Annotated in this window: 56 protein-coding genes and 1 riboswitch; of the genes, 33 read left to right on the top strand and 23 right to left on the bottom strand. The window is 47.9% G+C overall.

Translation table 11 applies throughout. The features are described from left to right. Positions 1-163: 163 nt before the first annotated feature. From LK536_RS56630 to LK536_RS56620, 3 genes are read left to right on the top strand one after another with little or no spacing between them, the layout of a single operon-like run. Complete coding sequence (locus tag LK536_RS56630; protein WP_008716394.1) at positions 164-532, top strand: VOC family protein; 369 nt, start codon at positions 164-166, stop codon at positions 530-532. Positions 533-543: 11 nt separating this feature from the next. Continuing rightward, positions 544-1,005: a DUF5684 domain-containing protein gene (locus tag LK536_RS56625; RefSeq protein WP_120055799.1), complete on the top strand. Its 462-nt coding sequence runs from the start codon at positions 544-546 to the stop codon at positions 1,003-1,005. A 10-nt stretch (positions 1,006-1,015) separates the two neighbouring features. Beyond that, a complete protein-coding gene (locus tag LK536_RS56620) occupies positions 1,016-1,459 on the top strand; it encodes a GNAT family N-acetyltransferase (RefSeq protein ID WP_025487130.1) in 444 nt (147 codons plus the stop codon). Between the two features lie 172 nt (positions 1,460-1,631). Here the strand turns inward: LK536_RS56620 and LK536_RS56615 are convergent, their stop codons facing one another. Beyond that, a complete protein-coding gene (locus tag LK536_RS56615) occupies positions 1,632-2,063 on the bottom strand; it encodes an aspartate carbamoyltransferase regulatory subunit (RefSeq protein WP_008716389.1) in 432 nt (143 codons plus the stop codon). Then, a complete protein-coding gene (gene pyrB / locus LK536_RS56610) occupies positions 2,057-2,980 on the bottom strand; it encodes an aspartate carbamoyltransferase (RefSeq protein ID WP_008716388.1) in 924 nt (307 codons plus the stop codon). Before pyrB ends, LK536_RS56615 begins: the two co-directional genes overlap by 7 nt. Before the next feature lie 367 nt (positions 2,981-3,347). Between pyrB and LK536_RS56605 the strand changes: the two genes are divergently transcribed. The 6 genes from LK536_RS56605 to LK536_RS56580 all read left to right on the top strand — a co-directional run bounded on the left by LK536_RS56605 (position 3,348) and on the right by LK536_RS56580 (position 11,052). Beyond that, the gene (locus tag LK536_RS56605; protein WP_474913620.1) at positions 3,348-4,196 is read left to right on the top strand and encodes an ABC transporter ATP-binding protein; all 849 of its coding nucleotides are present in this window, start codon (positions 3,348-3,350) and stop codon (positions 4,194-4,196) included. After that, complete coding sequence (locus LK536_RS56600) at positions 4,174-6,012, top strand: COG1361 S-layer family protein (protein ID WP_227797225.1); 1,839 nt, start codon at positions 4,174-4,176, stop codon at positions 6,010-6,012. The genes LK536_RS56605 and LK536_RS56600 overlap by 23 nt, the downstream gene beginning before the upstream one ends. After that, positions 5,999-7,405, top strand: coding sequence for an ABC transporter permease (locus LK536_RS56595; protein WP_227797224.1), 1,407 nt, complete (start codon positions 5,999-6,001; stop codon positions 7,403-7,405). The genes LK536_RS56600 and LK536_RS56595 overlap by 14 nt, the downstream gene beginning before the upstream one ends. A 67-nt stretch (positions 7,406-7,472) precedes the next feature. Further along, positions 7,473-7,563, top strand: a riboswitch (ZMP/ZTP riboswitch). Between the two features lie 77 nt (positions 7,564-7,640). Next, the gene (locus LK536_RS56590; protein ID WP_120055805.1) at positions 7,641-8,354 is read left to right on the top strand and encodes an IMP cyclohydrolase; all 714 of its coding nucleotides are present in this window, start codon (positions 7,641-7,643) and stop codon (positions 8,352-8,354) included. A gap of 19 nt (positions 8,355-8,373) precedes the next feature. After that, positions 8,374-9,552 carry a phosphoribosylaminoimidazolecarboxamide formyltransferase gene (locus LK536_RS56585; RefSeq protein WP_130790116.1) on the top strand — a complete coding sequence of 393 codons (1,179 nt, stop codon included), beginning with the start codon at positions 8,374-8,376 and terminating at the stop codon, positions 9,550-9,552. A 162-nt stretch (positions 9,553-9,714) separates the two neighbouring features. Next, a complete protein-coding gene (locus LK536_RS56580; protein ID WP_227797223.1) occupies positions 9,715-11,052 on the top strand; it encodes an MATE family efflux transporter in 1,338 nt (445 codons plus the stop codon). 147 nt (positions 11,053-11,199) lie between these two features. Here LK536_RS56580 and LK536_RS56575 read toward each other — a convergent pair whose 3' ends face one another. Beyond that, entirely contained in the window at positions 11,200-11,436 is a 237-nt protein-coding gene (locus tag LK536_RS56575; RefSeq protein ID WP_420315253.1) for a hypothetical protein, read from the bottom strand. A 129-nt stretch (positions 11,437-11,565) separates the two neighbouring features. Between LK536_RS56575 and LK536_RS56570 the strand changes: the two genes are divergently transcribed. From LK536_RS56570 to LK536_RS56490, 17 genes are all read left to right on the top strand, one after another. Next, complete coding sequence (locus tag LK536_RS56570) at positions 11,566-13,425, top strand: LTA synthase family protein (RefSeq protein ID WP_331472316.1); 1,860 nt, start codon at positions 11,566-11,568, stop codon at positions 13,423-13,425. A gap of 83 nt (positions 13,426-13,508) precedes the next feature. Continuing rightward, positions 13,509-14,138 (top strand): RNA polymerase sporulation sigma factor SigK, encoded by a 630-nt coding sequence (gene sigK, locus LK536_RS56565; protein ID WP_008716368.1) that lies wholly within the window; start codon positions 13,509-13,511, stop codon positions 14,136-14,138. Positions 14,139-14,274: 136 nt separating this feature from the next. Continuing rightward, on the top strand, positions 14,275-15,732 hold the full coding sequence (locus tag LK536_RS56560; RefSeq protein WP_506092263.1) for a glycoside hydrolase family 3 N-terminal domain-containing protein: 1,458 nt from the start codon (positions 14,275-14,277) through the stop codon (positions 15,730-15,732). Between the two features lie 131 nt (positions 15,733-15,863). Next, complete coding sequence (gene galE / locus LK536_RS56555) at positions 15,864-16,880, top strand: UDP-glucose 4-epimerase GalE (protein WP_008716363.1); 1,017 nt, start codon at positions 15,864-15,866, stop codon at positions 16,878-16,880. Between the two features lie 169 nt (positions 16,881-17,049). After that, complete coding sequence (locus LK536_RS56550; protein WP_130790121.1) at positions 17,050-18,660, top strand: putative DNA modification/repair radical SAM protein; 1,611 nt, start codon at positions 17,050-17,052, stop codon at positions 18,658-18,660. A gap of 19 nt (positions 18,661-18,679) precedes the next feature. Beyond that, positions 18,680-19,465, top strand: coding sequence for a TIGR03915 family putative DNA repair protein (locus LK536_RS56545; protein WP_227797219.1), 786 nt, complete (start codon positions 18,680-18,682; stop codon positions 19,463-19,465). Between the two features lie 182 nt (positions 19,466-19,647). Next, positions 19,648-21,177, top strand: a complete 1,530-nt coding sequence (locus tag LK536_RS56540; RefSeq protein WP_227797218.1) for a YifB family Mg chelatase-like AAA ATPase — start codon at positions 19,648-19,650, stop codon at positions 21,175-21,177. Further along, positions 21,168-22,322 (top strand): DNA-processing protein DprA, encoded by a 1,155-nt coding sequence (dprA, locus tag LK536_RS56535; protein ID WP_025487139.1) that lies wholly within the window; start codon positions 21,168-21,170, stop codon positions 22,320-22,322. The genes LK536_RS56540 and dprA overlap by 10 nt, the downstream gene beginning before the upstream one ends. A gap of 50 nt (positions 22,323-22,372) precedes the next feature. Continuing rightward, positions 22,373-24,478 (top strand): type I DNA topoisomerase, encoded by a 2,106-nt coding sequence (topA, locus tag LK536_RS56530; protein ID WP_120055815.1) that lies wholly within the window; start codon positions 22,373-22,375, stop codon positions 24,476-24,478. 154 nt (positions 24,479-24,632) lie between these two features. Beyond that, positions 24,633-25,421: a GTP-sensing pleiotropic transcriptional regulator CodY gene (gene codY, locus LK536_RS56525; RefSeq protein ID WP_008716353.1), complete on the top strand. Its 789-nt coding sequence runs from the start codon at positions 24,633-24,635 to the stop codon at positions 25,419-25,421. Between the two features lie 305 nt (positions 25,422-25,726). Next, positions 25,727-26,473, top strand: a complete 747-nt coding sequence (gene rpsB / locus LK536_RS56520; RefSeq protein WP_025487141.1) for a 30S ribosomal protein S2 — start codon at positions 25,727-25,729, stop codon at positions 26,471-26,473. A 36-nt stretch (positions 26,474-26,509) separates the two neighbouring features. Then, the gene (tsf, locus tag LK536_RS56515; RefSeq protein WP_008716349.1) at positions 26,510-27,445 is read left to right on the top strand and encodes a translation elongation factor Ts; all 936 of its coding nucleotides are present in this window, start codon (positions 26,510-26,512) and stop codon (positions 27,443-27,445) included. A gap of 1,111 nt (positions 27,446-28,556) precedes the next feature. Further along, the gene (locus LK536_RS56510) at positions 28,557-29,099 is read left to right on the top strand and encodes an RING finger protein (RefSeq protein WP_227797217.1); all 543 of its coding nucleotides are present in this window, start codon (positions 28,557-28,559) and stop codon (positions 29,097-29,099) included. A gap of 24 nt (positions 29,100-29,123) precedes the next feature. Continuing rightward, entirely contained in the window at positions 29,124-29,531 is a 408-nt protein-coding gene (locus LK536_RS56505; RefSeq protein ID WP_227797216.1) for a hypothetical protein, read from the top strand. After that, on the top strand, positions 29,521-31,314 hold the full coding sequence (locus tag LK536_RS56500; protein WP_227797215.1) for a TnsB C-terminal domain-containing protein: 1,794 nt from the start codon (positions 29,521-29,523) through the stop codon (positions 31,312-31,314). The genes LK536_RS56505 and LK536_RS56500 overlap by 11 nt, the downstream gene beginning before the upstream one ends. Then, on the top strand, positions 31,311-32,753 hold the full coding sequence (locus LK536_RS56495) for an ATP-binding protein (protein ID WP_227797213.1): 1,443 nt from the start codon (positions 31,311-31,313) through the stop codon (positions 32,751-32,753). Before LK536_RS56500 ends, LK536_RS56495 begins: the two co-directional genes overlap by 4 nt. Then, complete coding sequence (locus tag LK536_RS56490; RefSeq protein WP_227797211.1) at positions 32,747-34,000, top strand: TniQ family protein; 1,254 nt, start codon at positions 32,747-32,749, stop codon at positions 33,998-34,000. Before LK536_RS56495 ends, LK536_RS56490 begins: the two co-directional genes overlap by 7 nt. Here LK536_RS56490 and LK536_RS56485 read toward each other — a convergent pair. The 7 genes from LK536_RS56485 to LK536_RS56455 all read right to left on the bottom strand — a co-directional run bounded on the left by LK536_RS56485 (position 33,975) and on the right by LK536_RS56455 (position 41,704). Next, positions 33,975-34,967: a hypothetical protein gene (locus LK536_RS56485; RefSeq protein ID WP_227797208.1), complete on the bottom strand. Its 993-nt coding sequence runs from the start codon at positions 34,965-34,967 to the stop codon at positions 33,975-33,977. The two genes, LK536_RS56490 and LK536_RS56485, sit on opposite strands and share 26 nt — an antisense overlap. 105 nt (positions 34,968-35,072) lie before the next feature. Then, entirely contained in the window at positions 35,073-35,975 is a 903-nt protein-coding gene (locus tag LK536_RS56480; RefSeq protein WP_227797206.1) for a PhzF family isomerase, read from the bottom strand. 69 nt (positions 35,976-36,044) lie between these two features. Continuing rightward, positions 36,045-36,587 (bottom strand): CD3072 family TudS-related putative desulfidase, encoded by a 543-nt coding sequence (locus LK536_RS56475; protein WP_227797204.1) that lies wholly within the window; start codon positions 36,585-36,587, stop codon positions 36,045-36,047. Positions 36,588-36,723: 136 nt separating this feature from the next. Further along, positions 36,724-37,179 carry a hypothetical protein gene (locus tag LK536_RS56470; RefSeq protein WP_227797203.1) on the bottom strand — a complete coding sequence of 152 codons (456 nt, stop codon included), beginning with the start codon at positions 37,177-37,179 and terminating at the stop codon, positions 36,724-36,726. Positions 37,180-37,234: 55 nt separating this feature from the next. Then, positions 37,235-37,684, bottom strand: coding sequence for a hypothetical protein (locus LK536_RS56465; RefSeq protein WP_227797201.1), 450 nt, complete (start codon positions 37,682-37,684; stop codon positions 37,235-37,237). A 185-nt stretch (positions 37,685-37,869) separates the two neighbouring features. After that, positions 37,870-38,214 (bottom strand): hypothetical protein, encoded by a 345-nt coding sequence (locus tag LK536_RS56460; RefSeq protein ID WP_227797199.1) that lies wholly within the window; start codon positions 38,212-38,214, stop codon positions 37,870-37,872. A 13-nt stretch (positions 38,215-38,227) separates the two neighbouring features. Continuing rightward, the gene (locus LK536_RS56455; RefSeq protein WP_227797197.1) at positions 38,228-41,704 is read right to left on the bottom strand and encodes a coiled-coil domain-containing protein; all 3,477 of its coding nucleotides are present in this window, start codon (positions 41,702-41,704) and stop codon (positions 38,228-38,230) included. Positions 41,705-41,804: 100 nt separating this feature from the next. Here LK536_RS56455 and LK536_RS56450 point away from each other — a divergent pair, with 100 nt between their 5' ends. Further along, on the top strand, positions 41,805-43,595 hold the full coding sequence (locus LK536_RS56450; RefSeq protein ID WP_227797195.1) for an AAA family ATPase: 1,791 nt from the start codon (positions 41,805-41,807) through the stop codon (positions 43,593-43,595). Positions 43,596-43,645: 50 nt separating this feature from the next. Here LK536_RS56450 and LK536_RS56445 read toward each other — a convergent pair whose 3' ends face one another. Further along, complete coding sequence (locus LK536_RS56445) at positions 43,646-43,873, bottom strand: hypothetical protein (RefSeq protein ID WP_008716323.1); 228 nt, start codon at positions 43,871-43,873, stop codon at positions 43,646-43,648. 21 nt (positions 43,874-43,894) lie between these two features. Here LK536_RS56445 and LK536_RS56440 point away from each other — a divergent pair, with 21 nt between their 5' ends. The 6 genes from LK536_RS56440 to LK536_RS56415 all read left to right on the top strand — a co-directional run bounded on the left by LK536_RS56440 (position 43,895) and on the right by LK536_RS56415 (position 46,959). Then, positions 43,895-44,230 (top strand): hypothetical protein, encoded by a 336-nt coding sequence (locus LK536_RS56440; RefSeq protein WP_506092261.1) that lies wholly within the window; start codon positions 43,895-43,897, stop codon positions 44,228-44,230. Positions 44,231-44,279: 49 nt separating this feature from the next. Then, the gene (locus LK536_RS56435; protein WP_008716319.1) at positions 44,280-44,690 is read left to right on the top strand and encodes a VOC family protein; all 411 of its coding nucleotides are present in this window, start codon (positions 44,280-44,282) and stop codon (positions 44,688-44,690) included. Between the two features lie 98 nt (positions 44,691-44,788). Next, a complete protein-coding gene (locus tag LK536_RS56430; RefSeq protein ID WP_025487157.1) occupies positions 44,789-45,313 on the top strand; it encodes an AAA family ATPase in 525 nt (174 codons plus the stop codon). Positions 45,314-45,335: 22 nt separating this feature from the next. Next, positions 45,336-45,893, top strand: coding sequence for a GNAT family N-acetyltransferase (locus LK536_RS56425; protein ID WP_120055841.1), 558 nt, complete (start codon positions 45,336-45,338; stop codon positions 45,891-45,893). An 8-nt stretch (positions 45,894-45,901) separates the two neighbouring features. Further along, positions 45,902-46,132, top strand: a complete 231-nt coding sequence (locus LK536_RS56420) for a PF20097 family protein (protein ID WP_329602278.1) — start codon at positions 45,902-45,904, stop codon at positions 46,130-46,132. A gap of 137 nt (positions 46,133-46,269) precedes the next feature. Beyond that, positions 46,270-46,959, top strand: coding sequence for a single stranded DNA-binding domain-containing protein (locus LK536_RS56415; protein WP_227797191.1), 690 nt, complete (start codon positions 46,270-46,272; stop codon positions 46,957-46,959). Between the two features lie 215 nt (positions 46,960-47,174). Here the strand turns inward: LK536_RS56415 and LK536_RS56410 are convergent, their stop codons facing one another. The 12 genes from LK536_RS56410 to LK536_RS56355 all read right to left on the bottom strand — a co-directional run bounded on the left by LK536_RS56410 (position 47,175) and on the right by LK536_RS56355 (position 54,543). Further along, positions 47,175-47,957: a hypothetical protein gene (locus LK536_RS56410; RefSeq protein WP_227797190.1), complete on the bottom strand. Its 783-nt coding sequence runs from the start codon at positions 47,955-47,957 to the stop codon at positions 47,175-47,177. A gap of 302 nt (positions 47,958-48,259) precedes the next feature. Next, the gene (locus LK536_RS56405) at positions 48,260-48,628 is read right to left on the bottom strand and encodes a hypothetical protein (protein WP_008716308.1); all 369 of its coding nucleotides are present in this window, start codon (positions 48,626-48,628) and stop codon (positions 48,260-48,262) included. A gap of 36 nt (positions 48,629-48,664) precedes the next feature. Next, entirely contained in the window at positions 48,665-49,450 is a 786-nt protein-coding gene (locus LK536_RS56400) for a CPBP family intramembrane glutamic endopeptidase (RefSeq protein ID WP_227797188.1), read from the bottom strand. Positions 49,451-49,480: 30 nt separating this feature from the next. Beyond that, positions 49,481-49,672: a hypothetical protein gene (locus LK536_RS56395; RefSeq protein WP_008716304.1), complete on the bottom strand. Its 192-nt coding sequence runs from the start codon at positions 49,670-49,672 to the stop codon at positions 49,481-49,483. A gap of 49 nt (positions 49,673-49,721) precedes the next feature. Further along, entirely contained in the window at positions 49,722-50,147 is a 426-nt protein-coding gene (locus tag LK536_RS56390; protein WP_227797186.1) for a hypothetical protein, read from the bottom strand. Between the two features lie 70 nt (positions 50,148-50,217). After that, entirely contained in the window at positions 50,218-50,469 is a 252-nt protein-coding gene (locus LK536_RS56385; RefSeq protein ID WP_083795150.1) for a GNAT family N-acetyltransferase, read from the bottom strand. Between the two features lie 466 nt (positions 50,470-50,935). Further along, positions 50,936-51,472 (bottom strand): hypothetical protein, encoded by a 537-nt coding sequence (locus tag LK536_RS56380; protein WP_227797184.1) that lies wholly within the window; start codon positions 51,470-51,472, stop codon positions 50,936-50,938. A 101-nt stretch (positions 51,473-51,573) separates the two neighbouring features. After that, a complete protein-coding gene (locus tag LK536_RS56375; protein ID WP_227797182.1) occupies positions 51,574-52,011 on the bottom strand; it encodes a hypothetical protein in 438 nt (145 codons plus the stop codon). A gap of 263 nt (positions 52,012-52,274) precedes the next feature. Continuing rightward, a complete protein-coding gene (locus LK536_RS56370) occupies positions 52,275-52,874 on the bottom strand; it encodes a YgjV family protein (protein WP_506092260.1) in 600 nt (199 codons plus the stop codon). Further along, positions 52,837-53,085: a hypothetical protein gene (locus tag LK536_RS56365; RefSeq protein ID WP_227797180.1), complete on the bottom strand. Its 249-nt coding sequence runs from the start codon at positions 53,083-53,085 to the stop codon at positions 52,837-52,839. The genes LK536_RS56370 and LK536_RS56365 overlap by 38 nt, the downstream gene beginning before the upstream one ends. 150 nt (positions 53,086-53,235) lie before the next feature. Further along, positions 53,236-53,616, bottom strand: a complete 381-nt coding sequence (locus LK536_RS56360) for a hypothetical protein (RefSeq protein ID WP_227797178.1) — start codon at positions 53,614-53,616, stop codon at positions 53,236-53,238. A 183-nt stretch (positions 53,617-53,799) separates the two neighbouring features. Further along, positions 53,800-54,543, bottom strand: a complete 744-nt coding sequence (locus LK536_RS56355; protein WP_227797176.1) for a hypothetical protein — start codon at positions 54,541-54,543, stop codon at positions 53,800-53,802. Between the last annotated feature and the right edge of the window lie 160 nt (positions 54,544-54,703).

The raw sequence follows: 54,703 nt of genomic DNA, 5'->3' as shown, positions 1-54,703 counted from the left end.
TGTATTTTATTACAATCAAAAGAATGTTGGAAGTGTGCTTTTCAGCACACCCCAACATTCAGTATAGAACCTTTTTTCCTGCATATGGTAATTCAGGTAACCATGTGCTATAATAACAACGTGTCAATGCGGATTTACTATTTCACGATAAGGAGGGAATTCTATGATAACATTTAACCATTTTAATTTTAATGTACTGAACCTGGATAAGAGCCTTGCTTTTTATAAGGAAGCCCTGGGACTGGTGCCGGTAAGGGAAAAAGAAGCTTCTGACGGATCCTTTAAGCTGGTGTACCTGGGTGACGGTAAAACTGACTTCACCCTTGAACTGACCTGGTTAAGGGACAGGACCGAAGCCTACAACCTGGGGGAATGTGAATTCCATCTTGCGTTCCACGTGGATGACTTTGATGATATCCACAAGCATCATGAAGAGATGGGATGCATCTGCTATGAAAACCCTGGCATGGGTATTTATTTCATCACGGATCCAGACGGCTACTGGCTTGAGATTGTCCCGGCCAGAGGATAGGAGGAGACACAATGGAAGAACTTGTCATGCTGCTTCTGGGTTTTGGGGTTTTACTGTTCTTTATAGGTGTGGTCCTGCTCATCATCTATATCCTTGCCTACTGGATGATATTCAACAAGGCAGGGGAGCCGGGCTGGAAAGCCTTGATTCCCATCTACAGCACCTATACCGAATATAAGCTGGTCTGGAATACGAAGATGTTTGCCGTGTTCATGGCATTTGCCGTTGCCACGGCCATCCTTGAGAATATGGACGGGATGCTGTTCCTGTATTATGCCGCATCCATCGGGACGATTGTGATGAACATCATTGCCTGTGTTAAGATGTCCATGTCCTTTGGCCACGGAACGGGATTCGCAATCGGCCTTATCCTGCTGAATCCCATCTTCCTGCTGATCCTGGCCTTTGACGGCTCCACCTACATCGGGCCGGAGGGAAAGCGCCCGCAGTCAGTGGGACAGGGATGGGATTAGGGAACATGACATGGAGATAAGAATATGTACGGAGCGTAGCCCGGAGATGATCAGCGGACTGATGCGTATCTGGAGGGATTCCGTTTCAGCCACCCACACATTCCTGACGCCGGCAGACATCGACATGATTGCAGCCTATGTTCCCGATGCGCTCAGAAGCATCCCGGTGCTCTTGGTGGCGGAGGATCAGGGTGTCATCACCGGGTTTGCAGGTATTGACAAGGAGCAGCTGGAAATGCTGTTTATTTCACCTGACTTCAGGAATCAGGGGATTGGCAAGGCAATGGTCCAATCCATGTTCAGGGATTTTTCAGTGACAGAGGTCTGCGTGAATGAGCAGAATCCCGGCGCCAGGGGATTCTATGAACATATGGGATTCCAGGTCTATAAAAGGGATGGACTGGACGGGCAGGGGAACCCGTTCCCCATCCTCCATATGAGGAGAAGGGCGTGATTGTCCTGTATCTGCCTGCCGTGGTACCACGTAATAGAAAAGCCCATCGGAATACATATCCATGTATCCCGGCGGGCTTTCTTCTTATCTTTTTTTAAGCCATATACTTTTAAAGCCTTATATTTGCTGAAGCTGTATCCTTCTAAAGCCGTATCCTTCTAAATCCAGTATCCTACTTAAATTCGCTGTACTTTTCCTCGCAGTACTGGCACCTGTATGTCTCGGTCTTCTCGTCAGCCAGATAGAATATATGGGGAAGCTCCTGCTCGATGGAAGTAATGCAGCGCGGGTTCTTGCACTGGATTACATTGGTAATCTTTTTAGGAAGCTTCAATAAGCGCTTTTCAACAATCTTGTCATTCTTAATGATGTTGACCGTGATGGTGTGGTCGATGTAGCCAAGGACCTTAAGGTCCAGGGTATCCAGCCCGCCTTCAATCTTGATGATATCCTTGCGGCCCATCTTGTTGCTGCGCGCATTCTTGATGATGGCCACCTGGCATTCCAGCTTGTCCAGGCCCAGGTGATAATAGATATCCAGGCTTTTTCCTGCCTCGATGTGGTCTAAAACAATGCCTTCCTTTAATCCGCTGATATTTAACATGGCTTTTCCACCTCCAGTAATCTCATGATTAAGGCCATACGCACATATACCCCATACTGTGCCTGCTTAAAGTAAGCGGCCCTTGGGTCGTCGTCCACTTCCACGGAAATCTCATTTACCCTTGGGAGGGGATGGAGTACATACATGTCTTCCTTGGCCAGTTTCATCTTTTTCTTGTCCAGGATATAGCAGTCTTTTAAACGGATATAATCTTCCTCGTTGAAGAAACGCTCCTTCTGCACACGTGTCATGTAAAGGATGTCCAGCTTGCCGATGGCTTCGTCCAGGTTGCCTACTTCCTCGAATTCCACGTTGTTGGCAGTGAGCACGTCCTCGCGGATATTATCCGGGATACGAAGCTCAGGCGGGGATATAAGGATGAATTTGATGTTGGGGTATCGGACCATGGCGTTGATGAGGGAGTGTACGGTGCGTCCGAATTTCAGGTCGCCGCAAAGGCCGATGGTCAGGTTGTCAAGGCGTCCCTTCATGGAACGGATTGTCATAAGATCGGTTAAGGTCTGGGTAGGATGCTGATGACCGCCGTCGCCTGCGTTGATGACAGGGATCTGGGCCTTCTGTGCTGCCACGAATGCAGCGCCTTCCTTTGGATGACGCATGGCACAGATATCAGAATAGCAGGAAATCATGCGGATGGTATCGGCAACGCTTTCGCCCTTGGCAGCAGAACTGGAATTGGCGGATGAAAAGCCTAATACATTGCCGCCCAGATTCAGCATGGCAGCCTCAAAGCTTAAACGTGTCCTTGTGCTTGGCTCATAAAAAAGGGTGGCCAGTTTCTTGCCGTCACACACATGGGCGTACTGGGGAAGATTCTGCTCAATGTCCCTTGCAAGAGCCAGAAGGTCATCGATTTCTTCCACAGAGAAGTCTAAGGGATTCAATAAATGTCTCATGGGATTCTCCTTTGCCTTTATGAATTTATTAAAATCTTGATTTTGGGAAATACTTCGCACCCTACCAGTGCGATAGCCGGAACCTGCCAGATATGGCACTGATTTGTGCCTCGTCATATTCTTACATAGAATGCAATATAAGTCAAGTAATTTTTCGTGGCTTTTTTAAAATTTTATGATATACTGTCACAGCAGGGAATTCCATGGAAATGTGACCGGGAGGCATGGGGACATGGGCCCGTGTAAGGAATTATTAAGGAACTTTAAGGAAAATACAGAAGAACAGGAACTTGAGCCTGTGCTATACTGTACAAAAATAGGGAAATGTACACTATAGCACAGGAATATGCAGGAAAGGAGCATTGCTTTGGCAGGACAGACAGGTACGGCAGAAGCGGATAAAAGGGAACTGCCGGTGACGGGAAAGCAGGAGGCGGCAGAGGCATTGACGGCAGCGGACAGCAGGAAAGTGGCCATAAGCGTGAAGAACCTGTACAAGATTTACCGTGTGGGTGAGATGAAGGTCCGTGCCCTTGACGGTGTGGATTTTGAGATATATAAGGGGGAGTTCGTGGCGATTGTGGGAACCTCCGGATCTGGCAAGTCGACACTTTTAAACATGCTGGCCGGTCTTGAGAAGCCTACCAAGGGCGAGATAGAGATAGGCAGCACTCATATAGAAAAGATGACGGAAAAGCAGCTGGTGACCTTCCGCCGTGAAAAGGTAGGATTCATTTTCCAGTCCTACAATCTGCTGAACACCATGAATGCAGTTGAGAATGTGGCCCTTCCCCTTTCGTTTAGGGGTGTGTCAAAACGGAACAGGCTGAAGCAGGCCAGGAAGTTCATGGACCTGGTAGGCGTGGGGGACCAGGCAAGGCATATGCCAAACCAGATGTCAGGCGGACAGCAGCAGAGGGTGGGTATAGCAAGGGCCCTGGTGGTGAACCCGCAGATCATATTTGCGGACGAGCCAACGGGAAACCTGGATTCCAGGACCACCATGGAGGTGCTGCGGCTGATGCAGAAGATTGTCAGGGAGCAGGGGCAGACGCTGGTCATGGTTACACATGACAACAACCTGGCTTCCTATGCGGACCGGAGGATCCGGATCGTGGATGGGAAAATCGTGGGCATAGAGACCGGCGGCAGGCTGGCTGAGGAGACCCATATAGAAAAGGGAGTATGTGAGAATGAAACCAATGAAAATTCGTAAAGGTCTTATACTGGTATCAATGGTATTCCTGATGGCCGGGGCACGTCCGGCCGGCGTGATGGCCAGCAGCTATCAGCTGGGCTATAACACCAACGCCAGTGACAATGATTATATTTCCACAACCAAGGCGCCAAGGGGAAGGATTGGCAAGTCCATGTCCATTTCCTTCCGGGTAAGGGCCACGGATGAGGATATGGACAACCTGAAGATAAGCCTTCTTCAGACCAATGACTTCCAGCAGATTGAAGAGCGTGGCAACGGGGATTATACGGTTGACTACTATCCCTTTGAAATCATGGAAACCACGTTCCTGGCTAAGAATGTGGGCAATATCAAGAAGGGCAATATTAAGAGCGTATCCCTGTCGGCCAATGTGCGCAGGGACGCACAGCAGGGTTATTACAGCATCCCCATACTTCTGGAGTGGGACGGCGGTACGGATATCGACTATATCAATATCTGGATTTCAACGGACACATCATCCGGGACAGACGATGAGGAGGATAAAAAAGAAGGCAATTACTTTGTCATCGGAGAGAATCAGGCAACCCCCCGGGGCGTGTATCCCAATGTGATGGACTATACGGTTAATTTCCGCAACAAGCGCAATACCACGGCCCAGGATGTAACCATCAGCATGCAGCTGTCAGAGGATGACACCAAGTTCCCATTTGAAATCAATGACGGCAACTATGACAGGACCTTTGAGCGGGTGCAGTCAGGTGAAACCGTTTCGGCCCCGTACAGCATGGCCATACGCAAGGACTCCTATACCGGCTATTATCCCATAAAGTATACCATTACCTTCCGCCTGAGTTTGGAAGGCGACCTGCACACGGAAGAGGGGACCTTTTACGTACATATCGTGTCCAAGGACAAAGAGGACAATCTGGGCGATTTTGACGCTAATGACAGGACCAGGGCAAGACTCATCGTGGACAGCTATTATACGGTTCCTGAGCAGGTCTATGCCGGCAATGAATTCGAACTGGTGCTGAACATGAAGAATGCGTCCACCTCGGTTCCTGCCAGCAATATCCTGTTTAACCTGGAATCTGAAAAGGTATCGGACAGCGCGGTATTCACAACCAAGTCAGGGTCCTCCTCCATGGTGGTCAATGACCTGGGTTCGGGACAGAGCACGGAGGTGCGGGTCAGGTTCACGGCCCGGGCAGGCGTGGACCAGCGCTCCTATGCAATCACCATCAAGGAAAAATATGACAGCCCTGAGTTTAAGAACGCGGAAGAAAGTATCGTGGTGGACATCCCGGTGAAGCAGTACGCCAAGCTGAGCACCAGTACCATAGACGTGATGCCGGACACCATGACGGTTGGCTCTGAGTCCAATGTGATGTTTGGCATTAATAACACGGGAAAAGTCATCCTTTATAATGTGACGGCTGCATTTGAAGGGGATTCCATTAAAACCACGGATGCTTATGTGGGCAATATCAAACCGGGCGACACGGGCAATGTGGACATCATGCTAACGGGCGTGGCACCCACCATGGATGACGGGACCATAAAGATAACGATTACCTATGAAGATGAAAACGGCGTGGCCGCAGAGCCTGTGGAAAAGGAACTGACCCTCTTTGTGACAGAGGAGATGGAAGATCCCTTTGGCATGGATGCCGGTATGGAGGCGGGCGCCATGGACGTGGAGGCAGAGCCGCCTTCCTTCTGGGGTAAGTATAAAGTTCTGGTGATTGCCGGAGCAGTGGCGGCAGTGGCTGTTATTGCAGCTGTTGCCATGGTTATTAAGAAGAAACGCAAGGCAGCCAGGGAAGAGGATGTGGACGATGAGATTTCCTGATCTTCTGATCATGAGCATTAACAATTTAAGACGGAGGAAACTCAGGACGGTCCTTACCGTGCTGGGGGTCATCATCGGCACTGCCTCCATCGTGGTAATGGTATCCCTGGGAATCGGCCTGGACCAGATGTTCATGGAGCAGCTGTCCTCCTGGGGAAGCCTGACCACCATTGATGTGTATGGCGGTTCCGGCGGTTCATATTACGGCGGCGGGGCCGTCATGGTGGGAGGCGGCGGCAGCGGCAAGTCATCAGACCCCACCTATATTACGGATGAGGTGATGGAGAAATTCGGACGCCTGAACCATGTGTCCGGTGTCTCGCCCATCCTGGACATGAACGTGGTCATCCGCCAGGGCGCCTATGAGGCGCAGTACATGACCCTGAGGGGAGTGGGACAGAAGTTCCTGGAACAGATTCCTCTGGGAGAAGGCCGCCTGCCGGGACCGGGGGAGACAGGGCTGGTTTTTGGCAATACGGTACAGCAGGATTTTTATAATTCCAAGACCGGAAGGGGATACTGGGATACCGGAGAACTTCCGGACGTGGACTTCCTTAACAAGCCCCTTTTCATAATCTTTGATATGGATGCATACTTCCAGTCCAGGAACAATTCGGGCAGTTTTGGCGATTCAGATGACAGCCAGACCCGGGTCAAGCCTCCCAAGAAGTATATGATGGACGGAATCGGGCTGGTGGAGGGTGGCCCACAGGATTACGGCACGTATTCCTATGGTGTGTTTACCGATATAGACGGACTGAAGGCACAGCTCCGCAAGGCCTTCAAGAAGGGAACCGTCATCCCGGGACAGCCCACCAACAAAAAGGGAAAAGCGCTGCCCTACCTGGTATACAGCCGGGCGCAGATTTATGTGGACGATATGGAATATGTAAAGGATGTCCAGGCCCAGGTGGCTGATATGGGCTTTCAGGTGAGCAGCAGGATGGACTGGATGGAAAGTTCCAAGCAGCAGTCCCAGATGATACAGGCAGTACTTGGCGGAATCGGCGCCGTGTCCCTGTTTGTGGCGGCCATCGGCATCGCCAACACCATGATGATGTCCATCTATGAACGGACAAAGGAAATCGGCGTCATGAAGGTCCTGGGCTGCGACATGGGCAACATCCGCAACATGTTCCTTATTGAGTCCGGTTTTATCGGATTCATGGGAGGCGTGATCGGCATCGGCCTGAGTTACGGGATTTCAGGCATCATCAATAAGTTTGTCAGTCTGGAAGAAACCAATGGGCTGGTGGGCAACCTTTCCAGGATTCCGCCCTGGCTTTCCGTATCCGCCATTGGGTTTGCCATCTTTGTGGGCATGGCGGCAGGATTCATGCCGGCCATGAGGGCTATGAAGCTGAGCCCGCTGGCAGCCATCCGCAATGACTGATTGGATAATTCAGTAGTAAAACTTCTAATAAACTATTGCAATATTAGAATAAATGATATATAGTAATAACAGGGCGTGTGACTGGCGGATAGTGGATGAACCACAGGGAGCACGCGGACCGTATTACGGAGATTTGGCCGACCGCCTGGGCACGTGTGTTTTTAGCGTGCCCGGCGGGCCGGCTCTTTTTATATTTACAGAGGAATAAACAATCACAGCAAATGGAGGAAACACTATGAAGCAGATGTCGCTGGAACAGGAATTGAGAAGCAATGCATATCCCGGACGTGGAATTGTCATAGGACGTTCTGAGGACGGGACCAAGGCAGTGACCGCCTATTTCATCATGGGAAGGAGCGCCAACAGCCGCAACCGCGTGTTCGTGGAGGACGGACAGGGCATCCGCACCCAGGCATTTGACCCGGCAAAGCTGGAGGACCCCAGCCTCATTATTTATGCTCCTGTGAGGGTTCTTGGCAATAAGACAATTGTGACCAACGGCGACCAGACCGATACGGTCTACGAAGGGATGGACCATCAGATGACCTTTGAGCAGTCCTTAAGGTCCAGGGAGTTTGAACCGGATGCCCCCAATTACACACCGCGTATTTCCGGTATCATGCACATTGAAAACAGCGGCTATAATTATGCCATGTCCATATTAAAGAGCAATCATGGAAATCCTGACTCATGCCTGCGTTTTACATACGCCTATGAGAACCCGGCTCCGGGGGAAGGGCGTTTCATCCATACCTATATGCATGACGGGAACCCCCTTCCAAGTTTTGAGGGCGAACCAAAGCCGGTGGGCATATCCGGCACCATTGACGGATTTACGGACATGGTATGGAACAGCCTGAATGAGGATAACAAGGTATCCCTGTTTGTCCGCTTCATTGATATAGCATCAGGAACCTATGAGACAAGGATTGTTAATAAGAACAAATAAAAAGAGAGAGGGATTTGTTATGAAAGAACTGGAACTGAAGTATGGCTGTAACCCCAATCAGAAACCATCCAGAATCTTTATGGAAGGGGATAAGGAGCTTCCCATCACTGTCCTCAGCGGCAGGCCGGGCTATATCAACTTCATGGACGCGTTAAACGGCTGGCAGCTGGTGAAGGAACTTAAGAAGGCAACCGGGCTTCCTGCGGCTGCTTCCTTTAAACATGTCTCACCGGCAGGGGCCGCAGTGGGCCTGCCATTGGATGATGTATTGAAGAAAATATACTGGGTGGATGACATGGGGGAACTGTCACCCCTGGCCAGCGCCTATGCAAGGGCAAGGGGCGCTGACAGGATGTCTTCATTTGGCGATTTCATTTCCCTGTCCGATGTGTGTGACACGGCTACGGCCAGAATCATCAAGAGGGAGGTGTCAGACGGCGTCATTGCTCCTGGATATGAGCCGGAAGCCCTGGAAATCCTCAGGTCCAAGAAGAACGGCAATTATAATGTCATCCAGATTGACCCGGATTATGAACCGGCTGCCATTGAGCGCAAGCAGATATTCGGCGTTACCTTTGAGCAGGGCCACAATAACCTGGAGATTAACAAGGAGCTCCTTCAGGATATCGTGACAGAGAACCGGGAGCTGACGGAACAGGCCAAGGTTGACCTTATGATTTCATTGATTACCCTCAAATACACCCAGTCCAACTCTGTCTGCTACGTAAAAAACGGACAGGCCATTGGCATTGGCGCCGGACAGCAGTCCAGGGTACACTGTACCCGCCTGGCCGGCAGCAAGGCCGACAACTGGTATCTGCGCCAGGCCCCACAGGTCCTTAACCTTCCCTTTGTGGACAGCATCAGACGTGCGGACAGGGACAATGCAATCGATGTTTATATCGGTGAGGATTACATGGATGTGCTGGCCGACGGCAGATGGGAAAAGACATTTAAGGTAAAACCGCCCGTGTTCACCAGGGAGGAGAAGAGGGCCTGGCTGGATACCATGTCCGGCGTGTCCCTTGGCTCGGACGCTTTCTTCCCATTTGGCGATAACATTGACAGGGCTTATAAAAGCGGCGTGAAGTACGTGGCCCAGCCAGGAGGTTCCGTGCGGGATGACCAGGTAATTGAAACCTGCAACCAGTACGGCATGGTCATGGCATTCACAGGAATCAGATTGTTCCACCACTAATCGTTTACAGACATTTTCTGGTATACAGGGAAAAGGCGGGAAGGCTTAAGTTTCAGGACTTCCGGCCTTTTTCCATGCCTTTTCCCTTGTATAAAAACAGTTGCCTTCATCCATGCACAGGGGTATAATGAAGCAAGTGTCTTGAATGAGGAGATGTGTTGTATGATAACGGACTTAACAGTGGGACATCCTAAAAATACATTGTGGCGGTTTGTGTTGCCCATGTTTGTAAGCGTCATGTTCCAGCAGCTTTACAACATTGCGGACAGCAGCATTGCCGGACGGTTTGCCGGGGAGGACGCGCTGGCGGCCGTGGGGGCTTCCTATCCCATCACGGTGATTTTCATGGCATTTGCAGTGGGCAGCAACCTGGGCGCGTCCGTGGTGGTATCCCGGCTTTTTGGCGCAAGGGACATTGGGAAAATGAAATCCGCTGTCTACACCGCATTCATTGCCTGCGGCATCATGAGTCTGATCCTCACCGCGCTGGGATATGTGTACTGCGGCAGCATGATGCGTCTGATACATACGCCATCCAATATATTCGGGGATGGGGAACTGTACCTGAAGATTTATGTGTTCGGCCTTACCTTTCTGTTTCTTTACAATGTGTGTACCGGGATTTTCACTGCTTTGGGGGACTCCAGGACGCCCCTGTACTTCCTGATCGGCTCGTCCATCGGCAATATCCTGCTGGATTACTGGTTCGTTGCAGGGTTCCACTGGGGCGTGGCAGGCGTTGCATGGGCCACCTTCATTGCCCAGGGCATATCGGCCGGACTGGCCCTTGTCACCCTGGCCCTGAGGCTTAAGGGGATAAAGACCAGCCGGAAGGTGGTGCTTTTTGACCTTTTGCTGCTGTCCCAGATTGCTGCCATCGCTGTCCCCAGCATCATGCAGCAGAGCGTGCTTTCCGTTGGGAACATGTTTGTCCAGGAAATCGTGAACCGTTACGGCTCCGCCGTCATAGCGGGCTATTCCGGCGCAATCAAACTGAATACATTTGCAATCAACGCCTTCATGTCCTTAGGCGGCTGCCTGTCCAGCTACACGGCCCAGAACCTGGGAGCCGGTAAAAAGGAGCGGCTTTCCCTTGGCTTTAAGACAGGTGTCAGGCTGTCCATCCTTGCGACCATTCCCTTCTTTGTCCTGTACTTTGGCTTCAGCAGACAGATGATGGGACTGTTCCTGGGGGACGGGAGTGAGGAGGCAATCCGCTCCGGCGTGGGCTTCCTGCGCATTGTAAGCCCCATGTACTTCATGATATCCATCAAGCTTATGACGGATGGGATTATCAGGGGTTCCGGGGCAATGGCATACTTTGTGCTGGCCACGGTGCCGGATTTGATCCTGCGCATCATCGTGGCCAATATCCTCACAGGATACTTTGGCAGCATGGGTATCTGGATGGCCTGGCCTTTTGGATGGATTGCGGCTACTGTGCTGACGGTTGTGTTTTACAGGAGGATTGTTACCGGGAAGTATTGTATCCGGTTGTAGTTGGAATGGAAGGGAGATTCGGTTGTAGCTGTAGCCGGAGGATTGTGGCTGCGGCGTGGGGATATCAAGACCGTTCCGGAAATGTGAAGCTTTTGTGAATTCGTCCCAATGGAAGCATTTGTCTCTTGAACCTGAAAAATGTTTGTGCTAGGATATGTTTGTTAATGAAGACGTGCGGGGAAGGGATGCATTTGAAAGGGATGTGTTTGGAAGGGATGCATTCGGAAGGGATGTACTTGGAAGACATGTGTTTGGAAGAGATGTGTTCGGAAGGGATGTACTTGGAAGACATGTGTTTGGAAGAGATGCGTTCGGAAGGGATGTACTTGGAAGACATGTGTTTGGAAGAGATGCGTTCGGAAGACATGCATTGGAAAGAGACATGTTGGAAAGAGGCATGTTGGAAAGAGATGCCTCCGAAAGAGCCGCACTGAAAAAGACTCAGTCAGAGAGGAATGCAGCGAGTGGGACATGCCCTGAAAATCGGGCAAACGCTGCAGAGGGACGGGATTGGTGACAAAGGAAAATCTGCAACAATATATAAAAACCATATGGAATGTGTTTGGAACCGTGTGCCTCATACTGGTACCCTGTGTATCGTATGTCCTGTTTGAATATGTGACAGGTAATCTGGCCACGGTTCCTGGTGATATGGCGGTGTGGAATATCGCATGGATGTATGTGCTTTATCTTGCCGCTTTTGCTGTCAGCGGGACCAGCCGGATTGCTGTTCCTGTTATTTCCGCGGCACTGCTTATCATATCCATGGCAGAGGCGTTTGTGGTGGAGTTCAGGGGAAGGCCCATCATGCTTTGGGATGTGATGGCTTTCAAGACCGCGGCCACGGTGGCGGGGAATTATGCCTTCGTGGTTTCGCATGAAATGAAGCTTGCGTGCATGGCAGTTGTGCTGATGAACGCAGGCCTGTGGTTTGCCCCGCGGCGGGTCAGGGGATGGAGACAGCGTCTGGCGGCTGGAGGTGCGGTGGCTGCCCTCACAGGCAGTTTTGCTGCGTGGTTTTTTATTTCCCTGGTGCCGGGGCATGGATGGGGCATCAATATGTGGGAGGTCAATGACTCCTATAAGGAATATGGATATGTGCTGTCCACTGCGGTTTCCATGCAGTATGTGGTTAAGAAGCCGCCCCATGGCTACAGCACCGCGCGGCTGAAGGAGATTCATGGCCGTCTGGAGGAAGAAGGGCAGGTGCAGCTGGCATCCCTGGACAATGTACAGACTGACAATAGCGGGGATATCACGCCTGTGAACCTGATATGTATCATGAATGAAAGTCTGTCAGACCTTAGGACGGCAGGGGATTTTACCACGAATGTGGAGTATTTCCCATTCATTAACAGCCTTAAGGAGAATACGGTGAAGGGCAGCCTGACCGTGCCTGTGTTCGGTTCCATGACAAGCAATTCGGAGTACGAGTTCCTTACAGGGGATTCCATGGCCCTTCTGCCTGCCAATTCCATTGCATACCAATTTAATGTAAAGCCTGATACCTATTCCCTGGTAAGCACATTAAAGTCCCAGGGCTATTCTGCGGTGGCCATGCATCCTTATCCTGGGGAGAACTGGAACCGTGTGGAGTGTTACCAGAATATGGGGTTTGATGAATTCCTGGATGAGGAATTTTATGAGGAAAGTGAACAGCTGCGCAATTATGTCAGCGATAAGGCGGATTATGACAGGCTGATTGATGTGGTGGAGGGCAAGGAATCACCAGATGACAGGCTGTTCATCTTCAATGTCACCATGCAGAACCATGGGGGCTATGAAGGCGAATATGATAATTTCCAACAGGAGGTATGGCTTACCGGTAAATATGAGGGCCAATACCCCAAGACGGACCAGTATCTGTCCCTGATGAAAAAATCAGACGAGGCATTCCAGTATCTGCTGGAATATTTTTCCCAGGTGGATGAACCAACCATGATTGTCATGTTTGGCGACCATCAGCCCAGCGTGGAGGATGAGTTCTATGACGCCATCGCGGGCATGCCCAGCAGCCAGGTGCCGGTCCAGGACCGTCTGATGTGGTATGAGACGCCTTTCATTATCTGGACCAATTATGACATGCCTTCTGAGGACATGGGGAAACTGGGCGCCGTCTACCTTTCCACGGAGGTATTGAAAAGAGCAAACCTGGACATGACGCCATATAACCGTTTCCTTCTCCAGCTGGAGGAAGTCCTGCCAGTGGTGCATTTCCTTGGCTGTTATGACAGGGAAGGCAATTATTATTACTGGCCCAAGGCTGAGTCGGAGCGCTGCCCGTACCAGGACATGGTCCTGGACTATGAAGCGCTGGTGTACAACCACAGTCTGGACCGGAAAAAGTATAAAGACATGTTTGTCGTAAAATAGTATAAGCCTCGAAAAAATTGTAAAAGCACTTGGCAAGCTGCCCTCGCATAGAATGAAATTAAGAATGTGCAGGGTGGCTTTCTTTGAAGACTTTTCCAAAACCATTATCAGCAGGAGAGGAAAAAGAGTATCTGGAGCGCTGCAAAGAGGGCGACCAGTCAGCAAGGGATATGCTGATTGAGCATAATATGCGTCTGGTAGCCCATGTGGTAAAGAAGTACCAGGGCTCTGATTATGATATGGAGGACCTGCTGTCTGTTGGGACCATCGGCCTTATCAAGGCCGTGAATACGTTTAATGCCGATAAAGGATCGCGACTGGCCACCTATGCAGCCAGATGCGTGGAAAATGAAATACTGATGCTCCTTCGTGCCAGCAAGAAATTTTCCAAAGAAGTATCGCTTTTTGAGCCCATCGGGGTAGACAAGGACGGCGAGACCGTGAGCCTGGTAGATGTCATCGAGATGGACAATAAAGAAACTTTGGATACCATGATACTGAAGCAGGATGTGAAAGAACTGTATGAGGCCTTTGAATCCTGTCTGACGGAGACAGAAAAAACCGTATTGGGAATGCGTTACGGGCTGTACAGGGGCAAGGAACATACCCAGCGGGAGATTGCAGGCAATCTGGGCATTTCCCGCTCCTATGTGAGCCGGATTGAGAAGAAGGCGATTGAGAAGATACGGGCGGAGTTTTCAAGACATGGATAAGCAATGAAGGTTGGAAAATACGGAGCATCGGGACTGATTATGGTTCCGATGCTGTTTTATGCTGTCTTTTGTCGTGAATTCCCCCTTTACCCTGAGGGGCTGAATCATTTATACTATATAAAATAAAGCCGGCATCTTGATTAAGAAGGCAAAAGGAGACAAGCAGTTCATGGGAAAAGGGCGTTCTGGAAGAAAAGACAGCAAAAAAGTGTGGAAAAACCGTCTGGCCGGGGTGGCTGCGGTTACATTGTTACTTGTGGCGGCCCTTTACTCCGCAGACCGGCTTCCAGTCAGGGGAAATGGAAGCCGTGGACCGCAGGCAGGGATAAATGGGGTGGAAACCAGGAGTGATGAGGCAAAAGGCAGGAGTGATGAGGCAAAAGGCAGGAGTGATGAGGCAAAAGATGGGAACGATAAGGAGAAAGACCGGAAATATGGGGCAAAAGACAGGAACGATAAGGAGAAAGACAGGGAATATGGGATGGGAGACGGGGATGATGGGGGAGGCATAAGAATAGGCGGAATAAGCAGCCAGGAGGAATGGGCAAGGAAACAGCTGGAGGGCATGTCCCTGGAGGAAAAGGCGGCGCAGCTATTCATCATCACGCCGGAACAGCTTACAGGCTGCGGCCAGGTTACCCAGGCCGGGGAGGTGACCAGGGAAGCGCTGAGACAGTATCCGGTTGGAGGCCTTATCTATTTTTCCAATAATCTGGAGGATGCCGGACAGTTAAAGACAATGACCGGAGATACCCAGAAGATGGCTATGGAGGAGATCGGGATACCGCTGTTCCTCTCCATTGATGAAGAGGGAGGGGATATTGCCAGGATTGGGAAGCATGATGGCTTCCGGGTAGCGCAGGTGCCGTCCATGGCTGTAATCGGTGCGTCTGGGGACCGTGTTCAGGCATATGGGGCGGGCAGTACCATTGGTGCATATCTTCATGAATATGGATTGAATCTGGATTTTGCACCGGACGCGGATGTTCTGACCAACCCGGACAATACAGTGGTAAAGACGCGCTCCTTTGGCCGGGATCCCCAGCTGGTTACAGAGATGTCCCTGGCATACCTTGAGGGGCTTTGGGAACAGGGGGTTTATGGGGCGCCAAAACATTTTCCTGGACATGGAGCCACAAAGGGGGACAGCCATGAAGGGTTTGCATATGCGGATAAAACATGGGAAGAGCTTGAGGAGGCTGAGTTGAAACCATTTTATGCCATGGTGGGGAACCAGGTGCCTTTTATCATGGCAGGTCATATCTCGCTGCCTGCAATCACAGGCGGGGACCTTCCCTGTTCCCTTTCGGGCCAGGTAATCCAGGGATATCTCAGGGACAGGATGGGATATGAAGGCATCATCATCACGGACGCATTGAACATGGGGGCCATTGAAGACCACTACCCCTCCGGTCAGGCGGCGGTGATGGCGCTGCAGGCTGGTGTGGACATGCTTCTGATGCCGGCGGATTTTCCGTCTGCCTACGAAGCTGTGGTGGAAGGGGCCGGGAATGGGGAAATACCGCTGGATTGTCTGGATGCATCGGTCCTGCGCATTTTAAGCCTGAAAGCTGAAATTCGAAAAATATTATAAAAAGATAGAAGAATTGTGCATTGTTTTATCGAAGCAATGCCCTTATACTATTCATAGCAGGCAGAACCGGCGGTTCAGTACCTGTTCTGCCTTTCTTGCTGCAACCAAGTGTTCATGAAGGAGGAAAAACAATGGCGATTTTAGTGACTGGAGGCGCCGGTTATATCGGAAGCCACACCTGTGTGGAGCTTTTAAATGCAGGTTATGATGTAGTAGTAGTAGACAACCTTTACAATTCCAGTGAGAAGGCGCTTCAGAGAGTGGAGCAGATTACAGGTAAGAAGGTTAAGTTCTATGAGGTGGACCTGTTAGACCAGCCTGCGCTAAAGGACGTGTTTGATAAGGAAACAATAGAGTCCGTCATTCATTTTGCAGGACTTAAGGCAGTGGGGGAGTCCGTGCATAAGCCTCTTGAATACTATCATAATAATATAACAGGGACCCTGATCCTCTGTGATGAGATGAGGAAGCATGGGGTAAAGGATATCGTGTTCAGTTCCTCCGCAACCGTATACGGCGACCCTGCTGAGATACCCATTACCGAGAACTGCCCCAAGGGTGAGATTACCAATCCATACGGACGTACCAAAGGCATGCTGGAGCAGATCCTTACGGACTTACATACAGCGGATGCCGGGTGGAATGTGGTGCTTCTGCGCTATTTCAATCCCATCGGCGCCCATGAAAGCGGCCTGATTGGGGAAGACCCCAAGGGAATCCCCAACAACCTGGTTCCCTATATTGCGCAGGTTGCTGTTGGGAAACTTGAATACCTGAATGTATTCGGTAACGACTATGATACCCCCGATGGCACTGGTGTGCGTGATTACATCCATGTGGTTGACCTGGCAAAGGGCCATGTAAAGGCTGTGAAGAAGCTTACTGACAGGGAGGGCGTCAGCATCTACAACCTGGGAACAGGCGTTGGATACAGTGTGCTGGATGTGCTTCATGCATATGAGAAAGCCTGCGGTAAGACACTGAAGTATGAAATCAAGCCGCGCAGGGACGGGGATGTGGCCGTATGTTACTCTGATTGCGCCAAGGCAAAGAAGGAACTGGGCTGGGTTGCTGAAAAGGGAATCGAGGAAATGTGTGCTGATTCCTGGAAATGGCAGTCCATGAACCCGGACGGATACAGGGATTAATTAAATACAGATAACAGGATGGCCTGCGGCTGGAACATGATTCCGGCCGCAGGCTTTCTGTTCAAAAAGATTTTATGCAAAAAGAACAAATGTTCTTATTTCTCCTTGATTTAAGTGTCCGGATATGGTAAACTGTATGAACAAACGTATGTTCGAAAGAGGCGGTGCCATGTTAATACAGGAGAATCTGTCCATACAGGAAAAACTGAAGATACTTACAGATGCAGCCAAGTACGATGTGGCCTGTACTTCCAGCGGCGTGAAGCGGAAGGGAAAGGCGGGAAGCATTGGGAATACATCGGAGGCCGGAATCTGCCATAGCTTTGCCGCGGATGGGAGATGTATATCCCTTCTGAAGATACTTTTTACCAATCAGTGTATCTATGACTGCAAGTATTGTGTCAACCGATGTTCCAATGATGTGGTCAGGACGGCATTCACGCCGGACGAGGTGTGTAAACTGACCATTGAGTTTTACAGGAGGAATTATATTGAGGGACTGTTCTTAAGTTCCGGAATCCTCTATAATGCCAATCACACCATGGAACTGATATACGAGACTTTATATAAACTACGGAACCAATGGAACTTTAACGGTTACATCCATGTAAAGGCCATACCGGGAGCGGATGCAGAACTGGTGGAGCGCACCGGATTCCTGGCAGACAGGATGAGCATCAATCTGGAACTTCCAACCGCACAGGGGCTTAAGGACCTGGCTCCGGGCAAGACCCGGGATAAGATACTTGCACCCATGCGGCAGATTCAGCAGGGGATTTCCGTGTCCAGCCATTTGCTGGGATATGACAGGGGATATAAGAAGCCTTACAGCACGGAGCGCGCCGGCTTTGCAGGAGGCGCTGCCCTGATACGCCCGGAACTGGCTGAGGCGCCGGGTGCTGCACTGGACAGGAAGATATCCGCGAAGGTTACTGGGCAGGGAGAGTCCCAAGGACTGGCAGGAACGGACCAGGGCGTGCCGGGAGGAGATTCACATAACGATATGTATACCACCCAACCGGATGCCCGCCCCGGATGCATTAAAAGCCGTCTTGTGCTTCCTGCTTCCCAATATAAGAAGTCAGCATTCGTACCGGCTGGGCAGAGTACCCAGATGATTGTGGGGGCCACGCCGGAGAATGATTATCAGATGATGTCGGTTACCCAGGCATTGTACCAGAACTTTGGACTGAAGCGGGTATTCTATTCTGCCTATATTCCTGTGAATGAGGACAGCTGTCTGCCAAGCCTTCCAGGAGGCCCGCCCCTTCTCAGGGAACACAGGCTGTATCAGGCGGACTGGCTTCTGCGTTTTTACGGCTTCAGGGCTGAGGAACTGCTGTCGGAGGACAGGCCGAATTTCAACGTATTTCTGGATCCTAAGTGTGATTGGGCCCTGCGCCATCTGGAAGGCTTTCCGGTAGAAGTGAACCTGGCACCTTATGATGAACTTCTCAGGGTACCGGGGATGGGGGTCAAGTCAGCTTCCAGGATTGTTGCTGCCAGAAGAAGCGGAAGACTTGGGTTTGAGGATTTGAAGAAGATGGGTGTGGTCTTGAAGAGGGCCAGATATTTCATTACCTGTTCCGGGCGCATGATGGAGGGGGCAAGGCTGGACCAGGATTATATTACCAATTGCCTTGTGGGCGATGAGCAGCGGGCCAGATGGGATATAGAACACAGGGACAGTTTCAGGCAGCTTTCCCTGTTTGACGATATGCATATGGAGATGCCTGTAACCAGAGATGACCACTATGCCGCGGCAGCCGGGCATTTTTAGGATAAGGGAGGGATAGGGAATGACCATATATTTATGCGTGCCGGATTTTGAGGGAATCCTTTGCGGCATATATGATGCATGGATGAGCCGGAAAGGCCACGACAATGTACGCCTGGAGTTAAAGGGGACGTACCATGAGCTGGAACTGTTCAGCGAGTATGTGGAGCCGGAATCCACCCATGAGAAGGCCCATAAGGTAATTAAGTCTGTGTGCAGTAAGCTTTCCCAGGAAGTATATAAGAAGATATATGTTGCATCCTTAAGCCAGAATACGGAGAGGGCGGACAAGATATACCGTTTCCTTGTACAGGCATTCGGCATTGGACCGGGAATACTGGACCAGCTTCAGATTCCTGAGAACTGTGATATATTTGAACTGTGCCGCAATGTTTATAATGAGAACCATCTTCTGGTGGAATTCCTGCGGTTTTCCCAGGCAGCGGGCGGTGTGCTGGTGTCAAGGATTGGACCGAAAAATGATGTGATGACCCTTCTTGCGCCTCATTTTGCAGACCGGCTGCCGGAAGAAAATTGGATTATTTATGACGTGAACCGGGAGAAGGCAGCTGTCCACCCCAAGGGAAAACCGTGGATTCTGGTTAATCATCCATTGGAACAGCCGGATGGGGACAATATATGGCAGCTGTGCCTGGAGCAGGAAACGGATGAGCGGGAATACGAGGATTTGTGGATTTCCTTTTTCCATACCATTGCAATTAAAGAAAGGACAAATCCAATCTGCCAGAGAAACCACCTGCCCCTGCGTTACAGGGCCTATATGACAGAGTTCCAAAGAGAACGTTAAAATGAATCCAATCATGCCCCTTGTCTTTTTGTTGTTCTTTTAGTATAGTAATACTATCTGTATTTCATTGGAACAGGTATCTTCCTGTTCTGTCAAGAAGTCATCCGGCGGGTATTTACGCCACATTCCAAACTGTTTGTATGTAAGTATGTAAGACCAATCAAAGAGAAGGGGGCATATGGATGTTTACACAAATCAACAGCGGAGGCATACGGGCTGTCCGGGGCTATGTTGTCTCCGTGGAAGCGGACGTTTCCAACGGTCTGCCGGGATTTTCCATTTCAGGCCAGCTGGCATCCGAGGTAAGGGAATCCCAGGAAAGGGTGCGCACGGCGCTGCGCAATTCCGGGTTCCGGTTTCAGGCAAAGAAAATAACGGTTAACCTGTCACCGGCAGGCATACACAAAGGAGGGACTGCTTATGACCTGCCCATAGCAATTGCAGTACTGGGCGCTTTTGAACAGGCTGACACCCGGGAACTTAAGGACAGCCTGGTCATCGGGGAACTGGGATTGGACGGCTGCGTGAAACCTATAAGCGGCGTACTGCCTCTGGTGGATGCGGCCAGGGAATATGGGCTGAAACGCTGCTTCCTGCCCGCGGCTAATGTCAGGGAAGGAATGATGATTGAGGGCATGTCAATCATCGGGGTGGAATCATTGGGCCAGATGGCCGCCATGCTCAGGCAGCCGTCATCCATAGGGCAATGCATACCATCGATGGAAGAAGGAGTATTGGAAGAGACTTATGATGTGGATTTCAGGGATATACGAGGCCAGCTGGTACTGAGGCGGGCCGCTGAAATTGCCGCCGCCGGTATGCATGGGCTTCTTATGAACGGAAGCGCCGGAACCGGTAAGACCATGGTTGCCAAAAGACTTCCCACCATCATGCCCTCCCTGACCAGGGAGGAAGATATCGAGATATCAAAGATATATAGTATCTGCGGCCTTCTTCCTCCTGACCGGCCGCTTTTATCCCGCCGTCCTTTCAGGAGTCCCCATCATACCATCACACCGCTGGCGTTGACTGGCGGCGGAGCCCAGGCGCGTCCAGGGGAGCTTTCCCTTGCATCCGGCGGAATCCTGTTCCTGGATGAACTTCCGCATTTCAGCAGGGGTGCAATTGATATTCTGAGACAGCCCCTGGAAGAACATAAGGTTACGGTTACCAGGGTCCATGGCAGTTATGAGTTCCCGGCCGACTTTATGCTGGTGGCTGCTACTAATCCGTGTCCATGCGGTTTTTACCCAGACAGGTCAAGATGCAGCTGCTCAGAACTGCAGATCCAGAGATATCTGGACCATATACCAAGGCCTGTCCTGGAGCGGTTTGATATATGTGTGGATGCCTCGCCTGTGACATATGAGGAGTTGAATGGGGCAGGAGGAACCGGGGAAGACTCCGCATCCATCAGGCGCAGGGTAGAGAGGGCCAGGAATATCCAGGCAGAGAGGTTCAGCGGCACAAGGATACGGTTTAACAGTAGGATGGGGATGAAAGAAACGCAGGAATACTGTACATTGGGTCAGGAAGAAGGTTCTTTCCTGAAAACGGTTTATGAGACAAAGCAGCTCAGCGCCAGGCGGTACCACAAGATATTAAAGGTAGCAAGGACCATAGCGGACCTGGATGGATGCGGTTTGATCAGCAGGAAACATTTATCAGAAGCATTGGGCTATGGAATGCTGGAGGAACGGTTATGGGGATAGCACAGCGATGGGATGGGATGGAGTATACCGCAGCCAGGACAGAGAGGGAAAGGGAGTTCCTTTACTGGCTGACCAGATGCCCTGGTTTTGGCGCGGTTACGGTACAAAAGATATGGAAGCAGGCAGAAAGCTTTGAGTCCGTATATTATATAGAAGGAATGGAATTATACCGTATGGGAATCCTTTACAGTGCAAAACAATGCCCGGAATTTGATGCCTGGAAGAAACAGCTGGAGCCAATGCGGCAAGAGTATCATACCCTTGGTGAAAAGGGAATCCGGTATATTACACCCCTGGACACGGAATATCCGGAGCGGCTCCGGCATATCTATGACTATCCCATGGGACTCTATGTAAAAGGGGAACTGCCCGGGGACGGATATCCGTCGGCCGCTGTCATAGGAGCAAGGAACTGTACGTCATATGGAAAGCAATCCGCCGAATACATGGGCAGGGAACTGGCCGCACAAGGCGTACAGATTATCAGCGGGCTGGCGCTGGGGATAGACGGGGCTGGCCACGAAGGTGCTGTAAAAGGCAGGGGAAAGACATTTGCAGTATTGGGCTGCGGCGTCAATATCTGTTATCCAAGAACCAATTACAGATTATTTGAGCAGATACTGGAAAATGGAGGTATCCTGTCTGAATACCCACCGGATGAAGAACCGCGGGCGCGTAATTTTCCTGCAAGGAACCGGATCATTAGCGGATTGTCGGATGTCATCCTTGTGATGGAAGCCAGGCAGAAGAGCGGTTCACTGATAACAGCCCAGCTGGGGCTGGAGCAGGGAAAAGAGATATTTGCCCTTCCGGGACGGATAACCGATGCCCTGAGCGAAGGCTGCAATTATCTGATAAGGGCCGGTGCAGGGATACTCACATCACCAGTTGATGTGCTGGAATCTATGGGCATTTTTTACGAAAAACCAATGTTTTCTTACGAAAAAGCAGATAAGGGACTTGCCAAGTTTGAAAAAATGGTGTATAGTTGCCTAGATTCCGAACCCAGGCACCTGGAACAGATTGCCATGCAGACAGGGATTCCTGTAAGCCAGTGCATGAGCACGCTTTGTGAACTGGAACTGGGTGGATTTGCACTGCGGACCAACGGTCAGTGTTATATCCGGCGGATGACACAACCATAAGCATTATTACGTATTTATCAATATATGAAGAGGGAATAAGGAGTTTTACAATGGCAAATTATCTGGTAATTGTGGAGTCACCAGCAAAAGTAAAGACCATCAAGAAGTTTCTGGGCAATAACTATGAGGTGGATGCCTCCGGAGGCCACGTAAGGGACCTTCCCAAAAGCCAGCTTGGATTTGATGCGGAACATGACTATGAACCCAAGTATATCACCATCAGGGGAAAAGGGGATGTGCTTGCCAAGCTGCGCAAGGAAGTGAAAAAGGCTGATAAGATTTATCTGGCCACTGACCCTGACCGTGAAGGAGAGGCCATTTCCTGGCATCTCATGAAAGCGCTGAAGCTGGATGAGCAGAAGGGAAAAGATGTTTACCGTATCAGTTTTAACGAAATCACCAAGAATGCGGTGAAGGCTTCCTTTAAAACCCCCAGAACCCTGGATATGAACCTGGTGAACGCACAGCAGACCAGAAGGATGCTGGACCGCATGGTTGGTTACAGAATCAGTCCCCTGCTTTGGGCAAAGGTAAAAAGAGGCTTAAGTGCGGGACGCGTACAGTCTGTTGCCCTCAGGATGATCTGTGACCGGGAAGATGAGATTAACGCATTCATCCCGGAGGAGTACTGGAACCTGGAGGCCGACCTTCTGATGAAGGGAAGCAAGAAGCCTCTGGCAGCCAAGTATTATGGTTCTAGGGATACAAAAGGAGGAAAGGCCACTATCCGCAATAAGGAGGAGCTGGACCATATCCTGAAAGAACTGGAAGGCTGCACCTATCAGGTAGAGGAAGTGAAAAAGGGAGAGCGTATCAAGAAGGCACCAATCCCCTTCACAACCAGTACCTTGCAGCAGGAAGCATCCAAGGCGCTGAACTTTTCCACACAGAAGACCATGCGTCTTGCCCAGCAGCTTTATGAAGGCGTTGAGGTAAAGGGACATGGGACACTGGGTCTTATCACATACCTGCGAACGGATTCCACCCGTATTGCGGATGAGGCAGATGCGGCCGCAAGGGAATTTGTCAAGGGACATTATGGGGCGGACTACGTGGCCCAGGGTAACCAGGTGAAGAAGGAAAATGGTAAGATACAGGATGCCCATGAGGCAATCCGTCCAACTGACATTACGTTGACACCTACCATTGTTAAGGAATCCCTTCAGCGTGACCTGTTCCGCCTGTACCAGTTGATTTGGAAACGTTTCACCGCAAGCAGGATGGCTTCTGCTGTATATGAGACCACTTCCGTGAAAATTGAGGCAGGCAGCCACATATTCACAACATCTGCTTCCAGACTGACTTTTGAAGGATTCATGTCAGTGTATGTGGAAGCTGACGATGAAGAGGAAAAGAACCAGGTCCTTGGGAACCTGGAAAAAGGAATCATGCTTAAGCTGGAAGAACTTAAGCCAAGCCAGCATTTTACCCAGCCCCCTGCCCACTATACGGAGGCTTCCCTGGTAAAGGCACTGGAAGAGCAGGGAATCGGCCGTCCAAGTACGTACGCCCCGACCATCACCACCATCATTGCCAGGCGGTATGTTGTAAAAGAAAGCAAGAACCTTTATGTCACGGAACTTGGTGATGTGGTGAACCGCATCATGAAACGTTCCTTCCCAAGCATTGTGGATCCGAATTTCACGGCCAATATGGAATCCCTGTTAGACAAGGTGGCAGACGGGACCGTTGCATGGAAAACAGTGGTCAGCAATTTTTATCCGGACCTGGATGAGGCTGTCAAGATTGCAGAACAGGAACTGGAATCCGTCAAGATTGCAGATGAGGTATCGGATGAGGTCTGCGACCTCTGCGGCCGCCAGATGGTCATAAAGTATGGTCCCCATGGAAAGTTCCTTGCCTGCCCCGGTTTCCCGGACTGTAAGAATACAAAGCCCTACTTCGAGAAGATTGGGGTACCCTGTCCTAAGTGCGGTAAGGAAGTGGTCCTTAAGAAGACCAAGAAGGGCCGTCTGTATTATGGATGTGAGGATAATCCGGAATGTGATTTCATGTCCTGGCAAAAGCCGTCCACCCAGAAGTGTCCCAATTGTGGTGCCTACATGGTGGAAAAGGGAAATAAACTGCTCTGTTCCAGCGAGACCTGCGGATACCGCACGGATAAGAAGGATCAGCCGGATAGCACGGATAAATAGAAAAAATTGTAAAACAGAACCGAAAATTATTAAAATCTTAAAATAATCGAAAACTTCAAAAAACTCTTGTTATTGCTTAAAAATTGTGTTAAAATTCAATTATTAGTAGAGTATTTTGGGGCGTTATACAAATTGGATAAGGAGGTTTTCGATTATGAGTGTTCAATTGTTGGACAAAACCAGAAAAATCAACAAGCTATTGCATAACAACAATTCTCATAAAGTGGTATTTAACGATATATGTAAGGTTTTAAGTGAGATATTGTTATCCAATATACTTGTTATCAGTAAGAAGGGAAAGGTTCTGGGTGTAAGTATCAACTCCGATGTGGATGAGATAGAGGAACTGATAGAAGACCAGGTTGGAGGATACGTGGATAAGATGCTGAATGAACGCCTCCTCAGCGTGTTATCGACAAAGGAGAATGTGAATCTGGCTACCCTGGGCTTTGCAGAAGAGAATGTAAGGAAGTATCAGGCCATCATCACCCCTATTGATATTGCAGGAGAACGCCTGGGCACCCTGTTTATTTACAAGTCAGACTCCCAGTATGATATTGATGATATCATCTTAAGCGAATACGGAACCACGGTTGTGGGGCTGGAGATGATGCGTTCCGTGAATGAAGAGAATGCGGAAGAGACAAGGAAGGTGCAGATTGTTAAATCAGCCATCAGTACCCTGTCATTCTCTGAACTGGAAGCAATCATCCATATTTTTGAGGAACTGGATGGAAACGAGGGTATCCTGGTAGCCAGCAAGATTGCTGACCGGGTGGGAATCACCCGTTCCGTCATTGTGAATGCCCTTCGCAAGTTCGAAAGTGCCGGTGTGATTGAGTCACGTTCTTCCGGAATGAAGGGAACATATATCAAGGTTCTGAATGATGTGGTATTTGACGAATTGAAGGCAATTAAGGCCTCCAACACAAATCTGAAATAACACCCCCATGATACAGTAATGTCAGGTCAGACCACATTATATAACATAAAAAGCCAAAACAGAACGGCAGTTTGCAAAAAACACGTAAAAGTGCTTGCAAGCTGCTGTTTTTTGTGATATATTGGTAAGGCTGACAAAAAACACGTCTGTGGATTCTACGGGACGGTGCCTTGAAGTATATTGGAAACCATCATTTAACTGGGAATCAATATCCGGACAGGTCTTCCGGGAAACATGAGAAGCGGACGGAAGTGCCTGAACTTACGTGAAACGTAGCAGGCTAAAACCAAATGGAGGTAAAGAACATGAGCGTTATTTCAATGAAGCAGTTACTGGAAGCTGGTGTACATTTCGGTCACCAGACAAGAAGATGGAACCCTAAGATGGCTCCATACATCTATACCGAGAGAAACGGTATCTACATCATCGACTTACAGAAGTCCGTGGGCAAAGTAGACGAGGCTTACAAGGCAGTATCCGATATCGCTGCTGAGGGAGGCACCATCCTGTTTGTTGGTACCAAGAAGCAGGCCCAGGAAGCAATCAAGGCTGAGGCTGAGCGTTGCGGTATGTACTATGTTAATGAGAGATGGCTGGGCGGCATGCTGACCAACTTCAAGACCATCCAGAGCCGTATTGCAAGACTGAAACAGATTGAGACCATGTCAGAGGACGGAACTTTTGATGTCCTTCCGAAGAAGGAAGTCATTGAGTTAAGAAAAGAGTGGGATAAGTTAGAGAGAAACCTTGGCGGAATCAAGGATATGAAGAAACTGCCAGATGCTATCTTCGTTGTAGATCCTAAGAAAGAGCATATCTGCGTACAGGAAGCACACACCCTGGGTATTCCGTTAATAGGTATCGTTGATACCAACTGTGATCCGGAAGAACTGGATTACGTCATCCCTGGCAATGATGATGCCATCAGGGCTGTTAAGCTGATTGTTTCCAAGATGGCTGACGCTGTAATCGAGGCGAAGCAGGGCGAAGTTTTAGAAGGTGCAATGGAGATTGAGATTTCTGCAGAGGCATTTGAGGCAGCAGAAGCTTAATTAAAAAACTAAAACTTATAATTGGAGGAAAATGAAATGGCAGCAGTAACCGCAGCAATGGTAAAAGATTTAAGGGAAATGACCGGTGCCGGAATGATGGACTGCAAGAAGGCACTTGCAGCTACTGACGGCGATATGGATAAGGCCGTTGAGTTCCTGAGGGAAAAAGGACTTGCCGGAGCAGCTAAGAAGGCTGGCCGTATTGCGGCTGAAGGTATCGTGGCTACCGCATTAACCGATGACCATAAGAAAGCAGTTGTAGTTGAAGTTAACGCTGAGACTGATTTCGTTGCTAAGAATGAGAAGTTCCAGACCTATGTTGCTGATGTGGCAGCACAGGCACTTGTTACAAGCGCTAAGGACCTGGATGCGTTCCTGGAAGAGAAGTGGGCTAAGGATGAGACACTGACTGTGAAGGAAGCCCTGGCATCCCAGATTGCAATTATCGGCGAGAACATGAACATCCGCCGCTTTGAGCAGGTTGAAGAGGCAAATGGTTTTGTTGCTTCCTACATCCATGCAGGCGGTAAGATTGGTGTTCTGATTGATGTTGAGACAGACGTTATCAATGACGAAATCAAAGATATGTCTAAGAACGTAGCTATGCAGGCAGCTGCATTAAAGCCAATGTTCACCAGCAGGGATGAAGTTAGCGATGAATATATTGCAAAAGAGACTGAAATCCTTACAGCAGCAGCTAAGAACGAGAAGCCGGATGCCAATGACAAGATTATCGAAGGCATGGTTAAGGGCCGTATCAACAAAGAGCTGAAAGAGACCTGTCTGCTGGATCAGGTTTATGTTAAGGCAGAAGACGGCAAGCAGAGCGTTTCCCAGTATGTTGCTTCTGTAGCTAAGGCTAACAGCGCTAACATCAAGGTTAAGAAGTTCATCCGTTTCGAGACCGGAGAAGGCCTGGAGAAAAAGAATGAGGACTTTGCAGCAGAAGTAGCGAAGCAGATGGGGATGTAATTGATTGTCATCTTGCCACTTAAAATAGGTACTTTATGCCACAAAACGGACCATTTTTGAGGCAAAAAGAGGATAAAACAAGGACCTAAGGTATGTAAAACCATACTTTGGGTTCTTTTTTCGTGCGTAAAACCACCCCGGCCCCCTGTTTCCGGCAAACCACCCCGAGCCATCGGCCGTCAAGCCTGGCATTGGGCCATATGCCGTTAAAAATGGGGAGAAAAAGGGGGAGGCAAAAGGCCGTGAACCCGCATAAACAAAGGCTTTCTGGTAGTTGTAGGGCTGCTCAGGACCAGAGGGCGGGAGAGGAGAAGGGAACCAAAAACAGAGGGAATATGTTGGAATAGAGATAAAAGGCAGGGGGCCGGGAGGCTGAATGTCTGTTATAGATGTTCATTTTGTGGGACAAAGTGACTATTTTACTTGGCACAACAACATGATTTGTCATCCTGCCACCTAAAATAGGCACTTTCTGCCACAAAATGGACCATTTTTGAGGCAAAAAAAGGATAAAATAAGGACCTAAGGTATGTAAAACCATACTTTGGGTCCTTTTTTCGTGTGCAAAACCACCCCCGGGCCCCCTGTTTCCGGCACCCACCGGGGCCATTGGCCGTCAAGCCTGGCACCGGGCCATATGCCGTTTAAAATGGGGAGAAAAAAGGGGAGGCAAAGGCTGAAAACCCGCATAAACAAAGGCTTTTTGGCAGTTACGGGACTGCCTGGGGCCGGAGGCGGGGGAGGGAAAAAGGAACCAAAGAAAGAGGGAATATGTTGGAGAAAAGGCAGGGGGCCTGGGCCGGAAGATGGGCAGCAGGGGGCCGGGAGGCTGAAATTCTGTCATATATGTCCATTTTGTGGCAGAAAGTGCCTGTTTTACTTGGCAGAACAACATAGACCCTGCAAATAATATGAATTAATTGCAGAATTTGCATTTCAGAACTGAATTAATTGCAGGATTTGCATGTGAAAAGGCCATTTTCGGCAAATCCTGCAATTAATAGGTGCAAATCCTGCAACTAATTCGGCAAAACTCGCAATTAATTCGGCAAATCCTGCAAATAATTCAAAAATCAGAATTGAATTAATTGCAGAAAGGAGGGATTCAAAGGTGGACAGACGGCAAATTAATGCACTTACGGATATCGACATCCCATCCCTTAGGCTGGAGGATATCCGGTTCCTGTTCGGGACCGGGATGGGAATGACCAAAGGCAGGGGAAGGGACAAGGAAAAATTCTTCCGTAAGGGGGTGCAGACAGAAATCGGTGATATCAGAGAGGACGTCTGGTATCAGCTGGCGGAGCAGGTGATTGGGCTGCATGGTGAGACATGGCTGCTTGAGGCATTGGAGACGTGGTACCGGGAGATGAAGCATTACCCAAGGCATGGTTTTGATGTGCACAAGATGGCCCTGGAGCTGCACAGCAACCGGATATTTGACAGCGAGGGCTGGATTGATTATCTCCGCTTCAACAGGCGCTTTCGGCCGGAGGTGCTGGAGGGGAGACGGTTCCCCAAAGTCAGGGTGGATTGCTGTCAGAGGGAGATATGCGAGGTGACTGAGGAAATGATTCAGAGGGGAAGCGCTCCATGCCCGAGGTGCGGCGCCTTCCGAGATTATGAGGTCATTGAATGGCCAGGGCAGGAGTAGGAGAGGATAAATAGGAGAGGATAAATGGATAAGACGGAGTCAAAATACAGGGATATACAGTTTTACAGTGAGAAGAACCAGATGTTGATATCAGTACATACCCGTGATGCAAAGACATATGCTGATATCCTGGAGAACAGCCCAAATGTAGTTAAATATAAATGCATCGTCCCTCTGGACCCAGCTTTCCTTGATGAAATTTCAAAGGTAGGGATAAGGGCGGAACATTTCCAGATACTCTGGGCTTCGGATTTCTGGATTGAGAATGCAGATGGAAGCACGAGCATAAGGGAGATTATCCAAATGGAGCATTTAATAAAAAAGGCTGATATACAAAAGCTGGAGCTTTCAAGGCGGTACTGGAAACGTCTTGATGTAGATGATTGGAAGGTCGTGGTAATGGCCAGGGGAGGGGATGACCATGTTCTATAGGATAAACGGGGAGGTATTCAGACGGCTGCTTGCACTGGACCATGGGGCCTGGGTCATTTCCTATGATGAACCGGGGCCGCCGCGCTATATCGAAAACAGCCTCCTGGAGCTTTGTGAGAAGGCAGATATGCCGGAGGATTACAAGGTTGCCCTGGAGCAGGCAAAATATCTGACAAAGGCCGGGATAAAGCGCCTTGCCCTGATTGAACCACTTTTGGAGGATTCCAGCTGTATTACGGACAAAAAATTCCGGCTGGACATGGCCAAAAGAATAGCAAAAGAGAATGGGACAACAAAAAAGAGGGTACTCCGCATATTTTATAGATATCTGGCAAGGAATGTCCTCCTTGAAAAAGGAAATACGGATAAACAGCAGGGGAAGGACGAGAAAAACTTTGCCTGGGCCATCCGGAAGTTCTACTTCAGCGCAAAACGGATGTCCCTTAGGGATACCTATGACCATATGCTGGCAAGCCGGTATATGACGCCAGAGGGGAAATTGATGGACACAGCACCCTCCTGGTACAGCTTTGAGCACTATTACTACCGGCATGGGTATAACCGCTCCATCAAATGCTCTGTATCGCGGGGCGGCCTGTCAAACTACCAGAGGAATGAGCGGCCCCTGTACGGCGCCACCATGCAGTGGAAGGACAGGATAGGGGCCTTCCAGATGGATGCGACGGAGGCGGATATCTACCTGGTGTCCCGCTTTGACCGCACGGCCGTGGTGGGGCGCCCCAACATCTATATGGCAGTGGACACGGCCACCCAGCTGATTGCCGGCATCTACATAGGGCTTGATGCCGGGGAGACCGCAGTCATGGCCTGCCTGGCAAACGCTGCCTCCGACAAGGTGCAGTATTGCAGGCGCTTTGGGATTGCAATAACCCCGGAGCAGTGGCCGAACATGGGGCTGCCCGGGGAAATCATAACGGACCAGGGGAAGGAGTTCATCACCTCAAGGGTGGGGGAGCTGTGTACCATATACGGCATGGAGCGGGAGGCCCTGCCGCCGTTCCGGCCGGACGAGAAGGGGCTGGTGGAAAAGACGTTCGATGTGCTGCAGCAGAAGTACAAGCCCCTCCTGCGCGGCAAGGGGGTCATTGAGGGGGATGCCCAGGAGCGCTGGGCCACGGACTACCGGTCGCAGGCCCTTCTGAACCTGACGGAGTTTACCAGGGTCATCCTGCACTGCGTCATCTATATCAATTCGCGTAGGATACTGAAGAATTTCATACCCACGCCGGAGATGTGCGCAGACCGGGTGGAACCGATACCCGCCGCCCTTTGGCAGTGGCATGAGCGGCAGGGGAAGGCGGACATCATCCCTGCAGGCGGTGAGGACCTGTACCGGATGACTCTCCCAAGGATGGTTACAAAGTTCACGCGCAAGGGGATTGTGCGTGATGGAATCAGCTATATGAACAATGAATACAGGCGGTATTTACAGGAGGTCGGGATGGATAAGGAGATTACGGTTGCCTATGACCCGTCCAGGATTGACGCCGTGTACTGGGTGAGGGATGGGAAGTATATCCCGTTCCCGCTGGCATTGTCCTCCGCCCAGTTTAACGGCCTTTCCCAGATGGAGTATGAAATGGCCCGGGACAAGGTGAAGGGGCAGAAGAAGGAGCTGGAACAGCAGGACACGGAGGCCAGGGTCGCGGTCATTAAGAGCATACAGGAGATAGTGGATGGAATTGACGGCGTTGAGAAGCCGAGGCAGAAGGGCGCGGAGATAAGGGAGAACCGTGCGGATGAAAGGGGGAAATTGACATGAAATATCAGGAAAAGACAGTGGTATCAGCCATATATGATAAGGTCGGCTCCGGAGGCCAGGTGTTGAACCCGTTCCTGGAAGCGATGCCGGAACTGATGGACAGGGGGATGTTCTTTGAGAAGATTGCAAGCCTGCCGCCGATGCCCTATGACCTGGCGGAACTCAGTGGGGAGGAACGGAGGAGGCATTTGCCGGTCCTCCAGAGCGTCTATTATCCTATGGACTATATGTATAACATCTATGACACGTTATACCGGGCAGTTACCACTACCTATACGACCAGGACCACCATGGAATCAATCCGGCAGCTGAATGCCGTCCATGAGGATTTCAGGGGGACCCGGGGAAATGGCCCTTCCTTTGCCACCCAGGGGGAAAGCGGGTCCATCCTCGGCGTGCCGGGGATTGGGAAGACCTCGACCATCCGGCGGTGCCTGGACCTCATACCCCAGGTCATTGTACATACCAAATACAACGGGAAGCCGTTTTACGAGAAACAGATAACCCACCTGGTGGTGGAATGCCCCAGCGACTGTTCCGTGAAGACCCTGGCATTCAACATCATTGAGGCCGTGGACCGGGCCATGGGGTCCCAGTATTATGAGGCATCCACAAGGATACGGAGCACATCTGCCAGCGCCCTGGCCACACAGGTGAAAATCATCTGTTTAAATCACCATATCGGGCTCCTGGTCATTGACGAGATACAGAACGCCGTGGCCACGGCACAGAGGAATAAGCAGGTCAAGCCGCTGGTTAAGTTCCTGGTGGAGCTGACCAATGATACGAGCACCAGCATCTATTTCGTGGGCACCCCGATGGCCGAGGAACTGTTTATTTCCCAGGAGCATCTGAAGCGGCGTACCAGGGGCCTGCGGCTGCTTCCATTGAAGCCAGGGGGCTTATACCGGGATTTCCTTAAAATCATATGGGCCTATCAGTTCACCCGGAAAAGGGCAGGGCTGACGGACCGCCTTGCCAACCTCATATATGACTATTCTGGGGGCATCCCGGCTTATATCTGCAAGATATTCCAGGAGGCACAGGTGCAGGCAATTTTGACCGGGAAGGAGATTATAGACGAGCCGGTCATCATGAGGGCGGTCAGGTTGCTGTCCATCGAGATACCGAAGAAGTATGCCAAAGGCTCCTATATATCCGATTTCACGGATGAGGCCGGATATGAGCCGGTTGATGATGTGGAGGAAGTAAAAGGGCCTGTAGAGGGGATGAATGGGGGCATTGGAGCCATTGCCAGCTCGGATGGCCCGGAGCCATTGGAAGAGACCGTCCCACGCCTCTATGCAAAGCCCAGGGGGAGGAAGAAGGCGCAGCGAGACCCCATGGACTTATTGGAGCTGCTGAAGCTGGCCAGGTCCCCGGAAGCGATGATGTCGGCCCTGGACAAATACAACATGCTGGAGGTGGTGAAGTGCTGAATTTCTTTCCTACGCCTTATCCGGGCGAACTCTGGTACAGCGTGCTGTGCCGCTACCACATGAGGACAGGCCATACGAAATCCGCCACTACAATACAGGAGCTGTTTGATGGCAGGCTGCATGCGGCCATGGGGACATTCTATCCGACCAAGGCCATAAACGATATCCTCGGGCAGCTCCCGCCCGGATTGCTGGATATCAGGGATATCATCCTGAACCATACGTTGTTTCCCTACTTTTACCGCATCAATCCGGTAGAGAAGAAGGAACAGGCGTTAAAGGAGCTGTGTGAGGGGACGGCAATCACACCCACATGGCTCTGGAAGACGGACAGCAGCGCCAGTGGCCTGTCGGAACTGCGTTACTGCCCCCTGTGCCGGCAGGAGGATATAGACCTATATGGGGAAACTTACTGGCATACCGTCCATCAGATTCCTTTTATGTCTGTCTGCCCGAAGCATGGGTGCCGCCTGGAGCGGATACCGTTCAACCGGGGGCAGGTCAACGAAAAGTTCTTTGTGCCGAACTTGTACTGCAGGGATACAGAGCCCAATGCTGATATAGAAAAATATGAGATACCGTTGGCTAAGACCCTGTTGGCCTACCTGGACATGCCCCTTGGGATTGGTCCCACAGAGGGAGTAAATAACCTTGTGCAGGCTTTCTGCAACAAGGGGTATATGACCATTGCAAGGAAGTTTAATACCATCCTCGACTCCAATATGGTAAAGAAGGCGCTTGAGGGGTTCTATGGGCCGGAACTGGTCCGGCGCTGCTTTGGGGAGAAAGTCAAGCCTTATCAGCTGCGTAGGATAGGAAACTGGACGGTCCTTTCCCCGGAACGTTATGCCCTGCTTGCGACCATGATAGGGCAGGCACCCAGGACGACCTTCAGCGCAAAGCCAATACCGGACAGGATAGAGGAGAGGCTGGTGAAGCTATCCTTACAGGAGGTGCCCCTTACAAAGAAGGGGATAGCAGAACGGATGAACGTAAAGCCCCACCAGCTGGACTTCCTCCTGGGCAGGTATGGCATGGAGCCTTTCTGGTCCAATTCCAAAAAGGGGAATGACGGTACCGGGTCTATGAACAAATACGTCAAGGCCTATTATGACCAGGCGGGGAAAACCTGCGTTGACCAGTATGCAAAAAAGAAGGGGTTCCATGCCACATCGGAGTTTGTGCGCTACGCCCTGGACCGGATAATGGAGCTGGACGAGCCTAAAACAGCCGGAACAGCTTCATAGCGGTCAGGAAGCTGGGGCCGTCGGCCTCATACTCGCTTTGCTTACAGTCAAAGGAAAACTCATACAGATAGGAGCCAGTGGCAAGGATGTTGTTCACATTGACCCAGGTCTCACCATCCTTGGTATAGGTGGCTTCTGCAATGAGCGTGGAACCGGCGTTGGAATAGGTGGACAGGAGATAGTTCTGTTTCCCCTGGCTTGCGGCGCCCACATAATCCAGCTGGCTGAGGGAGGAGAGGTCCAGGCCGGACTGGGTGACGGAGGCCGTGAGGCAGGAGCCGCTGGCAGCCGTCGCAATATAGGACCCATTGTCAATCACGGCGCTCCAGCCATCGGGGACGCCGAACTCAAAGTTTCCATAGGAGCTGTAGAACAGGGAGAATCCCTCCGGAATGGGGTTCTCCTTTTCCCATCTAAGGGTGTCAAAGAGGAAGATTGCCGTGTCATAGTAGTCCGTATACCGCTCGGCAGGGACCTGAAGGGAAATGCGCACCAGGGTTGATAAATCCCATGTGGTGTATTCAAAGCAATCCACAGCCCCTTGCTCGTAAATAGCCAGGTAAGCGCTGTTGCCGTCCTTGGAGAAGCCGCCCAGGAGGCCGCCAGAGGCGGAGAGCTCCGAGGCAATAATCTCCTCGGTCACCATGTTGACGCCCGGGTCGTAGCCGCCGATATGGAAGAAGAGGGTGGCGCCGTCGGCCGGGTTTATGTAAGCATCGGCCCCTTGCCGTATCACATGGGTCCATTTGGCCGGGGCCGACATGGTAAGATTAATGCCCTCGGCCGTAAACTGCACGGTCTCAATGTCAACGGCCGGCGCCTGCTCGGCTGGTGTGGCAGGGGGCTCCACGTAGGAGGGTAGGTTCGCATTGGTGGAAGAGAGGAAGGAGTATATCAACGCAAAGAGGACCGCCAGCACAACACAGAGGGCCATCCAGTTTTTAGGGTTCCGTATAAAATCACGCATAAAAAAAATCACCGCCTTTCATCCAGTATGTCAGGATGAGGGCGGCGGACCTTTTACAGGATGGAAAGGACCTACCTGCACAGATTAGAATTTATTTTGTCGCTATCACATACTTATTTCTGTAGAAAATGCAACGACAGCATTTCCGGTAATTTGTACTGCTTTAGGTTCATTCTGTTCCTTTTCCACATGGACATGCATTGTGCCATCACGCTTAATAGCCTCGCCCTGAATAATATCAAAGTCAAAGCTATTTGACGAGTTATCTTGCAAAATATTAAAATGAACAAGATACGCTCCAAGCGGACCGTTTGCATTTCCTGTAACTGGGTCTTCACTAATTCCGATTGCCGGTGCAAACATTCTTCCATGCACCAAAATATCATCTTGCTGATTTAGTGTAAATACATAATATCCATTACAGCCAATTTGCTCGCTGATTTCTGTCAATTTATCAGCTTTAGGATTCAACTTATGAAGCAACTCATTTGAATAAATTGGAATCATTACCTTTGAATGTCCTGTTGACGAAATAGCGATAGGATATTCGCCACATATATCTCTTTCAAATATACCTAATGCGTCAGCGATTTGATTCCGGATATCCCTGTCAAATGGTTCCGAAACCACCGGAGTTCCTTGCGTCATAATGATAGAATACTCGTTTCCATGCTTCTCAACATCGACTGGAAGAATTCCTGCTTTCGTTTTTTGAATTACTCGTCTGCTGGCAAAATTGTTTTCTTTTGCATAAACATAATGTGCCGCAATCGTTGCGTGGCCACAGATAGGAACTTCCACTGTCGGGGTAAAAAAGCGAACCTCAATATCATATTCAGAAGAATTAGATTGAAAAATAAATGCCGTTTCTGAATTGTTTAATTCTCTTGCAATTCTTTGCATTTGTTCCTCTGTTAGTCCATCCGCGTTAGGAACTACTCCTGCTGGATTACCATGGAACCTCTCTTTGGTAAAGGAATCAACTTGATATATTCTGTATGTTTTCATATAATTAATCTCCATAAACTCTGGTTTTGTCCTCTACTTAATTCCTTAATAAACTGAAGCTGTATACACCTAAGCCTCGAATAATGTCTGTATTTTTGCAACAACGTCATCCGTATTTTTCAGTCCTATCATTGGGATTGATAAATTTTCTTTTATCAGTTGCGTGGCCAGTGCTTCCATGAACAATCCTTTCCCTGGAACTTCCATATTGTTGTCCGATGTAGTGTCAACCCCACAATTCGGAGAGCGGTTTGCCCCTATAATCCCAATAATTTCAAAGCCGTATTTATGATATTCTAAAATTTGCTGCATTACTTGACTGACCAAATCAGTTAATAATACGTTGGAGGCCGTTTTACGCATTTCCTTTCGGATTCTTGTGTTTTCTATCGTGACCGGGCTGTCAGCTCCATGAATATTTCCCCTATCAAGTCCCAAACAACGGAATTCAGGGCAGGGCATTTGAACAATTCCGATATCCGAGTCTAAAAAGAATTTAATAACAGTCTTGAATGCAGCCGGGTATACGGCTGTACCATCCGAAATTGAATTTTGATTTAACAAACAATGGGCGATAAAAACAACCTTTTTACTTCTTCCATCCGTAAACATAAATGTTATTCCTCCAACGATTTGCTGATAAAGGGCACTTTCTTAAATAAAGACAATATAACAGTAATACCGCCCGCTATATTCTCCGCATTCAACATCCACACAAACAGTAATTTTATGATTTCAATTTCAGCTTTTATTCTAACCAAATTACAGACCTTTTGAATTGTTTACCACATTGCGGACAAGAAACGCAAGGATAAGAAGCTGCTTTTCTCATTTCCTCAAATCTATTCGGTATTGTATCAAATAAATATGGTATTGTCGGATTTGCAGCAATTCCATTCCATGTGCAATGTTCACATTTGATATTTTCTATACCCACTCTTACCATTTCATACTGACCTTGAAAGAATAATATAGGCAGCAAGAAACTTTTCTTTTTCCCTATATGTGCTATCGTTATACAGCAATAGAAACCGTTATGTTTTTGGGCAAAGACAAACCTCTTTTCAATTTCAACAATTTCTGAATTAGAAACAGCAACTCCATTAAAATTTTTTTCGATTTTTAGTAAGGATAAATCCTCTTTTGCAAGCGGATAGAATATCTGTCCGCAACTTGTAAAAGATTTGTGTTTTATCTCTAGCATTTTCTCACCCCCACAAATTCCGATTTTGTGTTCTGTTTAACCGTCCAATAGATTATCATTCAAACCACAAATCAATACCTAGCGGCCAACCATCATTTTTGAACTGAACCGTATACACTCTCATATTAAGATAATCATCGGCTTCCCCTATTTCCCTTTTTAAGCTAACTGTGAAACCATCAAATATATGAAAGCCGTGACTTCCAAAACTATATTCTCCAATATAAACACCATAGGAAAAGTAATTGTCCCCGATATCAATATTGAATGATTTTAAGTGTTTGATTGCTAAGGATGTGTACTTTTCATAATTTTGTAATACGTGTTTTAGCAGCTCAATACGTTGTTTTGATAATACTCCATTAGACAACTGCAGCATGATTTCAAAATCATCTTTTAATTCCAAATGGCATTCATTACCCTCATAATCATAATTGAACATCGTAAAATTACTCTTGTTTAATTCTATGAGTAATTCATCTGTATTCTTAATAGCAGCGGCCACAATATTCCCCTTTCAAGTCCATTTTTACGTTCTGTCTAAATAGCCAAACCAATCATTATGTCAAATATTCTACCATAATACGGTAAATCCGTCCATGTCGCTCCACGCTTTTTATCTGCCGCAGGACGGGGGATGAAGAAAAACTACAGGCTGCCCCCTGGTTGATAGGAGAGCAGCCTGTAGCTTTATGTTTGAGTATGGTTAGCAATATAACTGTAGGAGTCGTCCTGGCTGCCCATGGCCTTTGCGACCGTATCTGTATGGTCCTGGGAGGTCTCATGGCAGCGGAACTCGGAAAAGGATTCCCCTTCCTGCCTGTGGATTTTGCTGTGCAGCTTCCTGCCGGTTTTCCTGGGGCGCTTAGGTTTGGGCTCTTTGCGCGAACGGCGTTTGATGACCCAAGGAGGCTTCCGGTCCGCCGGGCCATCCGTATCGGCAGCCGTGTACGCCATGTGGAAACCAGCGGCAATCCCGATGAGGCAGCCCAGCAGGAGCAGGGCGAAGAGTGCGACGGTATATCCTGTGACCATGTTGTCCTCCTTCCTATACGGCGGCAATGGCAGCTTCCAGCTCCTCGGCCGTGGTGGCGGATTCTGCCCCGGCTGTGATGCCCTCCACGTCAGCAAAGAAATCCCTCAGGCTTTCAACCTGGGAGGAAAGCTCCATGTCCATATCAAAATCATCCGTTTCCATATCCAGGCTGGTTGGGATATCCGGCGCCATGTCGCTGATATGCCGGTCAACCGCATTGTCTGCTTCGGGAATCTCAATGTCCTGGGGTTCCGCCTCAAAGCGGTCCACATCCTGGCCGGCATAGGATTCGCCGATTTGGGCAAGGGTGACATCAAACCCATGGAAGATGTCGCTCAGGGTTTCCGTGATGTCGCAGACACGGTCTATAAAGGAATCATTGGATATCCCCTCCAGGCGTTCGCAGATGGACTCCTTGATGGTCTCAGAATCCGCCTGCCATTCAGGGTCGAACCTGTCATTCAGGTAATCTGCCACATGTTCAATAGGGGAGAGCTGGGCTTCGATTTTGTCAAAGTAGCTGTCCATGAGCATGTTCCCCACGGAATCCCAGTCGCCCTCGCAGATGGCTTCCACCAGGTCCACCAGATGTTCCGCCTGGTAGGTTATGCTGCTGATGGCGGCGTCCTCAATGTCAGAGAAGGCATCGGCCAGGCGCTCAATCACATTGGCATCTACCTCTTTATCCTCGTCCTTTTCCTCATCCTCAATCTCCTTGACCTTATCGGCAAAGGCGGAGTAGAAGTCCTGTTCCGGGATTTCCCCTGCATATTTGTCCAGGAAATCCTCCTTCAGGGAGAACGTGCCGTCAGGCCCCTGGTCAATGAACCGGTCCAGGGCTTCCCGGATTTCCTCATAGCCCACGGATTCCTCCTCAGAGGCCACAATGACAGCGTCATCCTCATCAGGGGGTAAATCTGGTACCGTTCCTGCCATATCCGGGATATCATCTGCAGCTATGGCGTCAGGTTCGTGTGTATCCGCATTATCATCTGTCTGGATATCCACATCCGGGGTTCCTTCCGACCGGCTGATGTACACGGTCTCCAGCATTTCCTCTGTGAATCCCATTTTCCCGGCCATGCGGTCAAAGGCTGCCAGCTTATCGTCGTCGCTGATGTCAGGGTTATCCAGGAGCTCTATGTAGGCGTCGGTGGCGTCCATGCGCTGGTCAATGGATTCAATGGTTGCCTTCATCCCATTGTAGTCGGCCAGGACATCAGCCACGTCGTCCCCAAGGTTTTCATAGAGCCAGTCCGGCTGCAGGTCGAATTCCTGATACCCAAGGTCCTGGATATCATTGGTGATGTTGATTTTCTGGTAATAGCCCTCTGTCTGGAGTCCATAGATGGATTCCCGGAAGTGCTCCAGCTGTGCGGATTTCCAGTCATCCTCCGTCACCGGCGCGGGGCCGTCGTAGGGGAGCGGCTTATAGGCGTCCATGTCGGCGGCGATATAATCCTCATCCGGCCCCAGGATTTCATCCCGGTAAAGCTCCATGTCGGAGGGGTAGCCCTGTGATTCCTCAATGAATTCCTCATCAAAGGGGGATGGGGGAAGCTCTACGTCAATATCTGTATCCTCAATGTCGGGTTCAATATGTACTTCTGTTTTTTCAGTATCAGCAATGGCTTGCACATCTGCATTATCCTGGGAACCTTGGGCATCCTGCTCCCTGGAAGTTTCCACATCAGCGGCGCCGGTGTCTAAATCCAGAGGCTTATCCTCTTGGATGTCCACGTTATCCTCCTGGCTGTCCGGATTGGCCTCCAAGTCCTCCGGTTTGGCATCTACATCATCCGGAACCCCGGCTTCCAGAGAGGAGAGGGCGCTGCTGATTTTCTCAATGTCCTCTACGCTAAGGCCGTAATCCTCGTTGCCGGTCCGGCCGCCGGCATCCATGTCTGCCCGGAGCACGACGGCCAGGGAGGAGTCCACGTCCGTGGCTCCAGAGGAACAGACGGCCTTCGCCTGTGAGTAGCCCTCAATAGTGGCCTCCAACTTTTCAGCCCGGGTTTCCATCTTCTCAACGGCAGAGGCAAGCTTTTCCTTTGCCTCCACAATGTCCCCCAGGTTCTTTTCATACGATTCCCGGGTGCTGACATCCTTTGGGGTCATGGATTCGGCCGGGAGGCTGTCAATGCGCTCAATGCCGGCCTTCAGTTCCTCTTCCTTGGCTGAAAGGGCTTCGATTCTTTCTGTATAAGCCTCAATGGTCCCTTTGATATCAGGTATCTGTTCCTTGAGGTAGTCTGCATGCGCATCAAAACCTGCCAGGGTGCGTTCCGTGAAATCCGCTTTGACCTTATCCGAAACCAGTTCCTTGTATTCCTCTACAGTGATGCCTTTGCCCTGGGCAGCGGCCTCGACCATGGGCGCGTTATACCGGAAGCTGGAGATGTCAAGGCTCCGGAAATAGCTTGTAGGTTCTTTTTCCGTGGGGTCAACGTCGCTGGCCACCACCTTGCCGAAGGGGTCCACGAGATAGTGGTCATCGTTGAATTCCACCAGCCGGATATCCGGGATGCGCAGGGTGCTTGCCTCACCGTTGATGGTCACGGTATCCGTGACGCCACGGCCGGTCTTCCAGACGTCCATGCTGATATCGGACATCTTCGGGTCCGGGGCCTTGGTCATGTCCACGCCCATGTAATGCCCGGCCAGGGGGTTTTTGCTGTCAATCCCGAGCTCTTTTAAGTCCACGTTGCGACCATAGACAAGGCCGTCATCCCGGACAGTGCCGCTTGCGTCCCTTACCAAGTCGGGTCGGTCCATCTTGGGCGGTTCAGCTTCTATATCCGGTTTTTCCTCCACGGTGGTCCCGGTATCCACCTTTGCCGGGAAATGTTCGTCGAAATAGGTGCGGACTGCAATCTCCACCATGGATTCCCACACATTGCTCCGCGTCAGCTCGATGATGTTCATGGCGATGTCGCCGCCAGAGACAGGACGCCCTTTGTCGCCGTCCTCGCCGGTCTTATAGGCCTCGATGTTCAGCTCCAGGCGCTCCAGGACCACGAAGGTATTGCGGAACAGGTATTTGTCCTTATCCAAATCATAGCGTTCCTTCAGGGACTCATAGCGGCTTATCTCCGGTTCGGCAGGGGGCTCTATATCCATTGATGGGGTGTCTACCCGCGCCTCTAAGTCTATGCCGGCTATCTCGGCGACCTTTTCGCTGATGATTTCTTGTATGGGCTGTTCGGAGTCCCGTGCTTCTTGGGCAATCCCGGCACAGAGCTTATCGGCCGCTTCCTCACCATAAACCTCCTTCAGGGCGTCTACAATGGCTTCACTGATGACCTCCCCGAACTCTGTGAAAAGTTCCTTGTCTTCCTCTGGTAGGTCCGCATCGTGGTTATCATCAGCTGTGGTCTGTTCAGCACCTTCATCAGCCGTATGTTCTATTGTTGTCTCATCGGGCATATCTGCAATGGCGTCACTTTCCGGTTCAGCCTTAGTTTCATTTAGATTGGTTGATTCGTCCATATCAGCACCTCCTTTTGTCCAGTATGTACGAAGTTCTCCAGGCGCGGGAATCTGACATACTCATTTGCAGTGCTTAACGATGAAAGGAGAAGAGTACCTTATGAAAATCAGTAATATCAAAATTATGAATTTTAAAGGAATTGAAAGTCTGGAGGTCAAGCCGGCAAGAATCAACATCCTGTCCGGACCCAATGGGATGGGCAAGACGAGCATGCTGGAAGGCATACGCTGCGCCATCACCGGCAAAACCCCGGATGACTATATGGCGATGGGGACTTCCAAAAGCTCTGTAGCCGTGGAGCTTGAAAAGCTGGGCACCATTGAGCGGAGATATACCCCCTCAAAATCAAAGACCCTGATGTGCGGCAAGGTTACGACGGCAAAGGACGTCGCAAGGGACCTGGGGGATATCCTTGGGTGCTCAGGCAGGACCATGAACATGATGTTCTCGTCAGAGCTCATGGAACAGATGATGGGCGCGGACCTGGCGGAGTACCTGCTGAACGAGGGCTTTTTGGAAAATGACATGGATATAGAAAAGCTCCTGTCCCTGTGTTCCCTCTCAAAGGACGCGGAAGACGAGCTCCGGATGCTCCTGCCGGAGGCCCCGGAGAAGATTACCCTTGGGGATATCCAGGAAGCCTACGATATGTGTTTTGCGGCAAGGGCGGAACGCAAGAAGTCCCTTGCGGAGGCAGAGGCTGCAGCCAAATATGCCGGCCCTGTCCCGACCCGCTCTGTGGAGGACATCAACACGGAGCAGCAGTCTGTCTCCCAGCAAATCGGCCGGTTATCAGCAGAATCTGCTTCCTATACAAAACTGAAGGCTGCCTATGACGCACACACAAAGGCAATGGAATCCCTGGCGGAAAAGCTGGAGGCGTATAAGGAGGTAAAGGCCCCGCCGAAGACAGGGCAGGAGTCCGTGAAGAAAGAGATTAAGGACAAGCGGGATGTGCTCCAGGAAGTACAGTCCAGCATCCAGGTTGCGGAAAAGGACATTGCCTTCATGGGAAAGGTCCTGGAGGCATTGGCCAAGCCTGTCTGCCCTATCAGCAATAAGCTGGTGTGTTCCACGGATAAGACCGGCATCCGCTCGGAGCTGGAGGACGGCGTGGAGCAGAAGGAGGAAATTGCCGCCTGTGGCCGCATGAAGAAGGCCCGCCTGGAAAAGGAGCTGGCCGAACTGGAAAAGACAAGGGAGGTCATTGCAAAGCAGGAGCGGGACTATCAGTCAAAGCTTGTCTACCTGGAGCAGTATGAAAAAGAGCAGAAGGTCAGTCTTACAGAGCCTGTAAAGCCGGACCTGGGGCTTTTGACAGAACTTCAGGCCAGGGAAATGGAACTGAAGAATGAACTGAATGACGCAACGAAATATGCCAGGGCGCAGGAGGCGGAGAAGCGCAGTGTTAAGCTGCGTAAGAGTACCGCCATCCAGCAGGAGCTGGTGGAACAGTTGTCCCCCAAAGGGGGCGTCCGGCAGAAGGTCCTGGAATACCACATCCGGCCGCTGCAGGATTACTGCAATGAGAAGATGCAGGATGTGCTTCCCAAGTATGATATGGTGCTGGATACCAGCGACGGGTTCCGGGTTCTCTTTGCAGATAAGGAAAGCGGAGGGATGATAAACTATAAATCCCTGAGCAAAGGGGAACAGTTCCGTGCGGCCTATGTGCTCATGAGCATGTTTAACGCCCTGAACCAGTTCCGCATCCTCATGCTGGATAACCTGGACGGCCTGGATGATACCTCGTGCCAGATGCTGTTTGGACTCATAGAAAGAGACCTGGAGGATTATGACCATGTGTTCCTGGCCAGCGCCAATGAAAGCCTGGAACGGGCGGCAAAGGCGTCGGCCGTGAGCGGAGAGGCGAAGATTATTACATTCTGATTTTCAAGAAAGCCCTGGCTGATGCCGGGGCTTTCTGCATTTTACTATATTTATGGTAACGGCCATGCAAACCAGTCAGGTACCTCCTCTTTGTTCTTTACAATCTGTGGTGGCCAATGGTGCGGACAGTCTTCATTATGGCAGCTAAATGAATAGCCTTTGTCATATTCATCGTACTCGCAGAATGCATCATCGCCACAATCAAGGCAGGACCCCCATTCCTGCTCCTGATTGTATTCGTCTAAAAGCTGGTCAATTCTTTTCTTTTTGCGATACATATAACCCCTCCATTTTTGTATATGGATAAGTATATAACCACTGGAAATCATGGTCAAGATTTAGAAGATATAAAAAGCCACGGCAGATTCCAGACTTTCCTCTTACCTGGAGAGTTCCGCTTCACTTTCAAAAGCTTCTTTGCTATACTTTGTTTAATTAGAATTGGATGGAGGTGTCTTGCGATGAAGGAAGAAATTAAGCGGATTGTTATTGCACTCATGATTTTTGCGGTTGTATTCTGGGGTTCGCCCTATCTTATGGGCTCCAGGGTTTATGATATCAATGCCCGTGCAACGGAGTTATTGGCTTCTGTATTGGCAGCCGGATGTTATTGGATAGGCAGTAATAGGCATTAATTTTATTTATCAGTCTATGAAATCGGAAGTTGTAGAGGAGGTATTGATAATGAATGGAAAAGATGTACGTATCGGTGTGAGTTTGCTGGTCAGTGATATGGAAAATATGGTTCGATTTTATAGAGATACACTAGGTTTTCAAACTCAATGGAATGGTGGACCTTTTGCGGATTTTGAAACTGCAAGTGGAGAACTATCCTTATTTATGTATAGCAGGAAAGAATTTGTAAAGGCAATAGGAGAAGACTATGTACTTCCAAAGGGTATCAATCAGACATTTGAAATCGCCCTTTGGCTATCCAATTTTGCTGAGGTAGATTTGGAGTATGAGCGTCTGTCAAAGTTGGGTGTGCAGTTTCCCACGGGAGAACCCATCACTTATCCTTTCGGTATCCGCAATTTTTATGTAGCTGACCCAGAGGGGAATTTGCTTGAAATTGGAAGTACAAGTGAAACATAGGCCAGAAACTCTATAATTCATGTTTGTCAAACTGAAAAATTAGAATTTGTCGGAGAACTGAACAGCGCGGCGGACCGCTGTTTAGGGGGGAGAAATTTGTGGGAACAGGAATAATTGTATGTGGTCTAAACGGGACTGGAAAGAGTACGTTGGGAAAAGTTTTGGCAGAGAGATTAAATTTTCATTTTATTGACAGCGAGAGTCTGTATTTTCTTACGGCGGACCCTCTTTATAGTTATGCTTATCCGCGCACCCATGAAGAAGCGGCAAAACTCCTTTTCAATGAAATTAAAATGTATGAAAATTTTGTTTTTGCTTCCGTAAAAGGGGATTACGGAGAATGGCTCTATCCCTGTTTTCAGTATGCCGTTTTGATTGATGTTCCGAGAGATGTTCGGATACAACGCGTTAAAAACCGTTCTTTTCAGAAATTCGGTAATAGAATGCTGCCGGGTGGAGATTTATATGAGCAGGAAAAAAACTTCTTTCATCGTGTTCAATCCAGAGCTGAAAATGATGTTGAGGAATGGCTGCAATCTTTAAGCTGTCCTGTTATACGAGTGGATGGAACAAAGTCCATCGGAGAAAATACAAATCTTATTATGGAGCAAATAAGACTCTGAATTAGAATTTATGGAGGTTATGATGACAGAATTATTTGGTGTATTTCCATATTTAGAAAACGAAAAAATTATTATAAAAAAAATGGAATTAAATGACGTTGTAGCCTTGTCCGAGATAAGCAAGAACGAGAATGTTTATAAGTATATATCGCCATTCTTATATAAGAAAAGTAACAAAGCATTAGAGAATGCAATCAAAAATCTTGGTGGAAGAGATTTTGAAAAGAAAAAGTATATAATTGCAGGAGTTTATTTAAAAGATAATCCTAATAGGCTTGTAGGTTTAGCAGAAATGTTTGACTATAAAAAGAGAGAAAATAAAATAACAGTGGGTTATCGTCTAAATGAGGATTATTGGAATAAGAAAATTGCAACAAATGTTTTGAAATTGATGGTTGAATATTTAGTAAATGAAGTTAATATTACAACACTTCATGCATTTGTTATGCCAGAAAATTTATATTCATCAAAAGTGCTATTAAACAATGGCTTTGTAAAAGAGGATTTTACTGTGCAAGAAAAAAATTGGGGAGGTCAAGAAATTGTAACTGTTGATGTATACACATACAATAAGTATTAGACAACTTCATGTTTGTAGGGAGGAGGTGCAATATGCGGTGTCCCGTATGTGGAGAAGAGATGGAACCAGGTTTTTTACAAAGTGGTCAACGAATGGTTTGGGTAAAAACTCCACACAAAATATCATTGCTTCCAAAAAAAGGTGAAGTATTATTGGGAAATAACGTTTTTGAGGGCCTTTCATTTGAGGCATATATTTGTAAGTCATGTAAAAAAGTGCTCCTTGATTACAACATCTGATTACGAGGAAAAATAAAAGGAAAGTATATTGTTTATAACATGGCTCCGGTGTAATCCGGGGCTTTTTCAATTCTCAATAGGGTTCTGACATACTGTTATATCGAAATACCCCCAATTAAATGAAGGAGGACCCTATCATGATGAATCATCAGGATGTTATCGTAGCAAAAGAAACAGAAGAAGAGACCATTAACAAAGTAAAGCTGGTTGGCAGCGTGGTCCATAAATTTCGCCCCCGTGACAATGTGATGGTCTTGACTGTGGCAGCAGGACGTGCCGGAACAGACCATGCAGATTACCCCAATGTGGTGTTTTACGGGGAAGTAGCTGAAATTATTGACAAAACGATTGAAGTAGTCCCGGGGAACTATCCCAGAGTGTGCATTGAAGGGATGGTCCAGACCACGCGCCGCACTATGAACGGACAGACCCAGTATTATCAGAACATTGTCGGTCATACTTTGAGCAGGGCGCCCACAAACCTTGAGTACCTGACAGGGAAAAAGAATATCGGAGCCCGTAAGCTGGAAGGCTGCAATGAGGTGTGCATCCTTGGAAAGGTAATCGGCATATATGAAATCCCTTCCAACGGCTGTTCCCCGATTGGGACCATCGTGACTCTCAGGACGGTTGATAACGGCAGGGTGAATTTCCCAAGGCTGACCTGCTTTGGGCTGGTCGGCCAGGAGGCAGCGAAGCTTGCCGAAAATGATTGCGTCTGCATCGCGGCTTCCATCCAGACCAAGCGCAGGGAGGGACCCGATGGGAAGACGCAGCGCTATGAAACGATGATAGGCCATTCAACAGTCCGACAAACCGGAAGTTGATTTTTGCTGGTCCTATCACTCGTAGCGCAGCCAAACGCCTACGGTGAAATCGGCTGTTTCATATTAGTCGACATATACGTCAACTACAAAGTTACAGGGAATATGACTGCCTTTATAAATCATAATTTTACAGATTTATCTCTCTTTCAGATACCACCTCACGATAGACAATGTTAGTATGGCACTTAAAATGGTAATAGCTCATTTTTTCCAGTTCATATACCACTCGTCTTATTTCTTTTTTTTATTCCTATAATCAATAAGATTCCGGCAGCTCCGAATATCAACACTGCTATGGCATTTTTTTTAAAGATATCCTTTTTGTAAGAAAGTCCTATTCCTGACTGATTGTAGGAATTTGATGCCCTTACAACATCATCATAATAATAAACGGAGAAACCGTTTGTGTTATCATTATTACTATTCTGCGTATTTGAAGATGCAGTTGTCTTTTCCCTGTTTTTTGCTGCTGTGGGCCATTCCCCATTAAATGCATGTGTCGTAGACTTCTGCGCAGGAATCACAAATTCAGGTTTTTCATCAGCATTAAATATGATGGCTACAGGATATCTGATTCCGGGAAGTCCTGAAACAACTTCGTAAGAATATTCATCACTGTTGTACCCCGCCTCGTCAAGAGAAGTTGCTACAGTACTGTCATAATCAATCGTTTCTGTATCGTATACATAGACAGCTCCTACAGTCCAAATATTTAATTTCTGTCTGAGCGTTTCTTTTGCATCTTCCGGAATATCATCAGGAATGGATGTTACCTTGGTTATATCAACCAAAATCGTAAAACCGTCTATGTATACGGGAATTTGCCATTTATAATAACTGGTTTCCAATGATTTCTTAATATCTTTTGTTTCTAACAGCTCAGAATTGGCATAAACTTTATATGCGCCTTCCATTTTCACCTCATCCGCTTCCACATCCCGGTTGAGTTCTGTACGTGCTCCTCCATAATTGATATGATATAAAACATCATTCTTCATAGAAAGAATCTCCTGATACTCGTTTCCCTCTGAAGGTATCAAGCGTTTCGATGCATATGATGTAAAGCTTAGATTAAGCAACAAAGAGATACAAACAAACATACAGATTATTTTACTCACAACATATCCCCCTTCTCATTTTATCTCTTGTAAGCAAGGGCGCTGTCTGTATAAGTCCCCCAATCCGGTTACGAACTGATATTCATCTACCGCTTTATCATAAGGAACAAGTCCAGTAGATGGCCTTCCTCCGTAAATATCGATTTTGCGTTCTACTTAGCTCCCCGATAAACATGAAGTTACTAATTGTTCTTTAATTCCCCATTATCAAACTTACTGTCATATTCTTCAATTTCAGCTATGTCTAATTGAGTAACTTTGCTTGTTATACCCTGTCTTATAATTTGCTTATCTCGATATGTAAAAGCAAAAATAATATCAGGTTCGCTTTCAAACTCAACAAAAATTCGCCATTCGTTATATCCTAATAATTTATTGATAAAGGAATGTTTTATCTCTACATTGTCAATATCATTTTGAGTATATCCAATAGTTTCTAAATGTGAATAGGTTTTGTCTTTGATACTATTATTAGCGATGAGCTTATAAGATACTATTGCTAATGCAAGAACTAATATTATTCCCAAAGATATTTTGAGTTTCTTTTTCATAGTGGTAATCCTTTCAAATTCCGTTTTTTGCTCTGTTTAACCGTCCGATAATATCTTAATGGTTGTAATAGAAACAAAAATAATCGCGGCATTTGCAACAATCGTACCCGTCCAGTTCATCGTTATCGTTCCAAAGATAGTGGATGCTGCATTAAACATTGTGTGAAACAGCACACACATAAATATGCAGCTTTTCCCTGATACTTTGTAGACTGCTCCAAAGAAAAATCGCAAAGCTATACACTGAACAGCAAACATCCCAAAATTAATTAGCCCATATTCATGATTTGTCCCAGGGATAAAGAAAAGAGGAATATGCCAAAAAATCCAAATGACCCCGGCAAAAACAGATGACAGAATATATCCGTACTTTTTATCAAGCAGTGGTTGTAATACATACATCCAGCCCGATTCTTCTAAACCGCCGATAATAAGATTGCCCGGCAAAGAAAGTAAAAATATATAAAATGGAAATTCTGTTAATGCATGGCCCGAAACAACAAGGTGTATGCCAAAATACATTACTAACCCTAATACAATAAATAAATAGGGAAAGCAGTTGTTTTTCACATAAAATACATTTTTCAGCCATTCTATAAGGCAAGTGATTCTTTTATTTTTCTTCAGAACAAAGTAAGAAGCAATCGCTGGCGACAGAATGTAGATGGCAAAAGGAATATTCGCTGCAAACTGCTTAAATGTGTTTGTAAAGTTATAGACTCTATAACCAAACTGTCCAAAGAAAATCAGTATACCTGCTGTTGCATAAGCAAGGATGAATGTTACTACTGTAAATTGACCTGCAATCTTTTTGTCTATCATGAATTCACTTCCTAACGTTGTGGCATAACGTTACTTCTTTCGGTTTTTCCATACATATTCAATTAAGCTAACAAAGAATATTACCAGGAAAAGTATTATTTCAATTTTTAAGTTTATTTCAAAATGATTTTCAAATATTAAACCATATAGAACATATAAAAAACCGGTTCCTACTGTAAGGACAAGTGCTTTCATAAGTGCAAGTAGCATAAATCGCTTCATAAAACTCTCCTTTTTTCTATGATGTAGGTTTTGTACCCACGTTGTCAAACTATTTCATCAGGCTATTCCTAATCACGTCCGGTATAGTCATTGGGAATCCATTCATATTTTTCCATCCTTCTACGGTTTGATCTGCATATGACCAAATTGTTTGACCACCAACCATAACACTTTCAATCGGCTCTAAATCAATCGATGTTTCGTAAGTTCCTTCATGAAAGAGTGGGGATACCAATACTTTTCTTGCGCTGATATATAAAATATTATTATCTTTCCTAAATTTCCAGCCTCGAAGCGCAACGCCTGACTCTACAGGCTCTACTCGTAATTTTAAAGTTTGTCCGTTCAGGGAAGTAGTGCAGTATAGTTGTTTTCCATCAATCGGTTCTCCTATAACAAAAAGACTCAAAAGTATTCCCAAACTAATCATTACGAATATGCTTATGATTGTACAGATAAAAGATTTTCTTTTCATCTTTCCCTCCTCAATGCCCAATTTGTCCTTCGGGTAACTTCACAGTAAACAGAAAACTAAATAACTATCGCTATTTTTCTATTTGGTAGGATTGTAGGCTCTTGTGGCATCCATTTTTTTCGTAAAATTGTTCCGCATCTGGTTGTGCGCCAAAATATAGCAAGGTCGGTGTATTGTCTTTGGCAAGTTGGAGGAGTTTGCTGCCGATTCCCTGTTTCTGATATTCAGGAAGAACAAGCAGTTCTGTAATAGTTCCAAAGAAATAGTCATCTGAAAGAATCCGCAGGCAGCCCACCAGCGTTTCATTTTCATAGGCGCTTATGTTTAACGTTTTTGATAGTGCATTTGATTACAGAAATGTACCTTAGCATGTTTGATTTGTGGCTATAATATAGCCTTAAGCAAACAAAAAAAGAAATATACGGCCACACCTGCTATAAAGTATTTAATTTTCATCAAAAGCCCCCATGTTTTGCATTAATTATAGTAACATCAAAACATGCGGTTAGTATACTTTATTATAAGATATAAAATGGAGAAATATGGTACGAAGAAAGTTAAAATTATCTTACAATTATAATACGGAAAAGCCGTCCATGTCATTATCCACACTTTTTATCTGCCACAGGGCAGGGGATGAAGAAAAAATACAGGCTGCCCTCTGGTTGATAGGAGAGCAGCCTGTTGTTTTATCCGGCTTTCCAGCAGGGGGTTGCACCTATCCTGCCAGTCAATGCTTATACGAAGTAAGGAATGAGTTTTTAAATTTATCAGATTTTTTCCATATTCTATTTCTTCAATCTCTCCTCTGGTCGTCGCGGCAGTTGGTAATCCAACGACAGATATTTTTGGTCCACTCCATTATCCGACAGTATTTTAGAAATATAATCATACAATTTCAGAACCTCTTTCCCTTTATATGGCGGATTACCCACTATGCCCACATTAGCCGCATCCCTGAATGCGAAAATGTTGAAAACAGTAATTATGTTGGAAAAGGATTCCTTGGGCGCAAATTCAAACGTATTGATGAACCCGTCCAGCACCATCGGAAATTCAATTTCCTTGTATCTGCAGACATCCAAGTGGGAGAGCATGGCGTTCTTAATCATGTCTATATAGTTTTGGCTAATCGTAATGATAAGGGAATCAACGTTTGTGTCGGCATGCATCCCGGGCGTATTAAAATATAGGCATCGAACATTTCCTTTTTCCACACCTTCCATCACATCCACTTGTGATATTGTATATTCCCATGCATCAGCCAGGGTATATCGGAAGATGCGTCTCTCTTTTACAGATTCTTTTGTGTTCTGTGATAGCATACTGTTTTACCCCCATAAAGTTAAGCTAATCTTATCAAACAGTTCTGCATAACCGTTGGAAACATTTAACCAGCCATCCAGCTATGAGGCCGAGGTTTGGTTCAGCATTCCGGTAAGTTAGGTTTTATATACTTACTTTTTGCTTTTTCTGCTTCTGCCGGATTTAACCATTCAAGAAACTGAATCAGGCTGTCACGGGCTGAATCGGTATTTCCCCACCAATCCCATTTCGACTGGTTCATTTGTTTTAATACAACCGGTTTGAAAACTTTTTGCAGACGGAAGTTCTCTACATACTTTCTTGCGATTACAATTTCTATGTATCTGGAGGAATGTCTGGGAATACCCAAGACAAGTATGCTTTCATGGCCCATTCCAGCATAGATTAGATTTATATATACCTTTGCATGTGGACGGAACTGTTTATTCCCATACTTTAATTCGTGGCTTTCCCCAGATATATGCTCCCCAACGATATTGCCGACAAGACACCATTGCCATTCCTGCTCAGCTGGTTTTTCTTCTTTTATCAGTTCCATGGCATATACCTCAAAAAATACCGACTTCTATTCCATTTATTCAAGTCTGCCCCAAAGTGCTAGATACTTTGTTGCGAAGCTGTTTCTATAACAAATATTCTACCATAATACGGTAAATCCGTCTATGTTACCATTCACACTTTTACCTGCCGCAGAGCGGGGATGAAGAAAAACAACAGTCTGCCCTCTGGTTGGTGGGAGAGCAGCCTGTTGTTTTATCTGGGGCCCATGATTCCCGATTTATCAGCCCGATAAATGGGAATTTATTCCTGTTCACTTCCGAGATTTTTCCAGCCATACCTGGCAATAGAAATTCCGATGGAAATTTCGCTTACCGCTTCATCAATTATTCCCGCCCACGTTCCAACAATAATATTATAAATAATCCAAAGTGGTGAATTAATTAGCATAGTCACCAATCGTATTGTTCTCGCATTATAAGTATATGCTCCAATGGTAACTGCTATATTTGCTGCAACAGGTAATATACTAATCCATCCGACCCAGGTAAATATCAAGGCAGCAACCTGCATAAAGCAGAGAATTATGCACATTTTTTGGCTTCTGCCAAAGTCCCACCTGCTGCTTAAGCAAAATGAGCGAATGGCGTTTATAATATAACTTACTCCCCCAGTTATAGCTCCTAAAAGAAGTAAATGAATTGTATATAACAAGTAAGATAGAAATTGAAATCGAAATAATGTTTTATTGTTTCGGCACTGGAACGATACAAAGAACAATATGGCTCCAATGAAGCCTATAATTTGAATAACTATGTATGATTTTGTCAACTTAAACTTCCTCCCACAAATCCCTATTGAACTTTTATGTCTTGACGCCAGACGCCCCTCCATCCTGTTCATGGGAGCGGTTAATAAGAAAACGGAGCTGGAACATCCCGTCTTCCGTCACGCTGTACTGGTATACCGCCTTGTGCTTTGTGAAAAAGGCGGCCATGCTGCGGGTGCCCACGCCGTGCTCCGGCTCGGAGGAGGTGGGGAGGCCGTCGCTGTCAAATACCACAGTCCCGTCACAGGTGTTGGCAAACTCGGCACAGAACATAGGGGAAGACACCGCCGAGACCTCATGCGCCGGGGCCTTCCCTACGGCAGCGTTTCACAGGCGTGGATGGCATTTTCCAGTGTAATTCAGCCCCCTTTTCAGGATGAATTCCAAAAACTGCTTCCGCACATCCCTGCGCTTCAAGCAATCTCTGTTGCATTGTTATTTTATCAAAACCCATCCATCGTTGATTTTTGAAAAGGTTAAACTGAAATCAGAGTTGATATAAATGCCAACATATCCAACGGTAATATTGTTAGGAGTAATCTCTACCCATGACGGTTCAAATTGAAAATTTTTAATATCAAGTTGTGTGTGCTTTTCATATTCGTGTCTGTTGTCTTGTTGAGCAAGGTTATCAATCATATTAAAATTTTCAAGCATATCTATCAGTGCCTTTTTTGAAATGGTATCCGCACCATAAAATTCTATTCCTGTTTCACTATCAGTAATTATATTTGGTATCAACACGTCTGTTCTAATCTGTTCAATGAGATTTGAAAAATTGAAACGGTTTAGTGGAAATTTTTTTGTTGTAATCATACTGTCTATCCTTTCAATTCCGGGTTCTCATGCAATTCAAGCTGTTAAAAATGTAACCGATATCCTCAACATAATTTGTATCCTTTGTCATTAATCAAATCCAGGCAGACTTTTGTTATATATTCCTTATGCCTGTGGGCTCATTCCTCAGACACCATGATGGCGGAACCGACACAATCATTTTTATTTCCACTCCATAGCGCCCAGATGTTCAGCAAGTGCTTCCAGCTGGGCCTCATCCATTGCCCCTGCATGGATATCCGCATAAAATCCATTGCTCCGAATCCAGGCGATAAGCCCATTGTCTGAATACATCACGGCAATCCCATACACATGGAACTCTGACAAAAGGTGATAATTCTCATTGCAGAAATTTTCTAATTCCTGTTCAATGTTGAGTGTTGTCACAAATTTACCCTTACATCGTCCCTTTTTGAAAACGGGCTTATTCTCAATGGCGATTGTAAGCATTCTGCCCGCACAGAACTGATAACAGCAGATTCCTCCCCCTTCTATATGCCAATCTTTTTTGTAATACTCTGCAAGGCATCCATTCTCTATATCATAACCTGCAATGGGCGTCCGTTTCTTTTTGAAGAAGACGATGATTCCCTGCTCCACATAAATTTCATCCAGGGGCAGGAAATGTTCCGTGCTTGTAAAATACTCCTCCTGGTTCTGAATGGCCTGATAGACTTGTTTTAGTTCCCTGGGAAAAGAAATATCAAGCCGATTCTCCACAGCAGAAAAATCAACCTCCTGGTCTGTGCTGAGGTTCATGAACGCCCTCATTTTCAAGAACATTTCCTGCAAATCCGCATACTCCGGTTCAAGCAGGCTGTGATTGTCCCATAACCGGACGGCCCAGTCATCTTCGGATATCGGATGATTTGTCCGAATCCGTTCTGATTTGTTCGTTGAAATCATTGAAATACGCATCCGTCCTGAAACTTGCTTCTCTTCGTAAGAACCGTAGTATATATTGTTTCTATAACAATAAAAGCCCTCTTTCATATAAATCTCCATTCCGCCGCCTTCGGATGGCGGCACAAATAGTTATGAAAGTCTTCCAACTCTCTACGCTGTG

The sequence above is a fragment of the Clostridium pacaense genome, assembly GCF_020709765.2.
GTDB classification, from domain to species: Bacteria; Bacillota; Clostridia; order Lachnospirales; family Lachnospiraceae; genus Enterocloster; species Enterocloster hominis.
This window is presented reverse-complemented; position numbering and strand designations above follow the sequence as displayed.

Excerpts from the sequence above, each read along its gene's own strand:
- LK536_RS56450 (WP_227797195.1), top strand. The coding sequence starts at position 41,805 with ATGAAAATCAGTAATATCAAAATTATGAATTTTAAAGGAATTGAAAGT.
- LK536_RS56370 (WP_506092260.1), bottom strand. The coding sequence starts at position 52,874 with ATGAACAGGATGGAGGGGCGTCTGGCGTCAAGACATAAAAGTTCAATA.
- dprA (WP_025487139.1), top strand. The coding sequence starts at position 21,168 with ATGGGGATAGCACAGCGATGGGATGGGATGGAGTATACCGCAGCCAGG.
- LK536_RS56455 (WP_227797197.1), bottom strand. The coding sequence starts at position 41,704 with ATGGACGAATCAACCAATCTAAATGAAACTAAGGCTGAACCGGAAAGT.
- LK536_RS56475 (WP_227797204.1), bottom strand. The coding sequence starts at position 36,587 with ATGTTTACGGATGGAAGAAGTAAAAAGGTTGTTTTTATCGCCCATTGT.
- LK536_RS56435 (WP_008716319.1), top strand. The coding sequence starts at position 44,280 with ATGAATGGAAAAGATGTACGTATCGGTGTGAGTTTGCTGGTCAGTGAT.
- LK536_RS56380 (WP_227797184.1), bottom strand. The coding sequence starts at position 51,472 with ATGCTATCACAGAACACAAAAGAATCTGTAAAAGAGAGACGCATCTTC.
- LK536_RS56445 (WP_008716323.1), bottom strand. The coding sequence starts at position 43,873 with ATGTATCGCAAAAAGAAAAGAATTGACCAGCTTTTAGACGAATACAAT.
- LK536_RS56540 (WP_227797218.1), top strand. The coding sequence starts at position 19,648 with ATGTTTACACAAATCAACAGCGGAGGCATACGGGCTGTCCGGGGCTAT.
- LK536_RS56545 (WP_227797219.1), top strand. The coding sequence starts at position 18,680 with ATGACCATATATTTATGCGTGCCGGATTTTGAGGGAATCCTTTGCGGC.
- rpsB (WP_025487141.1), top strand. The coding sequence starts at position 25,727 with ATGAGCGTTATTTCAATGAAGCAGTTACTGGAAGCTGGTGTACATTTC.
- LK536_RS56575 (WP_420315253.1), bottom strand. The coding sequence starts at position 11,436 with ATGTCTCTTTCCAATGCATGTCTTCCGAACGCATCTCTTCCAAACACA.
- LK536_RS56615 (WP_008716389.1), bottom strand. The coding sequence starts at position 2,063 with ATGTTAAATATCAGCGGATTAAAGGAAGGCATTGTTTTAGACCACATC.
- LK536_RS56550 (WP_130790121.1), top strand. The coding sequence starts at position 17,050 with ATGTTAATACAGGAGAATCTGTCCATACAGGAAAAACTGAAGATACTT.
- LK536_RS56400 (WP_227797188.1), bottom strand. The coding sequence starts at position 49,450 with ATGATAGACAAAAAGATTGCAGGTCAATTTACAGTAGTAACATTCATC.
- LK536_RS56360 (WP_227797178.1), bottom strand. The coding sequence starts at position 53,616 with ATGATTACAACAAAAAAATTTCCACTAAACCGTTTCAATTTTTCAAAT.
- LK536_RS56410 (WP_227797190.1), bottom strand. The coding sequence starts at position 47,957 with ATGAAGAATGATGTTTTATATCATATCAATTATGGAGGAGCACGTACA.
- LK536_RS56425 (WP_120055841.1), top strand. The coding sequence starts at position 45,336 with ATGACAGAATTATTTGGTGTATTTCCATATTTAGAAAACGAAAAAATT.
- galE (WP_008716363.1), top strand. The coding sequence starts at position 15,864 with ATGGCGATTTTAGTGACTGGAGGCGCCGGTTATATCGGAAGCCACACC.
- LK536_RS56580 (WP_227797223.1), top strand. The coding sequence starts at position 9,715 with ATGATAACGGACTTAACAGTGGGACATCCTAAAAATACATTGTGGCGG.
- LK536_RS56505 (WP_227797216.1), top strand. The coding sequence starts at position 29,124 with ATGGATAAGACGGAGTCAAAATACAGGGATATACAGTTTTACAGTGAG.
- codY (WP_008716353.1), top strand. The coding sequence starts at position 24,633 with ATGAGTGTTCAATTGTTGGACAAAACCAGAAAAATCAACAAGCTATTG.
- LK536_RS56485 (WP_227797208.1), bottom strand. The coding sequence starts at position 34,967 with ATGCGTGATTTTATACGGAACCCTAAAAACTGGATGGCCCTCTGTGTT.
- LK536_RS56405 (WP_008716308.1), bottom strand. The coding sequence starts at position 48,628 with ATGAAAAAGAAACTCAAAATATCTTTGGGAATAATATTAGTTCTTGCA.
- LK536_RS56600 (WP_227797225.1), top strand. The coding sequence starts at position 4,174 with ATGAAACCAATGAAAATTCGTAAAGGTCTTATACTGGTATCAATGGTA.
- LK536_RS56590 (WP_120055805.1), top strand. The coding sequence starts at position 7,641 with ATGAAGCAGATGTCGCTGGAACAGGAATTGAGAAGCAATGCATATCCC.
- LK536_RS56585 (WP_130790116.1), top strand. The coding sequence starts at position 8,374 with ATGAAAGAACTGGAACTGAAGTATGGCTGTAACCCCAATCAGAAACCA.
- topA (WP_120055815.1), top strand. The coding sequence starts at position 22,373 with ATGGCAAATTATCTGGTAATTGTGGAGTCACCAGCAAAAGTAAAGACC.
- LK536_RS56420 (WP_329602278.1), top strand. The coding sequence starts at position 45,902 with ATGTTTGTAGGGAGGAGGTGCAATATGCGGTGTCCCGTATGTGGAGAA.
- LK536_RS56415 (WP_227797191.1), top strand. The coding sequence starts at position 46,270 with ATGATGAATCATCAGGATGTTATCGTAGCAAAAGAAACAGAAGAAGAG.
- LK536_RS56390 (WP_227797186.1), bottom strand. The coding sequence starts at position 50,147 with ATGAAAAGAAAATCTTTTATCTGTACAATCATAAGCATATTCGTAATG.
- LK536_RS56625 (WP_120055799.1), top strand. The coding sequence starts at position 544 with ATGGAAGAACTTGTCATGCTGCTTCTGGGTTTTGGGGTTTTACTGTTC.
- tsf (WP_008716349.1), top strand. The coding sequence starts at position 26,510 with ATGGCAGCAGTAACCGCAGCAATGGTAAAAGATTTAAGGGAAATGACC.
- LK536_RS56500 (WP_227797215.1), top strand. The coding sequence starts at position 29,521 with ATGTTCTATAGGATAAACGGGGAGGTATTCAGACGGCTGCTTGCACTG.
- LK536_RS56595 (WP_227797224.1), top strand. The coding sequence starts at position 5,999 with ATGAGATTTCCTGATCTTCTGATCATGAGCATTAACAATTTAAGACGG.
- LK536_RS56460 (WP_227797199.1), bottom strand. The coding sequence starts at position 38,214 with ATGGTCACAGGATATACCGTCGCACTCTTCGCCCTGCTCCTGCTGGGC.
- LK536_RS56375 (WP_227797182.1), bottom strand. The coding sequence starts at position 52,011 with ATGGAACTGATAAAAGAAGAAAAACCAGCTGAGCAGGAATGGCAATGG.
- LK536_RS56355 (WP_227797176.1), bottom strand. The coding sequence starts at position 54,543 with ATGATTTCAACGAACAAATCAGAACGGATTCGGACAAATCATCCGATA.
- LK536_RS56630 (WP_008716394.1), top strand. The coding sequence starts at position 164 with ATGATAACATTTAACCATTTTAATTTTAATGTACTGAACCTGGATAAG.
- LK536_RS56620 (WP_025487130.1), top strand. The coding sequence starts at position 1,016 with ATGGAGATAAGAATATGTACGGAGCGTAGCCCGGAGATGATCAGCGGA.
- LK536_RS56480 (WP_227797206.1), bottom strand. The coding sequence starts at position 35,975 with ATGAAAACATACAGAATATATCAAGTTGATTCCTTTACCAAAGAGAGG.
- LK536_RS56440 (WP_506092261.1), top strand. The coding sequence starts at position 43,895 with ATGGATAAGTATATAACCACTGGAAATCATGGTCAAGATTTAGAAGAT.
- pyrB (WP_008716388.1), bottom strand. The coding sequence starts at position 2,980 with ATGAGACATTTATTGAATCCCTTAGACTTCTCTGTGGAAGAAATCGAT.
- LK536_RS56395 (WP_008716304.1), bottom strand. The coding sequence starts at position 49,672 with ATGAAGCGATTTATGCTACTTGCACTTATGAAAGCACTTGTCCTTACA.
- LK536_RS56470 (WP_227797203.1), bottom strand. The coding sequence starts at position 37,179 with ATGCTAGAGATAAAACACAAATCTTTTACAAGTTGCGGACAGATATTC.
- LK536_RS56495 (WP_227797213.1), top strand. The coding sequence starts at position 31,311 with ATGAAATATCAGGAAAAGACAGTGGTATCAGCCATATATGATAAGGTC.